We start from the raw sequence: 56,014 nt of genomic DNA, 5'->3' as shown, positions 1-56,014 counted from the left end.
GACACCATGGCAGCCGCATCGGGTCCGCCATTGGCCAATGCGTTCACCAAGGGGCCGCATGCCGGAAGGTTCGGCTTGACCCGAATATACAGCAAGCCCTGTTGCAATAAGGATTTTTCGTTGACGGCGAACCACTCCTGCAGCGCAGAGGTTCCGGTCTTCATCATCCCGATATGCAGCCAAATCCGCGCCAATGACTGACCTCATCCTTGATGGCCGCTGGACCGAGGGGCACTGAGCAATCACGCCTCACTTCTGGCCAGTATGCGCGGCACGCGAACGGCCGCGCAAGAAAGTTGGCGGCGACAATCAGTCGCTCTCCAGAAAACCGCCCGATTGCCGTGCCCAAAGCCCGGCATAGATGCCGCCTTTCGACAAAAGTTCGTCATGCGTGCCCTGCTCGACGATCTGCCCCTGCTCCATCACGACCAGCCGGTCCATCCGCGCGATGGTCGATAGCCGGTGCGCGATGGCGATGACGGTTTTTCCCTGCATCAGCATTTCGAACTGGCTCTGGATCGCGGCCTCGACCTCGCTGTCTAGCGCGCTCGTCGCCTCATCCAGCACCAGAATCGGAGCGTCCTTCAGCAGAACCCGCGCGATGGCGATGCGCTGACGCTGCCCGCCCGAGAGCTTCACCCCACGCTCGCCGACATGCGCCTCCAATCCGCGCCGCCCCTGAGAATCGCTGAGCGTCCCGACGAAATCCGAGGCTTCGGCCAATTCCGCCGCGCGCAGGATCATGTCTTCGCCGGCATCGGGTCGACCATAGGAAATGTTATCTCGAATCGAGCGATGCAGCAGCGACGTATCCTGCGTCACCACGCCGATTGCTCCGCGCAAAGATTCCTGCGTCACGCGGCTGATGTCCTGCCCGTCGATCCGGATTTCGCCCGAGCCGATGTCATGGAAGCGCAGCAGCAGGTTCACCAAGGTGGATTTGCCCGCGCCCGAGCGTCCGACAAGGCCGATCCGCTCTCCCGGCGCGATCGACAAGGTCAGGTGGTCCAGAACGGCCGTGCCCTTGCCTTCCTCCGGCCCACCATAGCGGAAGGTGACATCACGGAACTCGACTCCACCATGGGTCACGACCAGCGGCTTCGCCTCGGGGACATCCGTCACCATACGGGGCAGCGACAGCGATCCGATGCCGTCGCGGACAGTGCCGATATTCTCGAATAGGCCCGCGAACTCCCACATAATCCAATGCGACATGTTCCCCAGCCGCAGCGCCAGCGGGATGGCGATGGCAACCGCGCCGACCTCGATCCGGCCTTGCGTCCAAAGCCAAATCCCCAGTGCCGTGACCGAGAAGGTCAGCCCCGAATTCAGCGACGACAGCAGGATGTTCTGCACCGAGGCCAGCCGCATCTGCCGATGCACGGTCTGCAGGAACCCGTCCATGCTGTCGCGGACGTAAGCCTCCTCGCGCGAGCTATGCGAGAACAGCTTCACCGTCGAGATATTGGTATAGCTGTCCACGACACGGCCCGTCATGACGGCTCGGGCATCGGCCTGCGCCTCGCTGACGCGACCGATCAGCGGCACCAGCCACCACAACAACACACCGTAAAGTAGCCCCCACATGAAGAACGGCACCGCCAGCCAGCCATCGGTCGAGGCCGCCAGAATCAACGCTCCAAGGAAATAGACCCCGACATAGACCAGTACGTCGAGGAACTTCATCGCCACCTCGCGCACGGCCAAAGCCGTCTGCATCAGCTTGGTGGCGATCCGGCCCGCGAACTCGTCCTGAAAATAGCTCATCGACTGGCGCAGCAGGTAGCGATGCGCCTGCCAGCGGATGCGCTGCGGCAGGTTCCCCATCAGGGTCTGGTGCATGAGCAGCGAAAAGATCACCTGCAAAAGCGGGATGCCGATTACCAGAATCGCGGCCATCCATAGCAGGCGGCTGCCCTCGACTTGCCAAAATGCGGCGCGGTCGGTTCCAGCCAGACGGTCAACCAACTCGCCCAGATAGCCGAACAGGATCACCTCGAAGACCGCGATCATCGCCGAGCATGCCGACATCGCCAGCATAAAACCCCACGCCCCGCGCGAGAAATGCAGGATGAACCGCCACAGCCCCTTGGGAGGCATCTGCGGCTGATCGGCAGGATAGGGATCGAGCCGGCTTTCGAACCAGCTGAACATGATGGACCTCGTGGATTTTGCGGGCCTTTGGCACCGGGCGGCACGTTCACATGCGCCCGAAAAAGGTGCAAGAGCTAGAGATGCCGTGTCTCGGGCGCCGGATCCCACCAAGCATCATGCGCGCCGTCCGCGTAAGTTACCGGAGCCGCGATAAGGTCGGCCTCGGGGACATCCAGCGCGTTGATGCAGACCATGACAAACGGCCCGCCCAGTTCGGGAATATTTCCCTCGGTCCAAAGCCGTGTACCGCATCGAACGCAGAAGCGATGATGCATCGCGATGCCGTCCGCCTGACTGCGTGGCGTCTCGGCCAGATGCTCGGCCCCTTGCAGCAGGCGAAAGCCCGCAGCGTCGGGCAAACGCATCTCCCAATAGCGCATCTTGCGGCAGAAGCGGCAATTGCAGCGTGACGTCCCTTGGGACAGATCGCCGTCAGCTTCGAACTGCACCGCACCGCAGAAGCAGGAACCGTGATAGGTCGTCATGGCAAAACCTCCTGATGGTTGCTCCCATCCTGAGGCAGTGCTGCTGACAGAACCTGTCAGTTGGCGAGTTTCTCGGCAAAGAAGCCCTGCGTCCGGTCCCATGCCAGTTTCGCCGCCGCCTCGTCGTAGCGCGGCGTCGTGTCATTGTGGAAACCATGCTGCGTGCCGGGATAGATGAAGGCTTGGTACTCCTTGCCACCCGCCTTCAACGCCGCCTCGTAATCCGGCCAGCCCGCATTCACCCGCTCGTCATTCTCGGCGTAATGGATCAGCAAAGGGGCCTTGATCCGCGCAACCTCCTCGGCGCGCGGCTGGCGGCCATAGAATGGGACCGAGGCTGAAAGTTCGGGGTAAGCCACCGCCAGAGCATTGCAGACTCCACCGCCATAGCAAAAGCCAACGCAGCCCACCTTGCCGGTCGAATCGGGATGGTCGCGCAGGAATTCATAAGCGGCGAAGAAATCCTCCATCAACTTCGGCGGGTCTAGGCTCGCCTGCATCTCGCGGCCCTTCTCGTCATTGCCGGGATAGCCGCCAATGGAACTCAGGCCGTCCGGCCCGAAAGCCACATAGCCCGCCTTGGCCAAACGCCGCACGACATCCGCGATGTAAGGGTTCAGCCCGCGATTCTCGTGCACGACCAGCACCGCCGCGAGCTTGCCCAAGGCATCAGAGGGCCGCGCCATCAGGCCCGAAATCTTGCCGTTGCCTTCGGGGCTGTCATAGCTGACCGTCTCGGTCTTGATCGCCGGATCGTCGGGGGCGACTTGCTGGGCCAGCGCGTAATCGGGCTTCAACGCCTCGAAGATTGCTGCGGCTGACATGCCCACGGTCGCGAATTGTGCCGCCTGAGTCATGAAATCCCGCTTCGAGACACGGCCATGCACATAGCCGTCGAAAATCTCCAGAATGCGCGGGTGGAAATCGGAAGCCTTCCTGCGTTCGTTCATAGCCCTACCCTCCCAATGGCGGGCGCAGGGTAACACGGGGACCGGTAAATCCTCGGTAAACTTTGTCGGAAAATTGTCGCAGAAATGGAAAAGGCCGCCCCCGAAGGGACGGCCCTCTCGTCGCGATATCCCCGAAAGGATCACCCGACGATTCGTTTCCCGAATTACTTCAGGATTTTCGAGACGACGCCGGCGCCGACGGTACGGCCGCCTTCACGGATAGCGAAGCGCAGCTTCTCTTCCATGGCGATCGGAGCGATCAGTTCGACTTCGAACTTCAGGTTGTCGCCCGGCATCACCATCTCGGTGCCTTCCGGCAGCTTCACGGTGCCGGTGACGTCCGTGGTGCGGAAGTAGAATTGCGGACGGTAGTTCGCGAAGAACGGAGTGTGGCGGCCGCCCTCTTCCTTGGTCAGGATGTAGGCTTCGGCTTCGAAGGTGGTGTGCGGGGTCACCGATTTCGGCTTCACCAGAACCTGGCCACGCTCGACGCCGTCACGGTCGATGCCGCGCAGCAGAACGCCGACGTTGTCGCCAGCCTCCCCGCGATCCAGCAGTTTGCGGAACATTTCCACGCCGGTGCAGGTGGTTTTCTTGGTGTCGCGGATACCCACGATTTCCAGTTCGTCGCCGACGTTGACAGCGCCGCGCTCGATACGGCCGGTGACCACGGTGCCGCGGCCCGAGATCGAGAACACGTCTTCGATCGGCAGCAGGAACGGCTGGTCGACAGCGCGCTCGGGGGTCGGGATGTAGCTATCGACAGCCGCGATCAGTTCGCGGATCGAGTTCTCGCCGATCTCGGGATCGCGGCCTTCCATCGCGGCCAGAGCCGAGCCTTTGATGATCGGAATGTCATCGCCGGGGTAGTCGTAGGACGACAGGAGCTCGCGCACTTCCATCTCGACCAGTTCCAGCAGCTCGGCGTCGTCAACCTGGTCGACCTTGTTCAGGTAGACGACCATGTAGGGGATGCCGACCTGACGGCCCAGCAGGATGTGCTCGCGGGTCTGCGGCATCGGGCCGTCAGCAGCGTTCACAACCAGGATCGCGCCGTCCATCTGGGCAGCACCGGTGATCATGTTCTTGACGTAGTCGGCGTGGCCGGGGCAGTCGACGTGGGCGTAGTGACGCGATTCCGACTCGTACTCGACGTGCGCGGTCGAGATCGTGATGCCGCGAGCGCGCTCTTCCGGAGCGCCGTCGATCTGGTCATAGGCCTTGAAGTCACCAAAATATTTGGTGATCGCAGCCGTCAGCGTCGTCTTGCCGTGGTCAACGTGACCAATGGTCCCGATGTTGACGTGCGGCTTATTCCGTTCAAACTTTGCCTTTGCCATCATGGCCTCCAATCAGAGAGGGCCACCCGCGCGACGACCCCCATCGTGAAACATCCGCCGCGACTTATATTTGTGCAGGGGAAAAATCAAGGGCAGCCAAGCAATGCTGGTCAACCGGCATGACCGACGCGACGTCGCGGATACGGTTTGGAACCAAGCCATCGCCTCGTTGCTTTAGGCCGTACCGGCGACCCGTCAAAACGGCGGGCGCCTTTTCACGTCGGAGGACGAGATGAGCCTGATGAAATCGCTTGCCCGGGTTGCGGCCGGGATCATGCTGGCCAAGGGAATCGGCACGATGATGAAGAATGCCCAGGGCAGCAAAACGGCCGGGGGCTCCACCCAGGCCGGACACCCGCCCTCGGGTAGCATATTGGATGATATCGTTGGCAAGACAGGCGGCGCGCCGGGCCAACAGGCCAGTGCCGGTGGTCTTGGAGACATACTGGGCCAGATCCTTGGCGGTCGCGCACCCGGCGCAGGTGGAGGCACGCCCTATGGCGGCGCGCATTCCCCCGCAGGGCGTGCGAGCGGCGGGCTTGGCGGTATCCTTGACCAGCTGACCGCGGGCCGAGGCGGCACAACCAGCGCAAGTACGGGTGGTGGTCTTGGCGGCAGCCTTGGCCAGATTCTGGCGGGCGGCGCGGCCGCAGGGGGTCTCGGTGGCATCCTTGGCGATCTGTTGGGCGGGTCGCAGGCCAAGGCATCGACGGGCGCGGCGGGCGGCCTTGCGCAAAAAGGCTCGCAGCCCACGAATGATTCGAGCTTCGGCCAGATCCTGAATCAGGCGCTGGCGAATGGCGGCGAGCCCGACACCCCGCCGACGCCGGAACAGAACGCCGTTGCAGGGCTGATCCTAAAGGCAATGATCCAGGCCGCGAAATCCGACGGCAAGATCGACGAAGCCGAGCAGGCCCGCCTGACCAAGGAATTCGGCGAACTTGACGAAGAGGAACGCGCCTTCATCCGCGAGCAGATGGCTGCCCCCGTCGATGCCGCTGCCCTTGCCCGCGAAGTCCCTCAGGGGCTTGGTCCGCAGGTCTATATCATGTCCCTGATGGCCATCGACTTCGACAATCGCGCCGAGGCGGAATACCTGCACTCGCTGGCGACGGCTTTGGGACTGGACAAGGCCACCGTGAACGGCATCCACGAGAAGGTCGGTGCGACCAACCTTTACGCCTGATCGAACAGGCCAAGCTGGCGCGGGGCCTCATCGGCCCCCGCCTCCCCCAGCGCAGAAAGCGTGATGCCCAGAAGCCGCACGCCATGCGGATCGGCGAAGACCGGCGCCAGCAGTTCCCGCGCGATTTCGAACAACTCATCGCGGCCCGAAACAGTGCGCGGCAAGGAACGCGCCCGTGTGATCTGCCGGAAATCCCCGTATTTCACCTTCAGCGTCACCGTTCGCCCGCCACGTCCCGCATTCGAGGCGTGTCGCCAGACCTTGTCGGCCAGCGGAGCGAGTTCGTCGATCGCCGCAGCCAGATCGCGCAGGTCGTCGAAAAAGGTGTTCTCGGCCCCGATGGACTTGCGAATGCGATCCGGCTTGACCTCGCGCGTGTCGATACCCCGCGCGATATTCCAGTAATAGGTGCCGGATTTGCCGAAGCGGGCGCTCAGGAATTCCAGACTCTGCCGTGCCAGATCGGCGCCGGTCAGGATGCCATGCGCCTCCATGCGGGCGGCGGTCGCAGGTCCGACGCCGTGAAAGCGGGCGATGGGAAGCGAATGAACGAATTCGGCCCCCGCCTCGGGCGGGATCACGAACAACCCGTCGGGCTTACGCTGATCCGAAGCGAGTTTTGCCAGAAACTTGTTGTAGCTGACTCCGGCCGAGGCGGTCAGCCCCGTCGCCTCGCGAATGCGGGCACGGATTTCCTGTGCGATCCGCGTTGCCGTGCGGCCTTCCAGATAATCGGTCAGATCCAGATAGGCCTCGTCCAGCGACAGCGGTTCGATCAACGGGGTGTAGGCAGCGAAGATTTCGCGGATTTGCTGGCTGACCGCGCGGTAGACATCAAATCGCGGCTTCACGAAGATCAGGTCCGGACACAGCCGGCTTGCCCGCATCGAGGGCATTGCCGACCTCACCCCGAACCGGCGCGCCTCGTAGCTGGCCGCAGCCACCACGCCGCGCCGCCCGCCTCCGACGGCGACGGGCTTGCCGCGCAGATCAGGATTATCGCGCTGTTCGACCGATGCAAAAAAGGCATCCATATCCACATGGACGATGCGGCGGATACGCCCTTCCTCGGTCACGCAAGGATGCGGGCATCCCCCGCCACCAGCCCCTCGCCCATCCGGTCAAAGCGCATATAGGCGATGGCACGACCGCCCGATTGGGTAAAGATCATACCCGCTTCGCGCCCGTCCTGCATCAGGATCGGCGTTCCGACCGGAGCCTCACCTTCGATATCCAAGGTCACCAGTCCTTTGCGCAACTCGGTCTTGTGCTTCATGCGCGCGGTCACTTCCTGACCGACATAGCAGCCCTTGCGGAAATCGACGCCATGCAGACGCTCGAACCCGGCTTCAAGAATGAATGTCTCGTTCGGGATCAGTTCGATCAGCGTTTCCGGAATGCAATGTTCGACACGGATCGCATCGAAATCCGCGCCGTCATCGCCTTGCCCGCCGTAAAGCCGCCAGCCCAGTGCCTGGTGTCGCGGATCGGAAATCGCCGCATCCGGCATATCGCCAATTCCACGTGAAACCGTCAGATCGGTGGCCTCAAGCGTGACGTCCGACCGCAGTTTGTACATCGACAGACGCCGCATCAGATCATCCGCTAGGCGCGCATCCACGTCGATCAGCAACCGCTCGCCCTGCGGGACGATCAGGAAATCGGCCAGATACTTGCCCTGCGGCGTCAGCAGCGCGGCCCAGCACGGCACGTCTCCGACCTTGTTCGTCACCAAGCCTTGCAGGAACTGGACCCGATCAGGCCCCGAGACCGCCAGAATGCGCCGCATCATTCTTCTCCGAATTGCAGTTTGACCAGCGCCGCATAGGCGCCGCCATTAGCCATTAGCTGGTCATGATTACCTTCCTCGACAACCCGTCCGGCTTCCAGCACGACGATCTTGTCGGCCTGCCGGATGGTCGACAGCCGGTGCGCGATGACCAGGGTGGTCCGCCCGACAGACAGCCCGTCCAGCGCCTCTTGCACCATCCGTTCGCTTTGCGCGTCGAGCGCGCTGGTCGCCTCGTCAAGCAGCAGGATCGGCGCATTGCGCAGGATGGCGCGGGCAATGGCAACCCGCTGGCGCTGCCCGCCCGACAGGGCCGAGCCACGCGGTCCGGCCGGAGTATCCAGCCCGTTCGGCAAAGGATCGACGAAATCCGCGACATGCGCCGCCTTTGTTGCGGCACGCAGACGGGCCTCGTCCTCGGGATGGCCCAGCAGGATATTCTCGCGCAGGGTTTCGTCAAACAGTGCCGCTTCCTGACTGACTGTCGAATACTGGTCGCGCAAGGTCGAAAGGTCGAAGTCGGAGAGCGGCACGCCGCCGAGCGTGATCACCCCCGAGGCCGGATCGACCATGCGGGTCAGCAGGTTGAAGACGGTCGATTTACCCGCCCCCGACGGGCCAACCAGCGCCGTGGTTTTCCCCGCCTCGGCGACAAAGCTCAGCCCGTTCAATACCGGATGATCGTCATAGGACAGACACACGTCCTGAAGCCGGATCGTCGTGTCAGACGGCGGTTCCCGACGCGGGCCCGAAACGATGCTGGGCCGCATATCAAGGATTTCATAGATCCGCTCAAGGCTGGCGGCGGCGGTCTGCCATGTTCCGGCAAGGCTGCCCAGACGGCGCAGCGGCTGGAAAGCCAGCGCCATTGCCGTGAAGAAGGACATGAAGTCGCCGACCGTGCGTTCGCCGGACATGACCTCGGCCCCGCCAAGCCACAGCACCCCCATGAAACCAAGGCCGGTCACGACATCGACCAGCGCCGGAATGGTTGCGCCGATGGCCGACATCTTGATCTGGCCCTGACGGATACGCCCGACAATATCGCCGAAGCGGCTGGTCTGGTATTCCTCCATGCGGTTCAGCTTGACCGCGTTGATCCCGTGTAGAACCTCGTCCAGCCGCGTCGCGCGTTGGCTGGCATTCTGGCGGTTCTGGCGCATCTTGCGCCGGATATAGCGCTGCACCATCACCATCGGCAGGATCAGCAGCGGCGCTCCGATCAGCGCGGCCATGGTCCATTCGGGATCGACGGCAATCGCCACCCCGAACAGCGACACCAACGAGACCACGTCCCGCCCCGCCCCCGAGATGAAGGTCGACCAGACCCCCTGCACCGCGATGGAATCGCCCTGTACCCGCTCGATCATCGCGCCGGGCGGGTTCTTCTGGAAGAAGCTGCCATCGAGCGTCATGATATGGCGCAGCATGTCGGTCTGCATCGTGGTCGAGACTGCCAGCGATACCGACGTCATCAGGCTGCGGTTGATCACGAAAGTCGCGGCGCGGATCAGAAATAGGCCGAAGATCGCGCCTCCGACCCACCAGATCGCATCCGCGTCACCGCCAACGAATACGCGGTCGAACAGCGGCTTCAGCATCCAGCTAAGCAGACCAAGGGTCGAGCCTTCGACGATCAGAAAAACCAACGCCAACGCGATGCGCGGCCAGTAGGGGTTCAGATAGTCCCGCCACATTCGCGAGAACAGATTGGCTGTTACTTGTAGTTTTTCCGCCATCGCTGCCTCGCTTGAAACTGGCCAAGGGATACGGCGTGCGGCCACTCGGGGCAAGTGGTGGGCCTGTTGACGCCAGAACAGCGCCGCCCTACCGATTGCCCAACCTGCAGAAAGGCGGCACGTCATGAGTTTTGCCCTTGGGCGCCCGATCATCGCGATTCCCGGCCCCTCGCCCGTTCCTGATCGCGTCTTGCGCGCCATGCACCGGCCGTCTCCGGATATTTACGGACCGGAACTGGCGCAGGAAAACCGTGACATGATCGCGCGACTGAAGCGGCTTGCCGGAACCAGAGCAAATTGCGTGCCCTATATCGGCAACGGTCATGCGGGTTGGGAAGCTGCGAACGTGAACCTGTTCAATCGGGGCGACAAGGCATTGGTGCTGACCTCGGGGCATTTCGGGCGCGGCTGGGCGCAATCGGCCCGCGCCTTGGGTATCGAGGTCGAGGAACTCGATTTCGGCCTGACCCCTCCCGATCCGCAGCGTCTGAGCCAAAGGCTGGCCGAGGACCGCGACCGTACGATCAAAGCCGTGCTGGTCTGTCAGGTCGATACCGCAAGCTCGGCCCGCGCCGATATCCCCGCGATCCGGGCCGCGATGGGGGACCATCCGGCACTACTGGCGGTCGATGCCATCGCCTCGCTCGGCTGCGAGCCGATGCAGTTCGACGATTGGGGGATCGACCTGCTGGTTTCGGCCAGCCAAAAGGGATTGATGGTTCCTCCGGGGCTGGCGCTGCTGTGGTTCTCGGAACGGGTCGGGCAAATGGGACGCACCGATCTGACGACGCCCTATTGGAACTGGACCCCTCGCGCCGAAGCAACCGAGTTGTGGCAGTTCTGGGGCGGAACGCCTCCGGTCCAGCATATCTACGGCACGAACGAGGCGCTGACCCTGCTGCTGGACGAGGAAACCCTGCCCGTGGCGCTTGCCCGCCACGACGCACTCGCCCGTGCGACTTGGGCCGCGCTTGAGGCATGGGGCGCGGGTGGCACGGGCATCGGTCCGGTTGTGGCCGATCCTGCGGGTCGGGCACGCTCGGTGACCGCGGCGACGATCCCGAATGCGACGGCTTTGCGGCGCTGGACGCAGGAAAAGGCCGGACTTACACTGGGCATCGGTCTGGGCGCAGCCGATCCCGAGGCCGGTCTGCGGATAGCCCATATGGGCCATGTCAACGCGCACCAGCTTCTGGGAACGCTGGCCGTGATCGAGGCCGGTATGGACGCACTTGGCATCCCGCATGGTTCCGGCGGGATCGAAGCTGCGGCGCGACTGATTGCCCAATCGGCCTGAACATGGTTTTGCAGCCTGTCGCGCCTATTCTATGCAGGTTTAAGGGTTCTTCATGCGGTTGACGACACCCCCTGAGTTCCGGTCCGAGGCGATGCTTCTGGGCATCGACTTCGACCAGATCGACCAGTTGCTGCGGCACGAGGCCGAGGAACACGGGCTGGATGTGCATAACGGGCACGGCCGCTCGACATGGTGCGAAACCGAGATGGGCGAGTTCGGAGCCAAGAAACGTGGTAACAACGTTCTGGTCTTTGCACGCGCCCATCGCCCCGAATGGCTTTCGGCCATTCAGGAAGCCATTGTCGAGCATCTGGCCGAAACGATGCCCGAGATCGCCCGCGATCTGCGCTGGTCGTCCTTGGCCGATATCGGCAAGCTGCCCGCTAATTTCAGCTTCGCGCAGGTCGGCGAGGTGCGGCAGATCGGCGCGGCATTCCTGCGCATGCGGTTGCATGGTGCGGATCTGGCGCGGCTTGCAACCACGGATTCGATCCATTTCCGGTTTGTGCTTCCGCCTGATGGCGATCCCGCTCCGGAATGGCCGCGTATCGGACCGAACGGACAGGTCCAATGGCCTGCTGGTGCAAAGGCCTTGCACCGCCCCGTCTATACAGTGTGCGATATCGACGCCGATGCCGGTTGGCTTGATACCGACATCTATCTCCATGACGGCGGCCGGATCACAGAATGGGCGAAATCCAATCCAGTCGGCGCGAAAGTCGGGCTGATGGGCCCCTCGGGTGGTGGGATTCCCGAAGCCAAACGATTGATTCTGGCGGGGGATGAGACCGCTTATCCGGCTATGGCCCGGATCATCGCACAGGCTTGTGATGCGCAAGGCGAGGCATATCTTCTGGGCCGATCCGCCGATTATCCGATACCCGAACGGCAGGGCATGACCGTCAGTCACTTGGCCGGTGGGATGGATGAGCTGACCGCCATCTTGCGGGAAAACATACATGACACGGCGACTTACATCTGGATGGCTTCCGAAAAGGGAAGCATCGCTGCCGTCAGACAGCTGCTGTTCAACGGGATCGGCCATGACAAGCATCTGACGCATCTCGCGGCATATTGGAGCAAAGGTGGCCCCGAACAGGGAACTTGAAAGCCGCCCTATAGTTGACAATTTTACATTGACGCCCGATACCCTCCGCAAAACCGCGGCCAAGGGGCGCATTCCGTTTCATTGAACCGGATGGCCTCGCAGCGAATGCGGACGGACCTGATGCCGAAGACCCGAAGGATCACCATGAGCCAATCGTCGCTGCCGCGCCTTCGCGCGGGGACCGCCCTTATGTTCGCCTGTCTCCTGACGGCACTTCCCGTTGCCGCCCAAGAGGCGACCAGCAATGCCACGACTCCGGCGACGACGCCTGAAGCAACGACGACTGCACCGCTGGTAACGCCTCCGGCCCCGACTTCGACCACTGCCCCGACTCCCGCTCCGGCCGAACAACTTGCCCCGACGACACCTGCCCCCGTGCCCGTGCCCGCGACGCCGGACAATCCGGCAGCCTCGCCCGAACCTGCAGCAACCAATCCGGCAACCGCACCCGCACCCGCAGCCGGTCAGACCGATGTTACGCCCGTTGTCGAAGCGCCCGCCCCGCAACCGGCCGAGGACAGCATTCTGCCGCAAGTGCTGCATGACGCGCTTGAGCCGCTTTCGCCGCAGGAACGCGATCCGAACCTGCCGCATGACCTGTCGCCGATGGGTATGTTCTGGGCCGCCGACTGGGTGGTGAAGGGCGTGATGATCGGGCTGGCATTCGCCTCGGTCGTGACATGGACCGTGCTTTTCGCGAAGCTTCTGGAACTCGCTGGCGCTCTGGGCCGCGTCCAGTCCGGCATCCGTCGCGTGGAAAGCGCCTCCAGCCTGACCGCCGCACTTGGTGCAACCGGTCGCCGCAAGGATCCCGTCTCGCGCATGATCCGCGCCGCCGCGACCGAGTATGACCGTTCGGCCCCCGCGCTTGATGTCGCCGGCGATACCGGCCTGAAGGAACGCGTCGATTCCCATCTGGAACGTATCGAGGCTGTCGCCGGTCGCCGCATGGGTCGCGGCACGGGCGTTCTGGCCACCATCGGTTCGACCGCGCCTTTCGTCGGTTTGTTCGGCACCGTCTGGGGCATCATGAACAGTTTCATCGGCATCTCGGAATCGCAGACCACCAACCTTGCCGTCGTGGCCCCCGGCATCGCCGAGGCGCTGCTGGCCACCGCTATCGGCCTTGTCGCCGCGATTCCGGCGGTCGTCATCTACAACGTCTTCGCCCGCGCCATCACCGGCTACCGTCTGCGGCTTGCCAATGCCTCGGCCGGAGTGAAGCGCCTTGTCAGCCGCGATCTGGACTTCCGCGGCGCCACCCCTCGTAGCGAGGTCTGATCCATGGCTGGCGGTATTCGCGAATCCGGCGACGATCTGGTCGAGAACCACGAGATCAACGTCACGCCCTTTATCGACGTGATGCTGGTGCTGCTGATCATCTTCATGGTGGCAGCGCCCTTGGCGACGGTCGATGTGAACGTGGATCTGCCCGTCTCGAACGCGACCCCCGCACAGCGACCCGACCAGCCGGTCTGGGTCACGGTGAAGCCCGACCTGACGCTGGCCCTTGGCAATGACGACATCCCCGAGGGCGGTCTGGCCGCGGCGCTTGCCGCTGCTACCGATAATGATCGCGAGAAGCGCATCTTCCTGCGTGCCGACAAGGCCGTGACCTATGGCGATCTGATGGGCGTGATGAACACCCTGCGCGAGACCGGCTATCTGAAGATCGCGCTGGTCGGTCTGGAAACAACCGCCGCCGCGCCCGGTGCGGTTCCGGCCCCTACCGCCGCTGCGCCTGCGGCCCCTGCCCCGGCGGCCCAGCCATGAGCGCGCGGGGGGTGATCCGCGACGGCGCACTTTGGGGTTCGGCGGCTGTCGTCGTGCTGGCCGCGCATCTGGGCGGCGCGCTGTGGATCTTGCACCGCGCCGAGGCCGCTGCGCCCCCCGGTCTGCCCGATCCTGTCTTTGTCGAGCTTGCCCCGATGCCCGAGGCCGCTGCGCCGCCGGACGAAGCCGAGGCCCCCGAAATGGCCGAGGCCGCGCCGGAACCTGAACCCGAGCCGGAACCCGAACCGGAGCCGGAGCCGGAGCCCGAACCCGCACCTGATTTCGTCATGGATCAGCCCCTGCCCGAGCTTGAACCGCTACCGGACATGAGCACGTTGTTCCCGCCGCCCGCGGATGCCGTGGTGCTGCAGAATTCCGTTCGTCCCAAGCCGCGTCCCGAGCCTCCCGAACCTGAGCCAGAACCCAAGATCGCCCAGAAAGAGCCCGAGCCGAAAAAGGTCGAGAAGAAAAAAGAAGTTGCCAAGGAAGAACAGCCCGAGCGCAAGGCTACGACCACGGTCCGCGCCCAACAATCGAACCGCTCGGCGGCTCCGGCCCAAGGTGCAAAACCTTCCGCAAAGGCCGAGGCCAACTGGACGGCCAAGGTCAATTCCATCGTCGGCCGACACATGATGCGGGCGAGGGTTCGGCAAGGTGGCGTCACCGTAACGTTGCGGTTTACCATCAATGCGAATGGCAGTGTTTCAGGGGGCAGGCTGGCAGGATCGACCGGCGATGCGCAAACCGACGCGGCATTGTCCCGTCAGGTGGCCCGACTACCCAGAATGCCCGCGCCACCGTCAGGACAAGCGATCGCCATGACACTTCCGGTGACGATCAAACGTTAAGCGCCCGAACCCCCAGCGCGGGTGCAAGGCCGCGGATCACCTCGGCCAGCGCCCGCGCATCGGTTCCCGCATCGGCATTGCGCCGCCAGACCACCGCCAGATCGCGCGAAGGCTGAGGCTCGGCAAAGGGGACGACGCGCAAACGGCCGTCGTGATTTTCGTCCGCAAGGGCGATACGCGGAATCAGCGTCATCCCCAGACCGCTCGACACCATCCGCATCAGGGTCGCCATCGACGCCGCCTCAAGATTGACCTTCCGGCGCGGGTTCCGCATGCCGCAAACCTCTAGCGCCTGATCGCGCAGGCAATGCCCGTCCGCCAGCAGCAAAAGCCGCTCGGCGGCGATGCTTTCTGGTTTGGCGGGACCGGACAGGAATGTGGTATCATCCTCGGAGACCGCAATCAGGAATTCGTCGCGCAGGACAGGTTGGGCCATGATTCCGGCTTCGACGACGGGCAATGCCATCAAGGCCGCATCGAAACGATGGCTGATCACCCCCGCGACCAGTTCGTCGGTGACAACCTCGTGCAGTTCCAGATCCAGCGCCGGATGGCTTTGCCGCAGCACGGGGATCAGATGCGGGATCAGATAGGGCGCAACTGTCGGAATAATCGCAAGTCGCAGCTTTCCCGACAAAGGCGTATGTCCGGCACGCGCCACCGCCTGCAAACGCTGGGCCGTATCCATCAACTCTTGCGCTATGGGCAAAAGCCGGTCGCCCAGAGCGGTCAGCCGCACCGGCCCCGTGCCCGCGCCCCGCTCGAACAATGCACCGCCCAGACGCGCCTCGAGTTGGGCGATCTGGCTGGACAGCCCCGGTTGCGAGACATTCGAGGTTTCGGCCGCTCGCCCGAAATTGCGCAGACGAGCGACGGCAAGGAAATAGGTGATTTGGCGCAAGGTGAAATTCATAACGCATGATTATCACGATGCGCCGCAATGAAAACCCCTGATTAAGCCACCACCCCTACACGCGAGACCAGAAGTTTGTCGATCCGCCGTCCGTCAAGATCGACGACCTCGATCCGCCAGCCGTCCCATTCGACCACTTCGCCGACCTGCGGAATCTGGCCCGCCAGATCCAGCACAAGCCCCGCGACCGTCGAATAGTCGTGATCTTCGGCCAGAGGCACGTTCAGACGGTCGGCGAATTCATCGACCGGCATCCAGCCAGCGATCAGCATGCTGCCATCCTCGCGCAGCACCAGCTTGGGCTCGTCGTCGTCCATACCCGAGAATTCGCCGGTGATCGCCTCAAGCACATCCATCGGCGTCACCACGCCCTCGAAATGGCCGTATTCATCGTAAACCAACAGCATCTGCCCCGGAGAGGCACGCAGGCGGCTGATGACCTCGGGGGCGTCCATGGTTTCGGGGATGATCGGCGCGGGCTTCATCAGCGCACGCAGGTCGTAATCCTGAGGGCTGATCGCGATCAGGTCGGCGCTGGCCACCACGCCGATCATCTCGTTCTCGCCGCCATCGCTGACGGGCAGACGGGTACGGTGGCCTTCCTTGAACTTCAGCGCGACCGTTTCGTAGCTGTCGCTGACATTGATCGCGGGAATATCGCGGCGCTGGGTCATCAAGCCACGCGCGCTGCGGTCGGCGATGCGCATTACGCCCGCGATCATCTCGGTTTCGGCGCGATGGATGACGCCCGCATTTTCTGCCTCGGCAATGACAAGACGGATTTCCTCGTCCGAGATGCCACGATCATCCTCGCCGGTCTGGCCCAGCAGCGACAGGACCAGCCGACCCGAGCGATCAAGCAACCAGACCAGCGGCGCGGCCACCCGCGAGATGGCCAGCATCAGCGGCGCGACGCGGATGGCGACCGTCTCGGGAGAGCGCAGCGCGATCTGCTTGGGAACCAGTTCGCCCAAGATCAGGGACAGATAGGTGATCGCCACGACGACACCGCCCATGCCCAAAGGCTGTGCCAGTGACGGAGAAACACCCCAGGCCGGCAGCGCATTGGCAAGCCGCGCCCCCAATGTCGCCCCCGAAAAGGCACCCGACAGCACGCCGACCAGTGTGATGCCGATCTGGACCGAGGACAGGAAACGTCCCGGCTCTTCGGCGAGCCGGATGGCGATTGCCGCTCCGCGATTGCCCCGATCCGCCTGCACCTTCAACCGCGCGGTACGCGACGAGACGATGGCCAGCTCGGACATGGCCAACAGGCCATTGAGCAGGGTCAAAAGGACGACAATGGTTATTTCGATCCACATGGAAGAAGCTCAGTTCCGGTAAGGATGCGCGTGCATGGTCAGACCAACGCTTGCGACAACAGAAAGATAACGGCTTTGATCATCGCATAGACGACCCCCACCGCGATGATAAAAGAGGCGATGCCAAGGACGACACCGATGCCCGTCCACAGCCCGTCCCGTTCCAGCAGGCCCAGCATCATAACGCTGATTGCCAAAGCGGGGGGCATGTTACCAAGCGGTACGGGCAGCAGAAGCACAACGGACAGGACAAGGCAGAACGCACCGACCACTTGCTCGGCACGGGGCGTGACAAGGGTGGCCAGTCTTGGCCGCAACATGCGCTCCAGCGCGGCAAGGACCGGAGTCACCCGCCGCATCAACCCCGCAAAGACCGTTCGCGAGATCGAGCGCCGCGCGATGACCGGTGGCAACCACGGCCTTTGCGCCGTCATCTGCTGCCATGACAGGTAGATCAGCGGCCAGCCCAGAATGGCCGATAGCCCCGGCGGAGCAGGCACGACATTCGGCGCGGCAAAGATCAGGATCAACGCGGCCAGCGCCTGCCCCGGCATCAGGTCCAGCAGATCGCTCATCGCGATCCGCTCTCGAGCGGGGTCTTGCGCAAGTGCCGTCAGGCGCTGCGAGAGGCTCTGGCGCGCCGTTGGACGTCTGGGGCCGGGCTCCGGCGGGGGATCATCCTCGGATGCGGGGATGACGGTTTCGACTTCGCCCGGCCCGCATCGTCGCGGAGGCTCGGATTTGTCGGAAATGTCGTCGATCATCAGGGTCGGCGGCTGTTGTCCGTTAAAGTGACACCCCACTGTAGCGATATGTCTGGCAAGAACAACTGCTCATGCCGATTGGGCGCGTACTAACTTGCAGTCCCTGACCTGCACGACCCTGCGGGGGGCGGGTCAGGGCCAACCCCGACCCGCACCGTTCATCATGCCGTTTTGAACAGCGATTTCAGCGTCGAGGGCTGGCAACGCAGGTATTGCGGCGAGGCTTTGACGCTTGCCCCAAGCTCGGCCGCGACGTGCCAAGGCCAGCGCGGATCGTAAAGCACGGTCCGCGCGACCGCGACCATATCGGCATCGCCGGTCGAGATGATGGCCTCGGCCTGCTGCGCTTCGGTGATCAGGCCGACGGCAATGACGGGGATCGACACCGCTTGCTTCACGGCACGGGCCAGCGGCACCTGATAGTTCGGGCCGACCGGAATCTTCTGCCGCGGGTCCAGTCCGCCGCTGGAAACGTGGATCGCATGGCAGCCACGGGCCTCAAGCTCTTTCGAGATCGCGACGGTGCTTTCGCTGTCCCAGCCGCCCTCTTGCCATTCGGCGCTGTCGACCCAATCGGTGCCTGACAGGCGTACGGTCACAGGATATCCCTCGGGAACCGCAGCTTTCACCGCCTCGAAGACCTCGATCGGGAAGCGCATACGGTTCTCAAGACTGCCGCCATATTCATCCGTCCGTTTGTTGGACAACGGCGATAGGAACTGGTGCAGAAGATAGCCATGCGCGGCATGGATCTGGATCGCGTCGATTCCCAGCCGGACCGAGCGTCGCGCCGCTTCGGCAAATGCCTCGCGCACGCGCACAAGCCCGTCCTTGTCCAACGCCACCGGCGCATTGTCGCTGGTCGCAAATGGCAGATCCGAGGCAGATACCGTCTGCCAGCCATTCTCGGCTGTCGGTGCGATCTGGCCACCGCCCTCCCATGGCTTCGCGGTCGAGGCTTTGCGCCCCGCATGGGCCAACTGGATCGCGATGGGCATATCGGACCACGCTCGGATGCTTTTCAGCACACGGTCGATCGCGGCCTCGGTCCCGTCGTCCCACAAACCGACATCGGCATAGCTGATACGACCTTCGGGAAGAACGGCGGTCGCCTCGATGGTCAGGGCCCCTGCTCCGGATTGCGCCAGATTGCCCAGATGGATCAGGTGCCAATCGGTCATATTCCCGTCAACCGCCGAGTATTGGCACATGGGCGCGATGACGATGCGGTTAGCGAATGTCGCGTCGCCGATGGTGATCGGCTCGAATAGCTTGGATTGGGGCATGAGGGTGCTCCTGCTGATGCTGCAGGAATGAATTAAGCCGCGAAACTGCTGCCGCAAGTGCAGACCCGAAAACCGCGCCAGATCGTCGGTGCGACCCTTGCAGCGGGGCCATACCTTACCCCCGCTTCACTTTCCTTGGTTCTTTGTCTAATAGGCTTGGCAATCCCATAAAAGGTAACGCCATGGCCAGCGCCAATCTCAACATCATGATCAAGGCCGCGCGTAAGGCGGGCCGTAGCCTCGTCAAAGATTTCCGCGAGGTCGAAAACCTTCAGGTCAGCGTCAAGGGCGCCGGTGATTTCGTCACCCGCGCCGACCGCGAGGCCGAGCGTATCATCAAGGAAGACCTGCGCGGTGCCCGCCCGAATTACGGCTGGATCGGCGAGGAAACCGGCGAAGAGGCCGGAGAAGACCCCACCCGCCGCTGGATCGTCGACCCGCTGGACGGGACGACCAACTTCTTGCATGGCCTGCCGCATTGGGCCGTCAGCATCGCGCTGGAATACAAGGGCGAAATCGTCGCCGCCGTGGTCTATGACGCAGCCAAAGACGAAATGTTCACCGCCGAGAAAGGCGATGGCGCGTTCGTCAATGATCGCCGTATCCGTGTTTCTGGCCGCCGTCAGATGATCGAATCGATTTTTGCCACCGGCGTTCCCTTTGGTGGCCGAGGCACTCTGCCCGCCACCATTCGCGACCTGAGCCGCCTGATGCCGGTCACCGCTGGCGTGCGCCGCTGGGGTGCTGCCTCGCTGGATCTGGCCTATGTGGCTTCGGGTCGCTTCGACGGCTACTGGGAACGGGGCATCAAGTCGTGGGACGTCGCGGCCGGTATCTTGCTGGTCAAAGAAGCCGGCGGCTTTGTCGAGTCGATCCGTTCGGAAGAAAACCCCATCGAATCGGGCTCGATCGTTGCCGGCAATGCACAGCTTTTCGAACCCTTCGCGGAAATCATCCGTAGCCGCGACTAAGGTCGGTTGACCTTTCTGCCGGTCGGGCGCATGGCTTCCATACCAGAGGATTGCCCGCCATGACCGAGAACAGCCAGACGGGGCCTTCGACGGCCCCGCCCGCATCGCCCGCTGCCGTTTCGGCTGCCTCTGCCGAAGACAAGCAGGGCACGGCCATCCTGATGATCTGCGGCGCGGCCCTGATCTTTGCGATGATGGACGGGATGTCGCGTCATCTGGGCGCGGCATATTCCCCCTTCTTCGTCATCACCCTGCGCTATTGGTTTTTCGTCGCATTCGTTCTGGTGCTCTGCGCACGTGCGCCGGGCGGCATTCGCGCCGCGATCCGCACACAACGGCCATGGACCCAGATCTTTCGCGGCGTGCTTCTGGCCTTCGAGGTGATCGTCACGGTCGAAGCCTTTGTCCGGCTGGGCCTGATCAACACCCATGCCATCTTTGCCTGCTACCCTCTGCTGATCTCGGCCCTGTCGGGGCCTGTCCTTGGCGAAAAGGTCGGCTGGAGACGCTGGGCCGCCGTCGCCGTCGGCTTTACCGGCATCGTCATCGTGCTGAAACCCGGCAGCGGTGTCTTTTCCGCCGAAGCTGCGCTGCCCTTCCTCGCCGCTGTGATGTTCGCGCTCTACGGCCTGCTCACACGACTCGTTGCCCGAGACGATGGCGCGATGGTCAGCTTTTTCTGGACAGCCGTCGCCGGTGCCATCGCCATCACACCCTTTGGCCTGCGAGAGTGGCAGCCCATCGCCGCATGGGATCTGCCTTGGCTGCTGTTGCTCTGCATCGGAGCGGCTGCGGGTCACATGCTGCTGATCAAAGCCTATGAAATGGCCGAGGCCTCGGCGTTGCAGCCGTTTTCCTATACCCAACTGGTGTGGGTCAGCATTTTCGGCGTCGTGATCTTTGGCGAGACACTGGCCCCGAACGTCGCACTAGGCGGCGTGATCGTGGTCGGCGCGGGGCTGTTTACCTGGTGGCGGTCGCGCCAGCGTGAGCGGGCTGCGCGGGGCCGATAGCCGACGCTGAGGGATCGCTGGCTGCGGCGCGGACCTCCTCGACGACCGGCGACGGACGCAGAACCTCGGCCAGCACACCTCCGGCAGCGTAATGAACCAAGGTCCGCACCGACATCGGCGGCCGGTTCGAATAGGCCAGCCGGATTGCCGGTTGCGGCGGCACGGGCATCATCCCGCCGCCGGTCAGGTCGAAGCTGGGAACAATGGGAGCAGTGCGCCCCATGATGCGGGCGCGATAGATCGGCAAAGCCTCGGCGACACGCATGACGTAATTGCGGGTTTCGTCAAAGGGGATCATCTCGACCCAGTCGATCGGATCGGCCGATTTGCGCAGATCACCGAAATCGTTCAGCCAGCGTGCGGGTCGTCCCGGACCTGCGTTATAACCCGAACTGACCAGAGCAATGGAAATCCCGAACCGCTCACGCAACCCGTCCAGATAGGCCGAGCCAAGTCTGGCGTTATAGGCCGCGTCCCTGGTTAGACGGGTCCGGTCGAAAGGCTCGCCCAATTTGCGGGCCATCGCGCGGGCCGTGTCGGGCATGACCTGCATCAGGCCCAACGCTCCGACATGCGACGAGACGGTATGATTGAACTCGCTTTCACGCCGCGCGATCGACATGACCAGTTCGGGCGGCAGACCCAAGGGCTTGGTTTCAAGTCCCGTCAATGGGAAATAGGCAGCGGGATAGATCACCCCCTTGGCGGCCGCGGCCTTGGCCAGACGCAGCGCGAACCACGGACGATGGACCTCGAGCATCAACCGCGCCATGCGGCCGATATCCTCGGGCGGCGCGGTTTCGGCCAGATGCAGGAAGAAGCGCGCCGCTTGATCCGCATCTCCCGCTGCCAGCAGCCAAACGCCCGCTTGCCAGACGGGATTGTAACGCAAATCGCTGTCGCGCCAATCCGGCAGCGAATCCTGCGCCACTCCGGGCACTGCCAGAGCGGGCTGCATCGGCTGGCGCAATTTCTCGGCGGCAAGCTGGCCGTAATACGCTGTCTGCCAACTGGCGGCATGCAGATAGACGCCGCGCGCTGCGTCCTTTTGTCCTGCCGCCTCATGCGCCCTGCCCTGCCAGTACAGCGATCTCGACAGCGAAATCGGGCTACTGACACCGGATTGCAGGCGCTGGAAATGCTGCAAGGCCCGATCATTCGCGCCCTGTTTCAGCGCCGCGAAGCCCGCAAGCCATTCCAGGTCGATGAAAGGCTCGCCGCCTTCGGGCATGAAATGCGGCGCGGCCAGTTTCTCGGCCAAGGCCCAATCGCCCGCCCGCATCGCCTCTCGCGCGTAATCGGCGCGCTTGTCGGCCCATAGGGACGGATCGCGCAGGGCCTCGGCGCCCGTCGAGCGTTCGAGCATCAGATCGCGGGCCAATTCGGGCATCTTCGCGCGAACCCGCCAACGGAACCGGTCAACCGCCAATCCGGCATCGGCGCGCAATGCCTCGGGCAAGGCAAGGATCAAGCTGTCGACGCCTGCTGCACCGGATTGCAAGGCGATCCGCGCCCGCGCAATTCCCTGTGCATCCGACGAGGCCAGAGGCAGGACGATCTGCGCCGCCTGCCATTCGCCCTGATCCAGCAAATTCGACAGCCGTGCATCATGCAGCGATGTCAGATCCGCGCCGTACAAGGCGACGAAATTGTCGCTTTCAGGTTCGGTCAGCGGCTGGCTGGTCCAGAAGCGCGCGATCTCGGCTTTGGCTGCGTCTGGGTCGGTCACATTCAGGGCGGAAATCAGCGCCTTGGCCCCGTTCATCGTTTCTGGCCGACGCGCTCCGAACCAGTCGATCACATCGGCAGCGGGTAGATCGGCGCGCAGCAGGGCATCGCCGCGCTTGTAGAACAGCGCCATCCCCGGCCAATCCCGATGAGCGCGCGCAAAGGCCAGATATTCCGGCCAGTTGCCCTGCCCCGCTCGCAGGCGTTGCCACTGGACCAGCGCCTCGGCCATCGGACCGGATTTCTGGGCATAGCTTTGCGCATCCGCCCAATCGCGCGCACCGGACGCGGCCAAGGCCCGCGTGATGGCGCCCAGATCCTCGGCATGGGCCGTCGTCAGGCCAAAAGCCAGCGAAAGGGCCACTAATGGCCCCAGAACCCTGTCGCGCAAAGGATACATCATCCCCCCATTACTGAAGCCAATGCCGTCGCCGCGCAACTCACATCCTTGGCAAGCGTCGTTCCCGGTTGTAAGGGCAACGGACAGTCAAACTCAGGATACCGTCATGTTCAAAGGCTCTCTGCCCGCGCTGGTTACGCCCTTCACCCCCGACGGGGAGCTGGATCTCCCTGCGCTGGAGAAGCTGGTCGAATGGCACATCTCGGAAGGCAGCCACGGGCTTGTTCCCGTGGGCACCACCGGCGAAAGCCCGACCCTTAGCCATGACGAGCATAACATCGTCGTCGAGAACGTCGTTCGCATCGTTGCGGGCCGCATTCCCGTCATCGCCGGAGCCGGTTCGAATTCGACCCGCGAAGGAATCGGCCTGATCAAACACGCGCAGGCTGCCGGCGCGGACGCCGCGCTGGTCGTCACGCCCTATTACAACAAGCCGACCCAGTCGGGCCTGATCGCGCATTACACCGCGCTGCATGACGCCAGCGAACTGCCGATCATCATCTACAATATCCCCGGCCGCTCGGTCATCGACATGTCGCCGGAAACCATGGGCGAGTTGGCCAAACTGCCGCGTATCGTCGGCGTCAAGGACGCGACGGGGAAACTGGAACGCGTCTCGATGCAGCGCGCGACCTGCGGCACGGATTTCATCCAGCTTTCGGGCGAAGACGGAACCGCACTTGGCTTCAACGCGCATGGCGGCATCGGCTGCATCTCGGTCACGGCGAACGTCGCGCCGAAACTATGCGCAAGCTTCCAAGAGGCGATGCTGGCCGGAGACTACGCCAAAGCGCTGGAATTCCAGGACAAGCTGATGCCGTTGCACATCGCGATCTTCCTTGAGCCGGGTGTCGCGGGCGCGAAATACGCCATGTCGAAGCTAGGCCTGTGCAGCGAACGCGTACGTCTGCCGCTGGTCGGCCTGACCGAGGCGACCAAGGTCCAGATCGACAAGGCCATGCAGCATGCCGGTCTGATCTGAACCGGCCTCCGAAACGACAATGGCCGCCCTTCGGGGCGGCCATTTGCATTTCCAAGGTCAGCGCGGATCGGAATAGACCACCGACCAGTAGGCATACCGCCCGTCAGGCGAGAGCGCACGACCGATACCCATTTCCTTCATCTGAGGGATATTGGTGTTCTGGCGGTGGCGGGCCGAAGCCGCCCATTCCCGCATCGCGCCATTCAGGTCAAAGATCGACGATGCCCCCGCCGCAATGTTCTCGGCGGTGATCTGCGGCTTGTAGCCCAGTTGCTTGATCCGCATACCCGGACCGGTAGATTGCCTGCCGATATGTTCCATGACGCCGCGGCTGGCCATATCGCAGGCCTGCAACTCGGCGGCTTTTTGCAGTTTTGCGTTGGTGCGCAGCGCAGGCAGTCCGGCAGCGGCGCGCACCGAGTTGCTATAGCTCAACGCCGCACGGGTCTCGCTGACCGAAAGGCTGCCGCATTGTGCCTCACCGGCAACGGACAGATTGATCGGCCCATGGCCATCGGTGTGAACGATGCCCTTGGGCATCACCGATTTTGTCGACACCGCCGCCGATGTATCGGATTTTTCGACCGACGCCGAGCAGGAAGCCAGCGCAAAAACGGCGACCGCCAACATGAGTTTGTTCATTGAAAATTCTTAGGTATTGGAAACTGGGCAGACATTACCCGAATTCCAATACGGTTCCATCACAAACAATTGAATTATCATCCGCACCGCATCACTGTGCCCTATTGGCACCAGTCACTTCTCGTCATCGCGCTCAAGCAACGGATGGCCGTAGGTCGACCAGCTTTTGCCTTTCTCGGGTTCGGGAATTTCCTCGGGGCGCCAGCTGATATGCATATTCGCCTTGGCGATGACATTGCCTGTGACCGGAGCGGTCAGCAGCAGGAACAACGTGATCAGCAACTCATGCCATGTGAATTGGCCGGTCTGGGTCGGATACCACACCAGAGAGCCCATCAGCACCGCGCCGACGCCAAGCGTCGCAGATTTCGTAGGCGCATGTAGCCGCGTCATCTGGTCCGGCAGTTTCACCAGCCCGTACGAGCCGACCAGCCCGAAGAAGCCACCAACCACCAGCAGGATCGAGACAATGATTTCGCCGACAAATTCCATTCGCTGTCTCCCCTTTATTCGATGATATCGCCGCGGAGCATGAACTTCCCGTAGGCCACCGTCGAAATGAAGCCTACCATCGCGAAAAGCAGCGAGGCCTCGAAATACATGCCCGTGCCCTTGTCGATGCCGAACAGCGTCAGCAGCGCGATGGCATTGATCGTCATGGTATCAAGCGCCAGCACGCGATCCGCGATGCCGGGGGCGAAGACGACGCGATACAGGCAGAACAGCATCGCGACGCCGAAGCAGACATAGGCGAAGCCTAAAGCGAAAACGATCATGCGAAGATCTCCTTCAGGCGGGCCTCGTAGCGGGTTTTGATCTCCTCGACCACGGAATCGGGATCGGGCGCGTGTAGACAATGGACAAGCAATGCGCGACCGTCCTCGGACAGATCGCAGGTCAGCGTGCCGGGGGTCAGCGTGATGGTCGATGCCAGCGTGGTGATCGCCTCGGGTTGGTGCAGGTCCATCGGGATCACGATCCATGCTGGCCGCAACTCGGAACGCGGCTTGAACAGCACGATCATGGCGACGTCCAGATTCGCCTTGATGATGTCATGCAGCACGACGGCCAGATAGGCGGGGATCTTGCCCGGAGCCTTCAGCCGCGCCGTATCGGGCCAATAGGGTGCGGTCATCAGCGGAATGACCACGCCTAGGATCGTGGCAAATACAAGCGAGCCTACGGCCCAGCGGTTCACCAGCAGCATCCAGACCGCGATCAGGACCAGCGTCAGATACGGATGGGGAAGCAGGCGGCGGATCATTTCGTGCCCTCCTGCCGCTCGAGCACGGCATCAAGATAGATCGACGGGTTATGCAACTGTTCGGCGGTCGCCGCCGCAAAGCGCGTCACCGGTCCGGCAAAGATCGTCAGGGCCACGATGCCCGCCAGCAACAGGCCCACCGCAGCCGCGGCCAGCGCGGGCGAAGCGGCATCGGCCAGATCCTGGATATGCTCGTCCGGTTCCAGCTTTGTCGGGATCGGCCCCGGTTTTGCGGGAGCCGGAGCCAAGACCGGAACCGGCACATCCTGAAACTCGTAGGACTTCCAGAACACCAGCGATCCGGCGCGCGACATCCCGTAGATCGCAACCAGCGATGTCAGGATCACGGTTGTCCAGATCCACACCGCCTCGGGGGCGTTACGGGTCGCGTCAAGCACCAGCAACTTGCCGATAAAGCCCGAGAATGGCGGCATCCCGACAACGGCAATCGCGGTGGCGAAAAACAGCGCCGAGATTAGCCCGTTCCCCGGCATCACGCCGTCCAGACGTAGCCACAGATCGCCGCGACGGGCACCGATCATGTCGACGACCAGGAACAGCGCTGCTCCGGCAAGGGTCGAGTGGATGATGTAATAGATCGCCGCCGTTGTGGCCTGCGGGGTGAATTGCGACACGGCGATCATCAGCGTTCCGATCGAGCCGATCGCCGCAAAGGCCGCTAGTCGGCCAAGGTTTCTGGTTCCCAAGATACCGACCTGCCCGATGACCAGTGTGAACAAGGCGGCGGGCAGAAGTAGATCCATCACCACGCCCTCGATCACCGTGTCTTGCGGGAAAACAAGCGTGTAGAAACGCAGGATCGCGTAGACACCGACCTTGGTCATCACGGCAAACAGCGCCGAAACCGGCCCAGGCGCATTGGCATAGGTCGAGGGCAGCCAGAAATGCAGCGGCACCAGCGATGCCTTGATGGCGAAAACCAGCATCAACAGCACGGCGCCGGTCCGCAGCAGCGCGGTATCCTCGGCAGGCATCATCGCGACGCGGGCCGCCATATCGGCCATATTCAGCGTGCCGGTGACGGCGTAAAGCACACCCAATGCGGCCAGAAACAGGGTCGAACCGGCAAGGTTATAGGCGATATACTGCACGCCTGCTCGCAGTCGCATCGGCCCGCCACCATGGATCATCAGCCCGTAGCTGGCGATCAGCAGGATCTCGAAAAACACGAATAGGTTGAAGGCGTCGCCGGTCAGGAACGCACCGCAGACGCCCATCAACTGGAACTGCCATAGCGCGTGGAAATGCCAGCCCTTGCGGTCCCAGCCCGAGCCGAAAGCATAAAGCTGCACGGCAAATGCCAATGCGGCGGTCAGCGCCACCATCAGCGCCGACAGTCGATCCAGCATCAGGACGATGCCGAAGGGCGCGGCCCAGTTACCCAGACGATAGACAAGAACCTCTCCCGAGCTGGCGAGCCAGTTCAGGTACAAGGCCACGGCCAGCAAAAGCGCCGTCCCCGAGATCGAAAAGACCCGTTGCAACAGAAGATCGGCACGCATCCACAGGATGATCAGCGCGCCCATCACGGCGGGCAGGATCACGGGGGCAATCAGGATATGGTTCATGGATGGTCGTCCCCGGCGTCGATGCGGCTCGTTTCGGGCTGGCGGTCGGCGCGTGGCATATCCACGCGGTCGTCACCGCCCTCAAGGAAGGCCCCAAGCGCCATCATCACCGTGACCGCCGTCATCCCGAACGAGATCACGATGGCGGTCAGCACCAGCGCCTGCGGGATGGGGTCGGTATAGCTGGTCACGCCGCTTTCGATGATCGGAGGCTGGTTGACCACCAACCGTCCGGTCGAGAACAGGAACAGGTTGATGGCATAGCTGAGCATGGTCGTCCCAAGCACCACCGCAAAACTGCGACGACGCAGGATCAGATAGGTTCCGGCCGCAGTAAGCATCCCTATCGCGCTTGACAGCAGAAGCTCCATCAGCGGCCTCCCTTGAATTTGCTCGGGTTGATATCCATCGGCTCGGCGTTGACGGTTTCGCCGGCCTGCCGTGCGATCCGCGACAGCGAATTCAGCGCCAGCATCACCGCGCCCACGACGCACAGGAACACCCCAAGGTCAAAGCCCATGGCCGAGGCCAGTTCGAACTCTTCGATGCCCGGCAATTTCACATAGCCATAGGTCGAGGTCAGGAACGGATAACCGGCAAACCAGGCACCGATCCCGGTGATGCCTGCCGCGATCACCCCGGCCCCGATCAGCGAGTGATAGGGAATGGGGGTGCGATCTTGCGCCCAGGCAAAGCCCGAAGCCATGTATTGCGAGACAAGCGCAATGGCGACGACCAGACCGGCAACGAAGCCGCCTCCGGGCAGGTTGTGGCCGCGCAGGAAGATATACAGACCCACCACCAGCGAGATCGGCAGGATCATCCGCGTCACCACCACCATCAGCAGCGGATGGCGCGCTCCGGCGCGGCGGCTGTCATAGGTCCAGTTGCGCAGCCGACGACCGCTTGCACCGGCTAGCAGCGTCTCGGTCAAAGCGAAAATAGCCAGCGCGGCAATGCCCAGAACGGTGATCTCGCCGAAGGTATCATAGCCGCGGAAGTCCACCAGAATGACGTTCACCACGTTATGCCCGCCGCCCAGCTTGTAGCTGTGTTCAAGCATGTAACCCGCGATCGAGGGGAGCGCGAAGTCGGTTCGCATCACGACATAGGACAATCCGCCAAAGCCAAGGCCAAGCATGGCAGCGATGAAGGCATCGAAACCGCGCTTGCCGTCGCGGCTTTCACGCTGCGTACGCTTGGGCAGGAAATTCAGCGCCAGCAGCAGCAGAACGACCGTGACCACCTCGACCGAAAGCTGCGTCAGTGCAAGATCGGGGGCCGAAAGATACACGAAGCAGCACGAGACGATCAGGCCGATGATGCCCACCAGCACCAGCGCCAGCAATCGTTGGCGGTGGAAAGCCACCATGCAACCGGTCGCGACCATCAGCAGGAACCATCCGATCAACGGAATCGCGGTGACCGGCAGCATGGGCCGCGTCGCCCCGCTATATCCTCCGGTCGAGAAAGCCCAGAACCCGCATAGCAGGACCGTCATCGCGAAGGCCGCAAAGGCCCGCGCCATCGAGCCATTGGTGAAGCGGTCGGTCAGTCGATAGGAAAGGTTCAACGCGACCTGCGTAATGCCGTCGAAGATCACCTTGGCATCCGGCCGCCACAAGGAGTTACGGATGGCCAACAGGCGCGGATGCAGCACCAGCAGCAGCGCGCCGCCCAGCGTCGCGACAATCGACAGCTTCAGCGCCGTGTTCATGCCATGCCACAAGGCCAGATGCGGATGCGGATGCCCGCCCGTCACCGCCGAGGCCGAAGCCTCGACAAGCCAGCCCGCGAATGTCTGCGGCATCAGACCGATCAGCACCACCAGCACCGTCAGGATGGCAGGTCCGACCCAAAGGCCAAAACCGGGATCATGCGGCTTGTGAGGGTAGTCGTCGCGCTCGGATCCGAAGAAGACATGCCAGACGAAGCGCAGCGAGTAGCAGACCGAGAAAATCGCACCCACTGTCGCCATTACGAACATCAGGCTCGAATTGCCGTTCCAGACGGTCCGCGTCGCTTCGTCCAGCATCATCTCTTTCGAGATGAACCCGTTCAGCGGAGGAATACCGGCCATCGACAATGCGGCAATCGTGCCGATCACAAAGGTGATGGGCATCAGCTTGCGCAACCCGCCCAACCGGTTGATCGAGCGCGTGCCCGCCTCGTGGTCGATAATTCCTGCCGTCATGAACAGCGCGGCCTTGAAGGTCGCGTGGTTGATGATGTGGAAGACTGCCGCCACTGCTGCTGCTTCGGTGCCAAAGCCCAACAACATTGTGATCAGGCCCAGATGCGAAACCGTCGAATAGGCCAGCAACGACTTGAGGTCATCCCGGAACATGCCGATGAATGCGCCAAGAACCATCGTCACCAGACCGGTCGTCGCAACGATGTAGAACCATTCCGGCGTCCCCGACAGCACCGGCCACAGGCGCGCCATCAGGAACAGGCCCGCCTTCACCATGGTCGCTGAATGCAGATAGGCCGATACCGGCGTCGGCGCGGCCATCGCGTGCGGCAGCCAGAAATGGAACGGGAACTGCGCCGATTTGGTGAAAGCGCCCAGCAGGATCAGCAGCAGCGCAGGCAGGTAAAGCGGGCTCGCCTGAATTGCCTCACGCGCGTTCAGGATGTCCGAGATCTCGTAGCTGCCGGCAATATTGCCAAGGATCAACATGCCCGCGATCATCGCAAGCCCGCCCAGTCCGGTCACGGTCAGCGCCATGCGCGCGCCCTGACGACCTTCGGGCAGGTGCTTCCAATAACCGATCAGCAGGAAGGACGACAGCGAGGTCAGCTCCCAGAACACCAGCAAAAGCAGGATGTTGTCCGATAGAACGATCCCCATCATCGCGCCTTGGAACAGCATCAGATAGGTATAGAACACGCCGACCGGATCGTTGCGCGACAGATAGAACCGCGCATATGTAATGATCAGTAGCCCGATCCCGAGGATCAGGATGCCGAACAGCAGCCCCAGTCCGTCGATGCGGAAGTTGGCATTCAGCCCGAGCGAGGGTAGCCAGTCGAAGCTTTCGGTGATCACCTCGCCTGCCATGACTGCCGGAATATGCAGGCACAGTCCCAGCAGCGCGACGAATGTGGCCGTACCACAGCACATCGCCGCGACGTCTCTCCCGGATCGGATGAGTAATCCGGGCAGCAAAGCGCCGATGAATGGCAGCGCGGCAATGAGAGCAGGCGACATGGACCCTCCTTCCAGTGGCGCCTCTATGTCCCGAGCCGGCCCTCGAATGTCAACCCGAACCGGGGCTTGCGGAAGTTGATGCTAGGCTATGTTCCCCTTTCGTGCTAACGAACTGGAAAAAATCGGGGCAGTCATGAAGATCATCGGGATAGACCCGGGCTTGAGGAATATGGGCTGGGGTGTGATCGCAGTTGACGGTCCACGCCTGCGTCATGTTGCGAACGGGATCATCCATTCCGAGGCGGGAGAACTGGGGCCACGGCTCGTGGTTCTGTATCGCGGGCTTTGCGCGGTCATCGCGGAACATGCGCCGACGGCGGCAGCGGTCGAGCAGACATTCGTCAACAAGGATGCCGTCGGCACGCTGAAACTTGGCCAAGCGCGCGGCATCGCGCTGCTCGCCCCTGCCGAGGCCGGTATCGAGATCGGCGAATACGCCCCGAACGCGGTCAAGAAATCCGTCGTCGGTGTCGGGCACGCCGCCAAAGAGCAGATCCAGCACATGGTCCGTTTCATGCTGCCGGGGGTCGAGCTTGCCGGTCCCGACGCAGCCGACGCTTTGGCCATCGCGATCTGCCACGCGCATCACTTGCAGGGCCGTGCCCTGCGCATCAAGATCAGCACATGAGGGACTTCGCATGATCGGACGTATCGCCGGGATTATCCTGCACCGGGCACAGGACCATGTCCTGATCGATGTGCGCGGCGTGGGCTATATCGTGCATATCAGCGAACGCACCGCAGCGGGCCTGCCCCCTGCAGGTCAGGCCGCCGCGCTTTATACCGAATTGCTGGTGCGCGAGGATCTGTTGCAGCTTTTCGGCTTTCCGACGCTGCTGGAAAAGGAATGGCACAGGCTTCTGACGTCGGTCCAAGGGGTCGGAGCCAAGGTATCTCTGGCGATTTTGGGGACTTTGGGACCCGATGGGCTGGCACGGGCACTGGCACTTGGCGATTGGTCGGCGCTGAAGAAATCTCCGGGGGTCGGCCCCAAGCTCGCGCAAAGGATCGCGATGGAGCTCAAGGACAAGGCCCCTGCCGTCATGGCGCTGGGGGGCAGCCTGACCGTCGATCCGGGCCCCCTGCCCGATGTCGAGGTCATTGAGACAGTGGCCCCATCGAAATCCGCTCCGGCGGCTCGGCCCGATAGCAGTGCGCAGGCAACGGCGGATGCGCTGTCGGCGCTGTCCAATCTGGGCTATGCTCCATCCGAGGCGGCAGGTGCCGTGGCCGAGGCTTCGGGCCGGGAACCCGACGCGACGACTACCGCGTTGATCCGTGCGGCGCTGAGGCTGCTGGCTCCGAAAGAGTGAGGCGACAATGACCGGAAACCTGCGCACCTTTGTCCTGATGGCCGCCATGACAGCATTGGTCATGGCGATGGGGTACCTGATCGGCGGACAGGGTGGCGCGATCTTTGCGCTGATCTTTGCTGGCGCAGGAAATATCTGGGCGTGGTGGAACAGCGACAAGGCAGTGCTGCGCCAGCAGGGCGCGACACTGGTCACCCGTCAACAGGCCCCCGAACTGGTCGATATGGTGGCAGCCTTGGCAAACCGCGCCAATCTGCCGATGCCCAAGGTCTATATCCTCGCGACCGAACAGCCGAACGCCTTCGCGACCGGACGCAACCCCGAGAACGCAGCGGTCGCCGTCACACAGGGCATCATGCGCGTTCTGACGCGGGACGAGTTGGCGGGTGTCATCGCGCATGAACTGGCGCATATCAAACACCGCGACACCCTGATCATGACCGTGACCGCAACAATGGCGGGCGCAATCGCGATGCTGGGCAACATGATGATGTTTTCCAGCATGATGGGCGGGCGCGATGACAGTCGCGGCGGTGCACTTGGCGGAATTCTGGCGATGATTTTTGCTCCGATGGCGGCAGGTCTGGTGCAGATGGCCATCTCGCGTGCCCGCGAATACGAGGCAGACCGGATCGGCGCGGAAATCTGCGGCGAGCCGATGGCTCTTGCGGGGGCCTTGGCCAAGATCTCGCGCGCGGCGGGACAGATCGTCAATATTCCGGCAGAGAAGAATCCGGCAGCGGCGTCCATGTTCATCATCAACCCGCTGCACGCATTGCGCATGGACCGCCTGTTCGCGACCCATCCCTCAACCGAAGATCGCATCGCCCGTCTGCGCGCCATGACGGGCAGCAACGGACGCGGCGGTTATCAAACCTCGCGCATTCCAACCGCCGGACGTCCCGAATCCGGTCCATGGGACAATCAATGAACCAACCCGACCCGATGATGCGTCCCGAGCCGATCGACAGCGACACCGAAGACCGCGCCCTTCGTCCACAACTGCTTGAGGATTTCGTCGGTCAGGCCGAGGCCCGCGCCAACCTGCGCGTCTTTATCGAAAGCGCGAAAATGCGCGGCAAGGCCATGGACCACACGCTGTTCCACGGGCCTCCGGGATTGGGCAAGACGACGCTCGCGCAGATCATGGCGCGCGAACTGGGCGTGAACTTCAAGATGACCTCGGGGCCGGTGCTGGCGCGGGCGGGCGATCTGGCGGCGATCCTGACCAATCTGGAGGCGCGCGACGTCCTGTTCATCGACGAGATCCACCGGATGAACCCCGCCGTCGAAGAGGTCCTGTACCCCGCGATGGAGGATTTCGAACTGGATCTGGTCATCGGCGAAGGCCCCGCCGCCCGCACCGTCCGGATCGAGTTGCAACCCTTTACCCTTGTCGGCGCAACGACGCGGCTTGGCCTGTTGACCACACCGCTTCGTGATCGCTTCGGCATCCCGACGCGGCTGCAATTCTACACCATCGACGAGTTGGACCTTATCGTCACGCGTGGTGCCCGCCTGATGGGCATCCCTTCGGAACCCGAAGGCACGCGGGAGATCGCGAAACGGGCGCGTGGAACGCCGAGGATCGCCGGTCGGCTTTTGCGCCGCGTCATCGACTTCGCCCTGGTCGAGGGTGACGGACGCCTGACGCGCGAGATCGCGGATAGTTCACTGACGCGCCTTGGCGTCGATCACATCGGACTGGACAGTGCCGACCGTCGCTACCTGACCCTGATGGCCGAGCATTACGGTGGCGGCCCTGTCGGCGTGGAAACCCTGTCCGCCGCATTGTCGGAAAGCCGCGATGCCATCGAGGAGGTCATCGAGCCCTTCCTGATGCAGCAGGGACTGGTCAACCGCACCCCGCGAGGCCGGATGCTGGGGCGCCTGGGCTGGCGACATCTGGGACTGGACGCACCGCGCATTCAGGAAAGCCTGTTCGATGACTGAAATCGTGACCCGCATCCGCGAAAGCTTCGCGCGCCAGACCATGATGCAGACCTTGGGTGCGACGCTGGCCAGCATCGAGCCCGGACGCGTGACCATCCAGGCCCCGATCCTGCCGACCTCGCTGCAGCAACAAGGTGCCGGACATGCAGGGCTGGCTTTCAGCATCGGGGATTCGGCGGCGGGCTATTCGTCGCTTAGTCTCATGCCAGCGGATTCCGAGGTCATGACCGTCGAGATGAAGATCAACCTCATGTCCCCCGCCGTCGGTGATTACCTGATCGCCGAAGGACGGGTCATTCGCGCCGGTCGCCGGATCATGGTCGTCGCCGCCGATGTCTGGGCCGTCACCGGCGAGGCCCGCAAGCATGTCGCCATGCTGCAAGGCACGATGATTCCGGTCTAAGTTCGACCCTTCGCCAAGGCGCGTTCTTCCTGCGCGATGAAATGCTCCATCATCAGGCGCCATAACTGATCGGCCAGTAGAGGATCGAGGCCATGCTCAGTGGCAAGTCGGCTGGCATTTGCCGCGACTTCCTCGACCCGACTGTCGATCCGCGCCGGTAGCTTTTCGCGCAATTTGATCCGCGCCGCCTGATCGATCAGTCCGGACCGCTTGGCCAGAAGCGCAATTAGTTCGGCGTCCAGCGCGTCGATCTTGGCCCGAAGCGCGGGCATCTCCGAGCTTTCGGCAAGGACGGGTTCACCCTGTTTCATGATTATTCCTTGATCACTATCGCTCTGCCGCCAAAACTGGGCGGAATGTTGCCGTACGGACACGACTGATAGGCGATTTTTCGCCCAAAGCGGAACTTGATGGCGCGAACCGTAGTTTTTCTTTCAGCTGGAGCAAAGGCGCAAGCCGCTCCGTTCACAGAAGGAGAAACAGATGAAGGCAGCAAGTTTTGTCATCAATATCGGTTTCGGCCTTGGTCTCGCGCTGGGAGCAGTGGCGCTTCTCGTGCTCTGATCAAGCCGGAAACCACCGCGAAACAAAGACCCCCCGATCCTAGGATCGGGGGTTTATCAATACAGCACTCAGCTTTGCGGCTGCGCCGCCGGATCGACCGCAGGACTTGTCGCCCCCGCCCGCGGGATCGAGGTCACCGAGGGAATGGACGAGCCGGGCGTATCGTCATCGCCACCCAAAGGTTCGCCCCGGATAATCTTGCCGATATCCTCGCCGGTCAGGGTCTCGTATTCCAGCAGGCCTTTGGCCATCAGCTCGAATTCGTGGCTTTTCTCGGTCAGGATGCGGTAGGCATCCTGATAACCCTGCTCGATCAGGTCATGGACTTCCTGTTCGATCAGTTCCTTGGTCGCCGCCGAAACCGAGAAGCCGCCGGTATTGCCGGAATAGCCCTCATGCGCCTCGGCATAGTCGATATTGCCGACCTTGTCGGACATGCCCCAGCGCATCACCATGGCACGGGCTAGTTGGCTTGCCTGCTGGATGTCACCCGCAGGACCGTTCGAGACGCCCTCTTCGCCGTATTTGATGATCTCGGCCGCCTTGCCCGCCATGGTCATGGCCAGCTTCTGCTTGGCCTCGTCCTTGTGGTAGTTCAGGCGGTCCATCTCGGGCAGCGAGACGACCATGCCAAGCGCACCGCCGCGCGGGATGATCGTGGCTTTGTAGACCGGATCGCATTTCGGCAGGCTGAGGCCGACAATGGCGTGGCCGGCCTCGTGATAGGCGGTCTTTTCTTTCTGCTCGGGCGTCAGGACCATGCTGCGGCGTTCAACACCTAGCATGACCTTGTCCTTGGCATTCTCGAAGTCTTCCATGGCAACGAAGCGACGGCCCAGACGTGCAGCGGTCAGCGCGGCTTCGTTCACGAGGTTCATCAGATCCGCGCCCGAAAAGCCCGGAGTACCGCGCGCGATGATCCGCAGATCGACATCCGGACCGACCGGAACCTTGCGCGAGTGAACGCTCAGGATCTTTTCGCGGCCCTTGATGTCGGGATTGGGGACATAGATCTGGCGGTCGAAGCGGCCCGGACGCAGCAAAGCGGGGTCCAGCACGTCCTTGCGGTTGGTCGCGGCGATGATGATGACACCTTCATTGGCGTCAAAACCGTCCATCTCGACCAGAAGCTGGTTCAGGGTCTGCTCGCGTTCGTCATTACCGCCACCGATGCCGACACCACGGGCGCGACCGACGGCGTCGATCTCGTCGATGAAGACGATGCAGGGGGCGGATTTTTTGGCTTGCTCGAACATGTCACGGACACGGCTTGCACCCACGCCGACGAACATCTCGACGAAATCCGAACCCGAGATGGTAAAGAACGGTACACCCGCCTCACCCGCAATGGCACGGGCCAGCAGGGTCTTACCGGTACCGGGCGGGCCGACCAGCAGCGCGCCTTTCGGGATCTTGCCACCGAGGCGGCTGAATTTCTGCGGGTTGCGCAGGAATTCGACGATCTCTTCCAGCTCTTCCTTGGCCTCGTCGATGCCTGCGACATCGTCAAAGGTGACGCGGCCATGCTTTTCGGTCAGCAGTTTGGCGCGCGACTTGCCAAAGCCCATCGCGCCGCCTTTGCCACCGCCTTGCATGCGGTTCATGAAGAAAATCCAGACGCCGATGAGCAGCAGGAAGGGCAGCCAGACGCCCAGAAGCGACATGAAACCGGATTGCTGCTGACGTTCGACGCGGACTTCGACACCTTTGCCGATCAGGCGGTCGGCGATTTCTTCGCCTTGCGGACGGACGGTGGAATATTGCTTTCCGTCCTTGCCGGTGATGCCGATCGTCTCGCCGTCGATGGTGACTGCGGTCACCTCATCCGAGTCCACCCGCTGGATAAAGTCCGAGTAGCTGATCTGGCGACTGTTCATTTGCGACGAGCCATCGCTGAACAAATTGAACAGCGCCAAGATCATCAGGAACAGCACCACCCAGAAGGCGATATTGCGAGCGTTGCCCAAAGGCAGATCCTCCAAGGGTAGACAGGCTTTGGCCTGAAAATAGGGATTCCAGCGTCAGGTTCAATGAGTATAGAGCAAAGCTTGGAATTCTGGCAGGCCGCGCAGCGGAACAGCGGCAATCTTTGCATGGGTTGTCAGAAGCGGCGCGGCGATCAATGCGCCGTCCATCCAGACGCCGGGACTGGCTGCGGCCTCGTCGCGCGTCAATCCCGAAGCCCGCCAGTTCAGCGCCGGAAGCGGCTCGTATCCCAAAGCGCGGACCTCGTTCCCCGCGACCAACCCCTCAAGACGCCAACGCCCGTCCCACAGCGCGTCATCACCGGCTTCCGGTGCTACGGGCATGGCCTTTGCGGCCGCTGCGGGCTCGCGCTGCAAAAGCAGCCAGTCGCCACGCGGCTCGGCGATCACACCGTCCAGCGTGATGCGCGGGGCGGTGTTTAGCGCGTTCAGGACATGCAGGACGGCCTCGCGTCGCGGAGGATAATCCCCGCCCGTCACAAACCGCAGCCCTGCGACAAGAAGTCGCCGTCTGATTTCCTGCGGAGCGCGTCGGAAGGCGGTCAGCGGCAGCCTCAAAACGCCATTTTGCGCTTTGGCCCCCGTTGCTACCTGCATGGCAAAATCCTGCAACGCATCGCGGGCCATCGCCATATTCGCGCTTGTCTGCGCCAGCTGCAAAGCCGGAAGATCCAGCACCTGCAATGCCTTGCGGATACGAACGCGGTCGTAATCGGCATTCTCGTTTGACGGGTCGTCGATCCATGCGATCCCGCGTGCCGTCAGCCAATCACGCAGTTCGGCCCGCGAAACACCCAAGATTGGCCTCAGCCAGCGCGTCCCAAAGGCGCTGCGGCTATCGGCCATTCCGGCCAGCCCGTCCACGCCCGAGCCACGCGCCAGCCGCATCAGCAGCGTTTCGGCCTGATCATCCATCGTATGACCCAACAGCACCGCATCCAGATTGTTGCGCATGGCCCATCCCGACAGCAGCCGAAGCCGAGCGTCCCGCGCCTCGGCCATCAGGTTCCCCGCGTCATTGTCGCGTTGCCAAAGCAGCGTTGCATGCGGAATCCCCAAAGCTGAGGCCGCGCGATGGGCCTGACGGGCCTCTTCGGCGGATTCGGCGCGCAAACCATGATCCACAGTCGCCGCCATCAGCACCCGACCCTGCGCCCAGGCATGGGCCAAATGCATCAGGGCGGTGGAATCGCCACCTCCGGATAATGCGATCCCAATTCGGGGCAGATCGCCCGCCAACCGGTTCAACGCGGCGCCGCTCTTTGCGAAGACGGGGTCCTGAGTGGTTGGGGTTCTGATCCGCGAAAGGTCGGGATCACTGGCCATCGGCAAGGTCCGCGGCCGCCTCGGGGTCCATCATTTCGGGGTCGGACGTCACTTCACCGTCAAAGGCGCTGGCGCATTGCGCCTCGGTCATCCGACGCTCGGCCTCGGCTGCTTGCGGGGCGGCGGGAAAACGGGCCAGAATTTCCTGCAGATAGTAGCAGCCCTCCTCGGGGCCACCCTTGGCGCTCATCGCGCGAGAAAGGCCCAGCAGCGAATCCGGCGCCTGCGGGCCATTCGGATTGGCAGCAAAGCTTTCCAGCCAAGCGATACCCGCCGCGGGCAGGTCGCCTGCTGAATCAAGCGCCGCTCCGCGAAGGAACAGCGCTTCGGCAGTTAGTGGGCCGCCAGCATGGGTCTGGGCGACGGCCGCAAAGAGGTCTGCAGCACGACGAAAGTCACCCTGACCGAGCACCTCCCGGGCCCGGTCGAAATCGGCCTTTTCCGCCGCGGTGGCGGCCCCGGCCAAGGGAGTGGCGACGGGCTTTTCCAGCGCGCCCTGTTGATCCGAGGACGGCAGCGGGGACGATGCGTCCCCCTGCTCGCCCAGCGTCGGTGTGGTCAGGCTGCCCAGATCGCAACCTTCCTCCATTTCGCAAAGGCGGAACTCGATATCGCCAATACGGGTCGTACCGTCCTTGACGACGCGGTCAACGCGGTTCTGCAACTGCTCGGTTTGGCCGGTCAATTGTGCAAGCCGCGCTTCCATCGCGTTCATCCGGTCGATGGCGCTGTCGCCACCCGCCGCCGCAAAGCCCGCCGGACCCGAGGCGACCAACTCGCCGCGCAGGTTCTGCAGATCGGCGGTCAACTGGTTCAGCTCGGACCTGATATCAGCCAGCGTCTGCTGGTCCTGCGCCGCGGCAGGCAGCGCCGTCAGCGCCAGACCGGCCGCGAGAACGATGCTTTTGAGCGTTCCCATCACATGCCTGCTCCGGGGCTGACCACCGTCTGGGCGCGGCGGTTCTTGGTATAGCATTCCTCGGTCGAGCAGATCGCAAGCGGGCGTTCCTTGCCGTAGCTCACCGTGCTCAGGCGGCCCGAAGCCACACCCTGCGAGATCAGGTATTCCTGCACCGAGCTTGCGCGGCGCGCGCCGAGTGCAAGGTTGTATTCCCGCGTCCCCTGCTCATCGGCATGACCCTCGATCCGGGCGGCGAAGCCCTGATTCTGGTTCAGCCAGCCCGCCTGATTGGCAAGGATGGTGCGAGCCTCGGGGGTTAGGGTCGACTGGTCCACCGGAAACAGTACGGTGTCGCCGGCTGTCGCCTTGAAATGCTCGGCGGTGCCGGGCAACGTGCCAACACCGACGCCGGACTGGTTCATATTGGCATAGGGGTCGTTGACCAGCGGCCCTTGCTGGGCCGGACGCGAACATGCCGCAATGGTCAGCAGCGCCCCGATCGCCGCAAATTTCACAATAATCTTCATAACTCTGTCCAGTCCCCGCGGTTTACGGCAGCAAGGGACCCCAATCGGGATCCGAGGCCGCGCCATTCAACTTGACCGGACGCATGTTGCGCCCCGTGATGTCCACCGAATGCAAGCGCGGTTCGCCATTGCCGCCCGGTGTCACGCGTGTGAACATCACGACCCGCCCATTGGGGGCCCAAGTCGGGCCCTCGTCAAGGAACGATTCAGTCAGCATTTTTTCTTCCGAACCATCGGTCCGCATGACACCGATGTGGAATTTCCCGCCCTCTTGGCGGGTAAAGGCGATCATGTCGCCACGGGGCGACCAGACCGGTGTGCCGTAGCGACCGCTGCCAAAGCTGATACGCTTGGGCTCACCGCCGCTGGCCGACATGATGTAAAGCTGCGGCTGGCCGGAGCGGTCGGATTCGAACACGATCTGGCTGCCATCCGGGCTGAAGCTGGGCGAGGTCTCGATCGAGGGAGCGTTGGTCAGCGGGCGCTGCGCGCCGCTGGCTGCATCCATCTGGTAGATGTCAGTGTTCCCGTTCTTCTCAAGCGAATAGACGATCCAGCGCCCATCCGGCGAGAAGCGCGGCGAGAAGCTCATACCCTGCTGATCCGCCAACGGGCGACTGCCAAGCGAGTTCACGTCCAGCATCATCGCCTTGGGGAAGCCAGAGACGAACGACGTGTAAAGCAGCTTCGACCCGTCCGGCGAAAAGCGAGGCGCCAGCACCAGCGAGGAATCGTCGGTCAGGTACTTCACGTTCGCACCGTCGTAATCCATAACGCCGATCCGCTTGCGACGGGCATCCTTGGGACCGCTTTCCTGCACGAACGCCACACGGCTGTCGAAATAGGGGCCCTCACCCGTCAAGCGGGCATAGACCTGATCAGCGGCCTTATGCGCCGCACGACGCCAGTTGCCGGTCGAGGCGTCGAACTGCATCCCGTCACCCAGAGGCTGGCCGGCGAACACATCGAACAGGCGGAACTTGACGATGACCTTGCCACCCTCGACCCGAACCGCGCCGGTGATCAAAGCCTGCGCATTGATCGCCTTCCAGTCCTCGTATGCGACCGGAGTTTCAAAGCCATCGGGGCGGGCGATATGGGCGGTGGACGGGATCTCGCGGAACAGGCCCGTTCCGGTCAGGTCGGCCGCGATCAGGTTCTGGACCTGGGACAGCAGCTCGCCCGCGCCTCCCTCATCGTGGAAGGTCGAGATTGCGAACGGCATCGGCTCGATCACACCATCGGTGATCTCGATCCGGAGCGGGCCGTCCTGCGCCAGTACAGGCGCAGCAAGGCCAAGACCGGCAAGGGCCAAGGCGGAGGTCAGGAAAAGTTTACGCAACATGAATCGCCCTCGTGAGGTCTGGTTGCAGGGTAATTAAAGCGTCCGGCTCGGGTATGCCATGGCACTACTTGATCGTGGCGCTTCCACTTGGATTGAAGTCGATGACGATATCCTTCCAGCGATTGTACTTTTCCGCTGGCAGCTTGTAGCCGCCATTGCGGGACGCACACATCAGGATCGCCCGTCTGGCAGCCTCGTAGGCTTGCTTGGCAACCGCATCGGACGGGCCGTTGTGATTGATCATCTTCAAAGAACCGGATTCCGGCATGCCGTCCGGCGACATCGAGAAACTGATCGACACCTTGGTCCGGCTGGCCTCGGTCGACAGCGAGCCACGGTTCCAGCACGCCTCGACGGCGACGCGGAAACCGTCCTTCTCGCCCTGGCTCAGCGGCGGACCATTTGCCGCAGCCCCGCCCCCGCCTGCTCCGGCCGAGCCTTCTTCCTTCTTCTTGGCCTCGGCCAATGCGGCCTTCTTCTCGGCGGCTTCGGCGGCCTTGCGCTCGGCTTCGGCCTTTTCCTTTGCCTTGGCTTCAGCGGCAGCTTTCTCGGCGGCCTTCTTTTCCGCGACGCGCTTCTCTTCGGCGGCCTTCTCGGCAGCGGCTTTCTTTTCCGCCTCTTTCTTGGCCTTGGCAGCAGCCTCGCGTTTATCGGCTTCGGCCTTTTCCGCCGCAGCTTTCTCGGCGGCCGCTGCCTTTTCCTCGGCAGCGCGCTGTTCGGCGGCACGTTTTTTCTCGGCAGCTTCGGCGGCTTTACGCGCGTCAGCATCCGCAGCCTCGGCGGCCGCCTGACGGCGTGCGCGCGCATCGGCTTCGGCGGTCTTGCGGGCAGATTCGGCCTCTTCGCGGCGCGCGGCCTCGCGGCGTTCGTCCTGCGCGCGTTCTTCGGCGGCGCGTTTGGCAGCGGCCTCATCGCGACGCTTGGCGGCGGCTTCTTCGGCAGCGGCTTCCTCGGCCTCGCGGGCCAGCACCAGTTCACGCTGACGCGCAGCTTCGGCGGCTTCGCGACGGGCCTGGATGGCTTCGGCCAGACCTTCCGGCCGACCATTCGGACGCGCCGATTCGATCGGAGCCTGTTGCGATCTCTGCGGTACAGGGGCCGGCGATTGCGTCTGCGCCGGTTCCCGCGCCGGATTCGGCCGCGCCGCATCCGCAGGAAGCGCCGCTGTCTCGTCAGCCTGATTGGGCTGGTTCGGTTGCGGGACAAGAGTCGCGACAGCAACCGGACGGGATTCGTTCTGGAAATCCGACAGATCGGGCTGCGCCTCGGCTTCCTCGGTCGGACGGCTCAGCGCGGCTGCATTGGCATCCGGTTCAGGCGGGCTTTGCGCCTCGGGTGCACCCGCGACGACCTCATCAGCGGGGGGCTGCGGTTGTGCCGGCGTGGTTTCCGCCACATCCGAGACAGGCCCGGCACCGGCGGCGGCCGAAGCCAAGGCCTGAAACTCGGCCTCGGACATGGTCGAAACCTCGGCCATGCGGATCGCTTCCAGCGGCTGGGGCCGGAACAATGCGCCTCCGACGACCGCAAAGCCAAGCAACCCGGCATGCGCGACACCCGAGACCCAATAGCCGATGCGGTCAGCGCGATCCATCGCCCTAGCCTTCGGTGCTCTGGCCGTCCATGCGGGGGCCACCCGTGTCCGTCACCAGCACGATGTTGTTGAAACCAGCCGCGTTCAGCGCGCCCATGACCTCCATGATGCGGGCATAGGGGATCGAGCCGTCGGCGCGCAGATAGATCTTGTCGCTCTGACGTTCCTCGGCCACGGCGCGCAAGCGGGTGATCAACTCGTCCTCGGGCACTTCCGAAGTCATCACCAGAATCGGCCCCTCGGGCGAGATCGAGACCGACAGCGGCTCCTCGGGTTCGGCAGGAACGGATTGGGCGGCGGTCTTGGGCAGTTCCAGCGGAACTCCTACAGTCAGCAGCGGAGCCGCGACCATGAAGATGATCAAAAGCACCAGCATCACGTCCACAAAGGGCGTGACGTTGATCTCGGCCATGGGCTGGGACTTGGCGCGCCCCCTGCCCCGACGTCCCCTTTTGACGACCCCCGCGCCCATTATTCGTCGTCCAACTGGCGCGAGAGAATGGTCGAGAACTCATCCGAGAACGATTCGTAATTGCCGACAAGGCGATCGGAATCGGAACTGAGCTTGTTATAGAAAATCACCGCCGGAATTGCCGCCAGCAGGCCCAGTGCGGTTGCAACCAGCGCCTCGGCGATACCGGGTGCGACCACGGCCAGCGAGGTGTTCTGCGAGATGGCGATCTCCTCGAACGCGGTCTTGATGCCCCAGACCGTACCGAACAGCCCGATAAACGGCGCGGTCGAGCCGACGGTGGCAAGGAAAGGTAGCCCACGGGTCAGGCGGTCGTTCTCGCGGTTGATGGCGACATTCATCGCGCGGTCGATCCGAGCGGTCGCCCCGGCGATCAACCCGCCATCGTCGCGGTGGCTGCGACGCCACTCGGTCATGCCAGCGGCAAAGATGCGTTCGGACGCGCCCGAAGGATCCTCGCCGACACGATCAAACAGATCGTCCAAGGGCTGGCCCGACCAGAAGACGCGGTCAAAGCGATCGGCCTCGCGTTTGGCGGCACCGTAACTGATGAATTTCTGGATGATGATCGCCCAGGCCCAGAACGAGGCGAGGATCAGCATCACCATCACGATCTGGACGGTCAGCGACGCGCGCGCAAATAGCGCGATCAGAGAAAAGTCGACCGGCTGACCGGCTCCGGCGAGTTGTTCCATGAATCAGGCCTGTGAATTTGGCCGCTGCAGCGCGGCTTCTCGCCTGCCGATTAGCAGAACGACGCGGCCAGACAAAGCCCGCTCACGTCAATTCTGCGTCAGGAACAACGGGATTCGGTATCGACGAACCGTGAGGTCACATCTTTAGGCAGGCGCACGGGACGGCCAGCCTCGGTGATGCAGACCAGCGTCACCACCGCCGAGAACAGCAACTGGTCCCCGCGCCGCACCTTCTGGCACATGGTGATCCGCGCGGCACCCATCTCGTGAATGCTGGAATGGACCGTCAGGTTGTCGTCGAAACGGGCCGGAGCAATGTAATCCGCCTCGATGCGGCGCACGACAAAGACGAGCCCCTCGGACTTCATCGCGACCTGATCAACGCCAACGGCGCGCAGCCATTCGCTGCGGGCGCGCTCGATGAATTTCAGGTAATTCGCGTAATAGACGATGCCTGCAAGGTCGGTATCCTCGTAATAGACGCGGACGGGGAACTGGTGCATGGCGGGTTCCTTTCAGCGACGCGGCAGGCGCGCGGCAAGGCGCAGCGCATGCGAGGGGTCCGTGGCCGCGACGGGCATGACCGGATCATAGGCGGCACGGATCAACTCGGCCAGTGCCGCCGACGGGTTGACTTCGCGGGCAAAGGTCAGCATGGCGCGCATCATCATCGCCTCGGCCAATTCCGCCGGATGGGCATCGGCTAGCTTGCCGCCCATATTCACGAAGGTCATGCAAGCACGGATGCCGCCATCGGCGTCGAAGCGGAAGATGCGGTACTGGTCCGCCTTGCCCGATTTCAGCCGTTCGGGCAGGTCGGATTGGCCGGTCAATTGTGCGAGGTCGGGTATATCCTCAAGATCGTCCCAGTCACGGACGAAGAACATCATCAGGTTCGCACCCATTTCGGGGTCAGTCTCAACGATGGAGTGAACGGCATGGGCCAAAGCCGTGCGGGTCACGCTGCGAAATATCTCCAGCGTCTCATCCGACAGGCCGAAAATGACCGGAGCGACCGGTCTGCCCCAGCGCGCGCAAAGATAGCGTCCGTCGCGGGTGAAAAGTCCTGTGATCTCGTCCGGGCCAAGCACGCTGCGTTCCTTTTTCTTCGGATGCCCAAGGGGAATCGGCAGCCAAGCTGCATCAGGGGGCAAGCCGCCCCCTAATGCGATCGGATCGAAAGCTCAACCGACGATGGTCGCCTCGGTCGATGCGCGCAGTTCGGCCTCGGTCACGCCATCGGCGGTCTGGACGATTTTCAACCCGCCCTCGACCACATCCAGCACCCCCAGATTGGTGATGATGCGGTTCACGACGCCTTGGCCAGTCAGCGGCAGGGTGCAGGATTTCAGCACCTTGGATTCGCCCGCCTTGTTGGTGTGATCCATGACCACCACGACGCGTTTGACGCCCGCGACCAGATCCATCGCGCCGCCCATGCCTTTGACCAGCTTGCCGGGGATCATCCAGTTCGCCAGATCACCCGTCTCTGAGACCTCCATCGCGCCAAGGATTGCCATGGCGATCTTGCCGCCGCGGATCATCGCAAAGCTTTCCGAGCTGTCAAAGAAGGCCGTCTGCGGCAAAGCCGTTACGGTCTGCTTGCCCGCGTTGATCAGGTCCGGGTCCTCTTCGCCCTCAAAGGGAAAGGGGCCGATGCCCAACATGCCGTTTTCCGATTGCAGCGTGACCTCGACGCCCTCGGGAATGTAGTTCGCGACCAGCGTCGGGATGCCGATGCCAAGGTTCACATACCAGCCGTCCTGCAATTCCTGCGCGGCGCGGGCAGCCATCTGGTTCCGATCCCAAGGCATCACGCGGTCTCCTTCTTGCGGGTGGTGCGCTGTTCGATGCGCTTTTCATGCGCGCCTTGGATCAGGCGGTGGACATAGATACCCGGCAAGTGGATCGCATCCGGATCAAGGCTACCGGTCGGGACGATTTCCTCGACCTCGACGATGCAGACGCGCCCGCATTTCGCCGCCGGAACGTTGAAGTTGCGCGCGGTCTTGCGAAAGACCACATTGCCGCTTTCATCCGCCTTCCAGCCCTTCACGATGGCCAGATCGGCGACCAGACCGCGTTCAAGGATATAGGTCTCGCCGTCGAAATCCTTGTGTTCCTTGCCCTCGGCGATGACCGTGCCGACGCCGGTCTTGGTGTAGAAACCGGGAATACCCGCACCGCCCGCCCGCATCCGCTCGGCCAAAGTGCCCTGAGGGTTGAATTCCAGCTCCAGCTCGCCCGACAGATACTGGCGCATGAATTCCGCATTCTCGCCGACATAGGACGAGATCATCTTCCTGATCTGGCGCGAGTCGAGCAGGATGCCCAAGCCGAACCCGTCCACGCCGCAATTGTTGCTGGCAATGGTCAGGTCCTTGACGCCCGATTTGTGGATCGCGCCGATCAGCAATTCGGGAATGCCGCAGAGCCCGAAGCCCCCCGCCGCAATCAGGATCCCGTCTTGCAAGACTCCCTCCAGCGCGGCCTCCGCGCTGCCATAGATCTTTTTCATCCGCTCCTCCGCATGAAGTTCAGAAATTTTTGGCGGGGATGGGATGCGAAGTCAACGCGCCGCACCGCGGCATGAAAAATCCCGCCCCGAACGGATCGCGTTCGAGGCAGGACATGTCGAAATTGCCGGATTACTCGGCCTTCGGTGCCTTGGTCGCCGCCTTCTTCGCGGCAGGCTTCTTGGCGGCGGTCTTGGTGCCAGTCTTGGTGGCGGCCTTCTTGGCGGCGGGCTTTTTCTCGGCGGTTTTGGCCGGGGCCTTCTTCGCCGGTTTCTTGGTCTTGCCGGCCTTTTCGGTGATCAGCTCCAGCGCGCGCTCCAGCGAGACCGCCTCTGGCTCCAGATCGCGCGGCAGCGTCGCGTTGACCTTGCCCCATTTGACATAAGGCCCATAGCGCCCGGCCAGAACCTGCACCGGGCCGCCCTCGGGATGCTCGCCCAGCTCGACCAAAGGCGCGGCTGCCGCCGCCCTGCCCCGCACCACTTTCGAGGCAAGAACCTCGACCGCGCGGTTCATGCCGATGGTAAAGACCTCATCGACATCGGGCAGGTTCACATATTTCGCGCCATGCTTCACATAGGGACCATAGCGACCGATCCCGGCTTCGACGGCCACGCCATCCTCGGGATGCGCGCCGATCTCGCGCGGCAGCGCCAGCAGCGCCAAGGCCCGCTCCAGATCGACCGAGGCCAGATCCCAGCCCTTCGGCACCGAAGCACGCGGCGGTTTCGGCACTTCCGCCGTCGCCTCGCCGCGCTGGACATAAGGCCCGAAGCGGCCATTCTTCAGGCTGATCTCGTCGCCATTGTCGGTGCCCAGCACCGCATCGCCGACAACCTCGCCCTCGGGGCTGCTGATCGGGCGGGTAAAGCGGCATTCGGGATAGTTGGTGCAGCCGATGAAGGCCCCGCCCGAACGCGCCGTCTTCAGATGCAGCCGCCCCTTGTGGCACAGCGGGCATTCGCGCGGATCGGTCCCGTCGGCACGCGCCGGGTACAAATGCGGGGCCAGCGCCTCGTCGATCGCCTCCAGCACCTCACCGATCCGCAGTTCGGAAGTCCCTTCCAGCGCAGCCGTAAAATCCTTCCAGAAGCGGCGCAGCACCTCGCGATAGGCGCGCTCGCCTGAGGAGATGTCGTCCAACTCGCCTTCAAGGCTCGACGTGAAATCGTAGCTCACATAGCGCGGGAAATATTTCAGCAGGAAGATCGTGACCAGCCGCCCCTTGTCCTCGGGGATCAGGCGGTTCTGTTCCTTGCGGACATAGTCGCGGTCCTGAATGGTCGTGACGATCGAGGCATAGGTCGAGGGGCGACCGATCCCCAGCTCTTCCATGCGCTTCACCAGCGTCGCCTCGGTATAGCGCGGCGGGGCTTGGGTGAAATGCTGCTCGGGGCTGACGGAACGCTTGTCGGCCTTCTCGCCTTCCTTGACCAGCGGCAGGCGGCGCGAGTCCTCGTCTTCCTCATCGTCGCGGCCCTGATCATAGACCTTCAGGAAGCCGTCGAACATCATGACCTGCCCATTGGCGCGCAGACCCACCTGCGCGTCATCCGAGGCGATCTCGACGGTCGTGCGCTCCATCCGGGCCGATTCCATCTGGCTGGCAATCGTGCGCTTCCAGATCAGGTCATACAGCGCCTTCTGGTCCTTGTCGGACACCGGCAGCTTGTCGGGCGACATGAACATATCCGTCGGGCGGATACATTCATGGGCCTCTTGCGCGTTCTTGGCCTTGTTCTTGTACATGCGCGGGCTCGACGGCAGGTATTCCTCGCCGAAACGCTTCTTGATCGCGTCGCGCGCCGACATCACGGCTTCGGGGGCCATGTCGATACCGTCGGTCCGCATATAGGTGATGTGGCCCGCTTCATACAGCCGCTGCGCCGCCGACATGCAGGCCCGCGCGCCAAGGCCCAGCTTGCGGCTGGCCTCTTGCTGCAAGGTCGAGGTCATGAAGGGCGGCCACGGGTTCCGGCTGGCCGGTTTCGCGGTAACGCTCGCGACCTTCAGATCGCGGCTCGCGATGGCCGAGACCGCCAGCATCGCGTCCTTCTCGGTCGCGATGTCGAAGCGCTCAAGCTTCTTGCCGCCATAGACGGTCAGCGCCGCATCGAACTGATCGCCGCGCGGGGTCGCAAGCTTGGCATGGACCGACCAATATTCGCGGGCCCTGAATGCCTCGATCTCCATTTCGCGGTCGACGATGACCCGCAGGGCGACCGACTGCACGCGGCCCGCCGATTTCGCGCCGGGCAGCTTGCGCCACAGCACGGGCGACAGGTTGAAGCCGACCAGATAATCCAGCGCGCGGCGTGCCAGATAGGCATCGACCAGCGGCTGATCGATCTGGCGCGGGGCCGCCATGGCCTCGGTCACGGCATTCTTGGTAATCGCGTTGAAGGTTACGCGGCTGACCTGTGCGCCCTTCTTCAGCGCCGGGGCCAGCGTCTCAAGCAGGTGCCATGAAATTGCCTCGCCCTCGCGATCGGGGTCGGTAGCAAGGATCAGGTTCGGGTCCGAGGCCAGCGCATCCTTGATCGCCTTGACGTGCTTTTTCGAATCCGAGGCGACTTCCCATTTCATTTCGAAATCGGCTTCGGGATCGACGCTGCCATCCTTGGGCGGCAGGTCCCGCACATGCCCAAAGGACGCGAGAACCGTATAATCGTCGCCAAGGTACTTGTTGATCGTCTTGGCCTTGGCCGGAGATTCGACGACGACGACAGGCATGGGCAATCCTTCGAGATGATTCGGGCGGGGAAAATGGGCATCCCCCGGCGAACTGTCAACGCTCGCCGTCTTTGGGGTCAAGATTCCCGTAGAAGGCGAAACGGCCCGCGAGGAAGCTCAACGGACCGCAAAAGCATAAAAACGGGGGCGAAACGCCCCCGCCGAAATCACACGCCTTCGCCGACGAAAGCCTTCTCGACCACGAATTCCTTCGGGTCGCTGTTCGCGCCTTCACGCAGGCCAAAGCCTTCCAGCACCGCCTTGACGTCGACGTTGAAGGCAAGGCTGCCACAGACCATGGCGCGGTCATTCGCCACATCCATCGGCGGCAGGTTCAGATCCTCGAACACCTTGCCCGAGGTCAGGTTGTCGGTGATCCGGCCCATGAAGGGGCTCTCTTCGCGGGTCGTGGTCGGGTAGTAGAGCAGACGCTTGGCGAAGTCCTCGCCATAGATCTCACCCAGAAGCTCGTCATGCTTCAGGTTCTCGACCAGCTCGCGGCCATAGGTCAGTTCCTCGGCGGTGCGGCAGGTATGCATCATGATGACCTGCTCGTAGCGCTCATAGGTCTCCGGGTCGCGCATCAGCGAGGCGAAGGGCGCAAGGCCCGTCCCGGTGGCAAGGAACCACATCCGCTTGCCGGGCAGCAGCGCGTCCAGCACCAGCGTGCCGACCGGTTTAGGGCGCAGGATGATCTCATCGCCCGGCTGGATCAGCTGCAGCTTCGAGGTCAGCGGCCCGTCCGGCACCTTGATCGAATAGAATTCCAGCTCATCGTCCCAATTGGGCGAGGCGATGGAATAGGCGCGCAGGATCGGTTTGCCGTTATCACCCGGCAGGCCGATCATCACGAACTCGCCCGAGCGGAAGCGCAGGCTGGCAGGACGCGTCACGCGGAACGAGAACAGCGTATCGCTCCAATGCTGGACCGAGGTCACGGTCTGCGCATCGGGCAGGGTCTTGGCGGGTTTCACGGCAGCGTCGGCCACGGAGAGATCCAGTGTCATGTCAGGGTCCCGGTTTATCTAAGTCATCAGGAAGCTGGGGGAAACCCCGGCAAGCTCAGCCGGCAAGGCGCGAACGGTGATCCCATTGCTGCCAGTCGGCGCGGTAAAGCCATTGCTCCTGCGGCTGGCGTTGGGCGAGCGCTGCGGAAATGCGCACCTCGTCGAAACCGACGCGGCGTGCCATGGCATATTGGTCGGCAATCAGCCCGCCCACGGCGCGAAGCCGCCCCTTGTAGCCCTTTTCACGCAGAAGACGCGCCAGCGTGAAGCCGCGCCCATCGCTGAAAGAGGGAAACTCGATGGCAAGAAGATCATGCCCAAGATAGTCACCCAAACTCGCCGGATCAACATCCGGGGCAAGGGAAACCGGCTCGGCCCCATCTTGCGTGGCGTCGAAAGGGTGGAAGCCGTCATCGCGGACAAGGTAGAAATCGCTCATGAATTTGCTCCTGCGCGGACCATCTTGCCGCCGATGAAATGGATGCCGCATTCGGTCTTCTGGCTGCCGCGCCAGCGACCGGCGCGGGGGTCCTCGCCGGGCTTCACCGGCGAGGTGCAAGGCGCGCAGCCGATCGAGGCATAGCCCTTGGCGACCAGCGGGTGACGCGGCAGGTTGTTCTCGGCCATATAGTCCTGAACGTCTTCCTTGCGCCAGTGCGCCAAGGGGTTGATCCGCAACCGCGCCGGAGGCTCGGCCTCGAAGAACTGCAACTCCTGACGCTCGCCGCCTTGGAACCGCTTGCGGCCGGTGATCCAGGCGTCGAACTTGCCCAACTCGCGCTCCAGCGGAATGGTCTTGCGCAGGTCGCAGCAGGAATCGGTGCTGAACTGATGCAGCGTGCCGTCGGGATCGTTCAGCGCGACCTCGCTGTCCAAGGCGCGGACCACCTGCACATTGGTCAGCTTCAGCTTTTCCGAGACCTCAAGCTGGTAATCCAACGTCTCGGGGAACAGCATCTGCGTGTCGATGAACAGGACCGGCGTGCCCGGCGCCACGAACGAGACCATATGCAGCAGCACGACCGATTCTGATCCAAAGCTGGAAACCAGCGTCACCCGGCCCAGATCGGGATCGTTCAGCGCCCGCCGCAACACTTCGGTCGCGGCGTGATGCTTGTAACGGTCGTTCAGAAGCGCTGCGCGATCATCCAGGCTGCCATCAAGCATTGACCGGATACAGCGCCGCCTTGAACGGTGCTGCCCCCACGCGACGATAGGCGTCGATGAAGCGTTCCTCGACCGAGTCGCGCAGGTCCAGATAGGTATTGATGATGCGGTCGATGGCCGGGACCACCTCCTCGGCGGGGAAACCCGCGCCGGGGCGCTGGCCGATGGCCGGAATGTCATAGCCGTCGCCGCCCAGCGTGATCTGGTAATTCTCGACGCCCGCACGGTCCAGACCGAGGATGCCGATATGGCCCAGATGGTGATGGCCGCAGGCATTGATGCAACCCGAGATGCGGATGTCGATCTTGCCGATCTCATCCTCGATGTCGCGGGCGCGGAAATGATCGGCGATTTCTTGCGCGATCGGGATAGAGCGGGCGGTGGCCAGCGCGCAGTAATCCATGCCCGGGCAGGCGACGATATCGCTGATCAGCCCGGCATTGGCGGTGGCGAGGCCAGCCGCCTTCAGCTCGCTGTAAAGCGCGAACAGGTCTGATTTATGGACATGCGGCAGGGCGACGTTCTGGTCATGGCTGATGCGCAGGTCGCTATGGCCGTAACGCTCGGCCAGATCGGCCAGCAGGTTCATCTGCGCGGCCGAGGCATCGCCGGGCGTCTGGCCCGGAGCCTTGAAGGTCACCATGACGCTGGCATAGCCCGGTGCCTTGTGGGCCTGCAGGTTGGTATCGGTCCAACTGCGGAAGCCGACATTGGCGGCGCGGCGTTCTTCGTAGTCGCCGTCTTCGGCATTGCGGAAGGCGGGGGCGGCATAGACCGCCTTGAACTCGGCGACCAGATCCTGATCGACGCCGGTGAAGACAGCGCGGCGGACAAGGAACTCGGCCTCGATTTCCTCGCGCATCACGTCAAGGCCGCGCTCGGCGACGGTGATCTTGATGCGGGCCTTGTATTTGTTGTCGCGGCGACCGGCGAGGTTATAGGTCGAGATGATCGCCTCGACGTAAGGAAGCAGGTCTGCCTCGGGCAGGAACTCGCGGACCACCTGACCAAGGATCGGGGTGCGGCCCAGTCCGCCGCCGATCCAGACCTGGAAGCCCAACTCGCCCGCCTCGTTGCGGCGCAGCCGCAGACCGATGTCATGGGCGGCGATGACCGCGCGGTCCTTCTCGCCGCCAGAAATGGCGATCTTGAACTTGCGCGGCAAGAACTGGAATTCGGCGTGATCGGTGGACCAAGCGCGCAGCACCTCGGCATAGGGGCGCGGATCGATGATTTCGTCGGCGGCGGCACCGGCAAAGGCATCCGTCGTCACGTTGCGGATCGTGTTGCCCGAGGTCTGGATCGCATGCAGGCCGACATCGGCCAAAGCGTCCAGCATATCGGGAATATCGACCAGTTTCGGCCAGTTATACTGGATATTCTGACGCGTGGTCCAATGGCCGTAGCCCTTGTCCCATTTCTCGGCCAGCAGCGCGAGGGTACGCATCTGGTCCGGGCTGATCGTGCCGTAAGGAATGGCCACGCGCAGCATATAGGCGTGAAGCTGCAGATAGACGCCGTTCATCAGGCGCAGCGGGCGGAACTCGTCTTCCGTCAGGCTGCCATCCAGCCGACGCTCGACTTGGCTACGGAACTGCTGCGCACGATAGCGCAGGTACTCGTTATGCTGGGGGCGGGCGTCAAACATTGCTGGCCTCGAGTTCGGCTTGGATGCCATGGAAGTAGTTGGACGGGCCGCGGCGGCGGAAGGCCTCGCGGAAATGGGTCGGCTCGGGGCGGCCGTCTGCGCCGCGCTTGGCCTCGGCCAGATAGGGGCCGACGACGATATTCGCCTGACCGATCGCGTCGAGCATGGCGAGATCGGCAATCGCCTCGTCTTCGAAAAGCTGCGCTTCGCGCGGGTCGGCGGTCCAGCCACCGTCACGCATCCAGACGCAATGGCCCATGCGCAGATCATTGGCGGTAATGACGGCGGGCGTTGCGATCGAGGGGGTGAAGGTCTTGGACATGGCCTTGTGCCTTTCGGAATGGGTCAGCCATATATAGAAAATTCTTCCCTGTATTGACGAGTGGGGCACAGAAATAAGAAACAGGTTCCAGCCGACGGGCGGCCATACAGGACCAAATTTCGCAATGAGCCAAGACAGACAAACACCGACACGGCTGGATGACACTGATCGCAAAATCCTGTCCCTGTTGCAGGAGGACGCGACCCTGTCACTGGACGACATCGCGGCCCGAGTCGGGGCGTCGAAGACCCCCGTCTGGAACCGGATTCGCAAATTGCGCGAGGCAGGCGTCATCCGTGGACAGGTCGCATTGCTCGACCCGGATTCACTTGGTCTGGATGCGTGTTTCTTCGTATTGATCCGGACCAGCGAGCACGACCCCGACTGGGCGCGCAAATTTCTTTCCGCCGTCCGCGCCCGACCCGAAGTGATCGAGGCCCACCGTCTGGCCGGAGATATCGACTATATCCTGAAGGTCCGGGTCCGGAACGCGCGTGCCTATGACCGCTTCTATCAGGCGCTGATCTCGGAGGTGAAAATCCACAACGTCACCGCCTTGCTCTCGATGGAGGAACTCAAGGCGACGACGGCCCTGCCATTGGAGTAGCGGTCAAGGCTGACCGCGCGGGGATCAGACCTCGCGCGCTTTAGCCAGCGCGATCGGCAGCGCCTCGGCGAAGGCGGCCATCTCGGCTTCGGGACCGCAAGAGATGCGGATGCAGCGATCCATCGGCGCAGTCCCCGGCATCCGGGCAAAAATGCCAAGATCAGACAGGCCGGCCAAGACCTTGCGGGCGAAATCGCCATTCGCCCCACAATCTATCGTCACGAAATTGGTGGCGGACGGCAGGGCCGTGAGACCGTTGTCTTGGGCAATGGCCGAAATGCGCTCGCGTGCTGCACCGACATTGCGTCGGGTTTGCTCAAGCCAGTCATTGTCCTGCAACGCAGCCAAGGCACCGATCTGCGCCGTACGGTTGACGCCAAAATGGTTGCGGATGCGATCAAAACCCGCGATCAGCTTGGCCGGTCCGATGGCATAGCCGATGCGCGCCCCCGCCAAACCATATGCTTTCGAGAAAGTCCGGAACCGGATCACGCGATCATCTTCGGGGTCTATTTGGGGGATCGCGTCATCGGGCGCGAATTCCGCATAGGCTTCATCAAGGACCAGCAGCGAATCCGCCGAGAGTTCGTCCAGCGCAGCTTCGATCAGCGCACCGGAGTGCCAACTGCCCATCGGATTGTCGGGGTTGGCCAGATAGACCAGACGCGCCCCGACGTCGCGAGCGGCGGCGGTCAGGGCCTGCGGGTCTTCGGCGTCGTCGCGATAGGGAACCTTGTGGAGCAGCCCGCCAAAACCGGCGACATGGAAGTTGAAGGTCGGATAGGCTCCGTCCGAGGTCACCACGACATCTCCCTGTGCGACCGTCAGGCGGACCAACACCCCCAACAGCCCGTCGATCCCCTCACCCACCATGATGTTTTCAGGCGCGACGCGATGATGCGCGGCCAGTGCCTCGCGAAGATCGTGGTTGTCGGGATCACCGTATTTCCATGCCTCAGCGCAGGCCCGCGCCATGGCCTCGACCGCCTTCGGCGAAGGTCCGAAGCCGTTCTCGTTGGCGCCCAGACGTGCGACGAAAGGTACGCCGCGGCGACGCTCCAGCGTTTCGGGACCGGTAAAGGGCACCGTGGCAGGCAGACCGGCGGGGATCGGGGCAAAGCGAAGTCTCGTCATGCGGGAACCAGAACCGCAAATCCCGACCCTATGCAAGAGGCCGCAACATCAGGCATCCGTGTTTCCGGAACGATCCGGACCCTCGCGCAGGGCGCGAAGCCCCTGCCCCGATCAGAACGCCTTGAACGTCATCGTGGTCAGCGTGCGCAGAATATGCGGGATATCGAAGAGTTGCTCGGCAAGATACCTGCCGACGTCCTGATCCTCGGGCACATAGATCTTGGCGATCAGATCGAAATCACCCGAGGTCGAATACAACTCGCTGACGATTTCGCGGTCATAGATCGCATCGGCAACCTCATAGGTCTTGCCGGGTGTGCAACGGAACTGAACGAATACCGGGCGCATGGCGAACCTCCTGAGCTAGTCGCCGCCAACCTAGACCGGGGCTTGCGCCGGGGTCCAGTCCCCGCGCGCATGCCCCTGCCAGAAGCGTCGCATCAGCAAGATCGCCGCCACGGTCAGGCCAGCCACAAGTCCCAACCAAAGCCCTGCCGGACCGACGCCCATGACGAATGCCAACCCGTAGGCAACCGGTATCCCGACCAGCCAATAGCTGATCACCGCGATCACCATCGGAACCCGCGTATCCTGCACTCCGCGCAAAAGGCCCAGCCCGATGACCTGCATCGCATCGGTCAACTGGAACAGCGCCGAATAGAACATCAGCCCCGCGCCGATTTCGAGCAGGACCGGAGTTTCGGGATTATTCGCGTCCAGATACAACCCGACCAACGTGCGCGGGAACAGCAGGAACGCCGCGACCGCGATCAGGGCAAAGGCAAAGGATACCATCGTCACTGTCACCGCAGCATCGCGCATACCCGTCCTGTCACCACGACCCATCGCCTGACCGACGCGCACGGTGGCCGCGTTCGACATGCCCAGATGCAGCATGAAGGTGATCGCGCCAAGTTGCAGGGCAATGCCATGCGCGGCCAGTTCGCGCGTGCCGATCCAGCCCATCATCACATTCGAGCCGACAAACAGCCCGCCCTCGGCCAGCATGGTCAGGCCGATTGGCAAGCCCAGCACAAAAACAGCT

At 63.0% G+C, this 56,014-nt stretch carries 57 protein-coding genes (2 of these 57 cut by a window edge); 15 read left to right on the top strand and 42 right to left on the bottom strand.

Annotated elements, in window-relative coordinates; translation table 11 throughout:
- The 5 genes from GL286_RS08330 to tuf all read right to left on the bottom strand — a co-directional run.
- Positions 1-194: the beginning of a hypothetical protein gene (locus GL286_RS08330; protein ID WP_155095102.1), read on the bottom strand. 742 nt of this gene lie to the left of the window's left edge; only the first 194 of its 936 coding nucleotides appear in the window; its start codon is at positions 192-194; its stop codon lies beyond the left edge, outside the window.
- Positions 195-309: 115 nt separating this feature from the next.
- A complete protein-coding gene (locus GL286_RS08325) occupies positions 310-2,154 on the bottom strand; it encodes an ABC transporter ATP-binding protein (RefSeq protein ID WP_155095101.1) in 1,845 nt (614 codons plus the stop codon).
- Positions 2,155-2,228: 74 nt separating this feature from the next.
- Entirely contained in the window at positions 2,229-2,639 is a 411-nt protein-coding gene (locus tag GL286_RS08320) for a GFA family protein (RefSeq protein WP_155095100.1), read from the bottom strand.
- Positions 2,640-2,695: 56 nt separating this feature from the next.
- Positions 2,696-3,589 carry a YghX family hydrolase gene (gene yghX, locus GL286_RS08315; protein ID WP_155095099.1) on the bottom strand — a complete coding sequence of 298 codons (894 nt, stop codon included), beginning with the start codon at positions 3,587-3,589 and terminating at the stop codon, positions 2,696-2,698.
- Positions 3,590-3,753: 164 nt separating this feature from the next.
- Positions 3,754-4,929, bottom strand: coding sequence for an elongation factor Tu (tuf, locus tag GL286_RS08310; RefSeq protein ID WP_155095098.1), 1,176 nt, complete (start codon positions 4,927-4,929; stop codon positions 3,754-3,756).
- 232 nt (positions 4,930-5,161) lie between these two features.
- Here tuf and GL286_RS08305 point away from each other — a divergent pair, with 232 nt between their 5' ends.
- A complete protein-coding gene (locus tag GL286_RS08305; protein ID WP_155095097.1) occupies positions 5,162-6,115 on the top strand; it encodes a DUF533 domain-containing protein in 954 nt (317 codons plus the stop codon).
- On the opposite strand, the gene dinB is transcribed toward GL286_RS08305, so the two are convergent.
- From dinB to GL286_RS08290, 3 genes are read right to left on the bottom strand one after another with little or no spacing between them, the layout of a single operon-like run.
- Positions 6,106-7,191 carry a DNA polymerase IV gene (dinB, locus tag GL286_RS08300; RefSeq protein ID WP_343038851.1) on the bottom strand — a complete coding sequence of 362 codons (1,086 nt, stop codon included), beginning with the start codon at positions 7,189-7,191 and terminating at the stop codon, positions 6,106-6,108. The genes GL286_RS08305 and dinB overlap by 10 nt on opposite strands.
- Complete coding sequence (ygfZ, locus tag GL286_RS08295; protein ID WP_155095096.1) at positions 7,188-7,904, bottom strand: CAF17-like 4Fe-4S cluster assembly/insertion protein YgfZ; 717 nt, start codon at positions 7,902-7,904, stop codon at positions 7,188-7,190. Before ygfZ ends, dinB begins: the two co-directional genes overlap by 4 nt.
- The gene (locus tag GL286_RS08290) at positions 7,904-9,643 is read right to left on the bottom strand and encodes an ABC transporter ATP-binding protein (RefSeq protein ID WP_155095095.1); all 1,740 of its coding nucleotides are present in this window, start codon (positions 9,641-9,643) and stop codon (positions 7,904-7,906) included. Before GL286_RS08290 ends, ygfZ begins: the two co-directional genes overlap by 1 nt.
- A gap of 124 nt (positions 9,644-9,767) precedes the next feature.
- Between GL286_RS08290 and GL286_RS08285 the strand changes: the two genes are divergently transcribed.
- The 5 genes from GL286_RS08285 to GL286_RS08265 all read left to right on the top strand — a co-directional run bounded on the left by GL286_RS08285 (position 9,768) and on the right by GL286_RS08265 (position 14,669).
- Complete coding sequence (locus GL286_RS08285; protein WP_155095094.1) at positions 9,768-10,940, top strand: pyridoxal-phosphate-dependent aminotransferase family protein; 1,173 nt, start codon at positions 9,768-9,770, stop codon at positions 10,938-10,940.
- Between the two features lie 52 nt (positions 10,941-10,992).
- Positions 10,993-12,048 (top strand): siderophore-interacting protein, encoded by a 1,056-nt coding sequence (locus tag GL286_RS08280; RefSeq protein ID WP_155095093.1) that lies wholly within the window; start codon positions 10,993-10,995, stop codon positions 12,046-12,048.
- 144 nt (positions 12,049-12,192) lie between these two features.
- The gene (exbB, locus tag GL286_RS08275) at positions 12,193-13,329 is read left to right on the top strand and encodes a tonB-system energizer ExbB (protein ID WP_155095092.1); all 1,137 of its coding nucleotides are present in this window, start codon (positions 12,193-12,195) and stop codon (positions 13,327-13,329) included.
- A 3-nt stretch (positions 13,330-13,332) separates the two neighbouring features.
- Entirely contained in the window at positions 13,333-13,821 is a 489-nt protein-coding gene (gene exbD / locus GL286_RS08270; protein WP_155095091.1) for a TonB system transport protein ExbD, read from the top strand.
- Entirely contained in the window at positions 13,818-14,669 is an 852-nt protein-coding gene (locus GL286_RS08265; RefSeq protein WP_155095090.1) for an energy transducer TonB family protein, read from the top strand. The genes exbD and GL286_RS08265 overlap by 4 nt, the downstream gene beginning before the upstream one ends.
- Here GL286_RS08265 and GL286_RS08260 read toward each other — a convergent pair.
- From GL286_RS08260 to GL286_RS08245, 4 genes are all read right to left on the bottom strand, one after another.
- A complete protein-coding gene (locus tag GL286_RS08260) occupies positions 14,659-15,570 on the bottom strand; it encodes a hydrogen peroxide-inducible genes activator (protein ID WP_246184879.1) in 912 nt (303 codons plus the stop codon). The two genes, GL286_RS08265 and GL286_RS08260, sit on opposite strands and share 11 nt — an antisense overlap.
- Positions 15,571-15,623: 53 nt before the next feature.
- Complete coding sequence (locus tag GL286_RS08255; protein WP_155095088.1) at positions 15,624-16,904, bottom strand: hemolysin family protein; 1,281 nt, start codon at positions 16,902-16,904, stop codon at positions 15,624-15,626.
- A 38-nt stretch (positions 16,905-16,942) separates the two neighbouring features.
- Complete coding sequence (locus GL286_RS08250) at positions 16,943-17,668, bottom strand: exopolysaccharide biosynthesis protein (RefSeq protein ID WP_155095087.1); 726 nt, start codon at positions 17,666-17,668, stop codon at positions 16,943-16,945.
- A 161-nt stretch (positions 17,669-17,829) separates the two neighbouring features.
- A complete protein-coding gene (locus tag GL286_RS08245; RefSeq protein ID WP_155095086.1) occupies positions 17,830-18,954 on the bottom strand; it encodes an NADH:flavin oxidoreductase/NADH oxidase in 1,125 nt (374 codons plus the stop codon).
- 182 nt (positions 18,955-19,136) lie between these two features.
- On the opposite strand from GL286_RS08245, the gene GL286_RS08240 reads away from it, so the two are divergent.
- Together GL286_RS08240 and GL286_RS08235 are read left to right on the top strand one after the other, a co-directional pair.
- Positions 19,137-19,925, top strand: a complete 789-nt coding sequence (locus GL286_RS08240) for an inositol monophosphatase family protein (protein WP_155095085.1) — start codon at positions 19,137-19,139, stop codon at positions 19,923-19,925.
- A gap of 59 nt (positions 19,926-19,984) precedes the next feature.
- Entirely contained in the window at positions 19,985-20,938 is a 954-nt protein-coding gene (locus GL286_RS08235; RefSeq protein WP_155095084.1) for a DMT family transporter, read from the top strand.
- On the opposite strand, the gene GL286_RS08230 is transcribed toward GL286_RS08235, so the two are convergent.
- The gene (locus GL286_RS08230; RefSeq protein WP_155095083.1) at positions 20,889-23,066 is read right to left on the bottom strand and encodes a lytic transglycosylase domain-containing protein; all 2,178 of its coding nucleotides are present in this window, start codon (positions 23,064-23,066) and stop codon (positions 20,889-20,891) included. The genes GL286_RS08235 and GL286_RS08230 overlap by 50 nt on opposite strands.
- Before the next feature lie 106 nt (positions 23,067-23,172).
- Here GL286_RS08230 and dapA point away from each other — a divergent pair, with 106 nt between their 5' ends.
- Positions 23,173-24,048 (top strand): 4-hydroxy-tetrahydrodipicolinate synthase, encoded by an 876-nt coding sequence (gene dapA / locus GL286_RS08225; protein WP_155095082.1) that lies wholly within the window; start codon positions 23,173-23,175, stop codon positions 24,046-24,048.
- Positions 24,049-24,105: 57 nt separating this feature from the next.
- Here the strand turns inward: dapA and GL286_RS08220 are convergent, their stop codons facing one another.
- From GL286_RS08220 to GL286_RS08190, 7 genes are all read right to left on the bottom strand, one after another.
- Positions 24,106-24,690 carry a CAP domain-containing protein gene (locus GL286_RS08220; protein WP_155095081.1) on the bottom strand — a complete coding sequence of 195 codons (585 nt, stop codon included), beginning with the start codon at positions 24,688-24,690 and terminating at the stop codon, positions 24,106-24,108.
- A 114-nt stretch (positions 24,691-24,804) separates the two neighbouring features.
- Positions 24,805-25,182, bottom strand: coding sequence for a Na+/H+ antiporter subunit G (locus GL286_RS08215; RefSeq protein WP_155095080.1), 378 nt, complete (start codon positions 25,180-25,182; stop codon positions 24,805-24,807).
- 14 nt (positions 25,183-25,196) lie between these two features.
- On the bottom strand, positions 25,197-25,466 hold the full coding sequence (locus GL286_RS08210; protein WP_155095079.1) for a K+/H+ antiporter subunit F: 270 nt from the start codon (positions 25,464-25,466) through the stop codon (positions 25,197-25,199).
- Positions 25,463-25,954, bottom strand: a complete 492-nt coding sequence (locus GL286_RS08205) for a Na+/H+ antiporter subunit E (protein ID WP_155095078.1) — start codon at positions 25,952-25,954, stop codon at positions 25,463-25,465. Before GL286_RS08205 ends, GL286_RS08210 begins: the two co-directional genes overlap by 4 nt.
- Positions 25,951-27,543, bottom strand: coding sequence for a monovalent cation/H+ antiporter subunit D (locus GL286_RS08200; protein WP_155095077.1), 1,593 nt, complete (start codon positions 27,541-27,543; stop codon positions 25,951-25,953). The genes GL286_RS08205 and GL286_RS08200 overlap by 4 nt, the downstream gene beginning before the upstream one ends.
- Positions 27,540-27,914 carry a Na+/H+ antiporter subunit C gene (locus tag GL286_RS08195; protein ID WP_155095076.1) on the bottom strand — a complete coding sequence of 125 codons (375 nt, stop codon included), beginning with the start codon at positions 27,912-27,914 and terminating at the stop codon, positions 27,540-27,542. Before GL286_RS08195 ends, GL286_RS08200 begins: the two co-directional genes overlap by 4 nt.
- Positions 27,914-30,757: a monovalent cation/H+ antiporter subunit A gene (locus GL286_RS08190; RefSeq protein WP_155095075.1), complete on the bottom strand. Its 2,844-nt coding sequence runs from the start codon at positions 30,755-30,757 to the stop codon at positions 27,914-27,916. The genes GL286_RS08195 and GL286_RS08190 overlap by 1 nt, the downstream gene beginning before the upstream one ends.
- 133 nt (positions 30,758-30,890) lie before the next feature.
- Here GL286_RS08190 and ruvC point away from each other — a divergent pair, with 133 nt between their 5' ends.
- Genes ruvC through GL286_RS08165 form a run of 5 tightly spaced genes read left to right on the top strand, consistent with a single transcriptional unit; the run spans position 30,891 to position 34,426 of the window.
- Positions 30,891-31,385: a crossover junction endodeoxyribonuclease RuvC gene (gene ruvC, locus GL286_RS08185; protein WP_155095074.1), complete on the top strand. Its 495-nt coding sequence runs from the start codon at positions 30,891-30,893 to the stop codon at positions 31,383-31,385.
- Positions 31,386-31,395: 10 nt separating this feature from the next.
- Positions 31,396-32,070, top strand: a complete 675-nt coding sequence (gene ruvA, locus GL286_RS08180; RefSeq protein ID WP_155095073.1) for a Holliday junction branch migration protein RuvA — start codon at positions 31,396-31,398, stop codon at positions 32,068-32,070.
- 7 nt (positions 32,071-32,077) lie between these two features.
- Positions 32,078-33,001, top strand: coding sequence for a zinc metalloprotease HtpX (gene htpX, locus GL286_RS08175; protein WP_155095072.1), 924 nt, complete (start codon positions 32,078-32,080; stop codon positions 32,999-33,001).
- On the top strand, positions 32,998-34,023 hold the full coding sequence (ruvB, locus tag GL286_RS08170; RefSeq protein ID WP_155095071.1) for a Holliday junction branch migration DNA helicase RuvB: 1,026 nt from the start codon (positions 32,998-33,000) through the stop codon (positions 34,021-34,023). Before htpX ends, ruvB begins: the two co-directional genes overlap by 4 nt.
- The gene (locus tag GL286_RS08165) at positions 34,016-34,426 is read left to right on the top strand and encodes a PaaI family thioesterase (RefSeq protein ID WP_155095070.1); all 411 of its coding nucleotides are present in this window, start codon (positions 34,016-34,018) and stop codon (positions 34,424-34,426) included. The genes ruvB and GL286_RS08165 overlap by 8 nt, the downstream gene beginning before the upstream one ends.
- Here the strand turns inward: GL286_RS08165 and GL286_RS08160 are convergent.
- From GL286_RS08160 to GL286_RS08070, 19 genes are all read right to left on the bottom strand, one after another.
- The gene (locus tag GL286_RS08160; protein WP_246184878.1) at positions 34,423-34,737 is read right to left on the bottom strand and encodes a chorismate mutase; all 315 of its coding nucleotides are present in this window, start codon (positions 34,735-34,737) and stop codon (positions 34,423-34,425) included. The two genes, GL286_RS08165 and GL286_RS08160, sit on opposite strands and share 4 nt — an antisense overlap.
- 321 nt (positions 34,738-35,058) lie before the next feature.
- Positions 35,059-36,957: an ATP-dependent zinc metalloprotease FtsH gene (ftsH, locus tag GL286_RS08155; RefSeq protein WP_155095069.1), complete on the bottom strand. Its 1,899-nt coding sequence runs from the start codon at positions 36,955-36,957 to the stop codon at positions 35,059-35,061.
- Positions 36,958-37,017: 60 nt separating this feature from the next.
- Positions 37,018-38,301, bottom strand: a complete 1,284-nt coding sequence (gene tilS, locus GL286_RS08150) for a tRNA lysidine(34) synthetase TilS (RefSeq protein ID WP_155095068.1) — start codon at positions 38,299-38,301, stop codon at positions 37,018-37,020.
- Positions 38,291-39,220, bottom strand: a complete 930-nt coding sequence (locus GL286_RS08145; RefSeq protein ID WP_155095067.1) for a tetratricopeptide repeat protein — start codon at positions 39,218-39,220, stop codon at positions 38,291-38,293. Before GL286_RS08145 ends, tilS begins: the two co-directional genes overlap by 11 nt.
- On the bottom strand, positions 39,220-39,729 hold the full coding sequence (gene pal, locus GL286_RS08140; protein WP_155095066.1) for a peptidoglycan-associated lipoprotein Pal: 510 nt from the start codon (positions 39,727-39,729) through the stop codon (positions 39,220-39,222). The genes GL286_RS08145 and pal overlap by 1 nt, the downstream gene beginning before the upstream one ends.
- A 22-nt stretch (positions 39,730-39,751) precedes the next feature.
- Complete coding sequence (tolB, locus tag GL286_RS08135) at positions 39,752-41,074, bottom strand: Tol-Pal system beta propeller repeat protein TolB (protein ID WP_155095065.1); 1,323 nt, start codon at positions 41,072-41,074, stop codon at positions 39,752-39,754.
- A gap of 64 nt (positions 41,075-41,138) precedes the next feature.
- The gene (locus GL286_RS08130) at positions 41,139-42,668 is read right to left on the bottom strand and encodes a protein TolA (protein WP_155095064.1); all 1,530 of its coding nucleotides are present in this window, start codon (positions 42,666-42,668) and stop codon (positions 41,139-41,141) included.
- 4 nt (positions 42,669-42,672) lie between these two features.
- On the bottom strand, positions 42,673-43,140 hold the full coding sequence (locus GL286_RS08125; RefSeq protein WP_155095063.1) for an ExbD/TolR family protein: 468 nt from the start codon (positions 43,138-43,140) through the stop codon (positions 42,673-42,675).
- Positions 43,140-43,835 (bottom strand): protein TolQ, encoded by a 696-nt coding sequence (gene tolQ / locus GL286_RS08120; RefSeq protein WP_155095062.1) that lies wholly within the window; start codon positions 43,833-43,835, stop codon positions 43,140-43,142. Before tolQ ends, GL286_RS08125 begins: the two co-directional genes overlap by 1 nt.
- Positions 43,836-43,933: 98 nt before the next feature.
- Complete coding sequence (ybgC, locus tag GL286_RS08115) at positions 43,934-44,338, bottom strand: tol-pal system-associated acyl-CoA thioesterase (RefSeq protein WP_155095061.1); 405 nt, start codon at positions 44,336-44,338, stop codon at positions 43,934-43,936.
- A gap of 12 nt (positions 44,339-44,350) precedes the next feature.
- Positions 44,351-44,926 (bottom strand): hypothetical protein, encoded by a 576-nt coding sequence (locus GL286_RS08110; RefSeq protein ID WP_170295113.1) that lies wholly within the window; start codon positions 44,924-44,926, stop codon positions 44,351-44,353.
- A gap of 93 nt (positions 44,927-45,019) precedes the next feature.
- Positions 45,020-45,649, bottom strand: a complete 630-nt coding sequence (locus GL286_RS08105; RefSeq protein WP_155095060.1) for a 3-oxoacid CoA-transferase subunit B — start codon at positions 45,647-45,649, stop codon at positions 45,020-45,022.
- Positions 45,649-46,353 carry a CoA transferase subunit A gene (locus GL286_RS08100; protein WP_155095059.1) on the bottom strand — a complete coding sequence of 235 codons (705 nt, stop codon included), beginning with the start codon at positions 46,351-46,353 and terminating at the stop codon, positions 45,649-45,651. Before GL286_RS08100 ends, GL286_RS08105 begins: the two co-directional genes overlap by 1 nt.
- A 130-nt stretch (positions 46,354-46,483) precedes the next feature.
- Positions 46,484-49,084, bottom strand: a complete 2,601-nt coding sequence (gene topA / locus GL286_RS08095) for a type I DNA topoisomerase (RefSeq protein ID WP_155095058.1) — start codon at positions 49,082-49,084, stop codon at positions 46,484-46,486.
- Positions 49,085-49,251: 167 nt separating this feature from the next.
- On the bottom strand, positions 49,252-50,091 hold the full coding sequence (locus tag GL286_RS08090; RefSeq protein WP_155095057.1) for a ferredoxin--NADP reductase: 840 nt from the start codon (positions 50,089-50,091) through the stop codon (positions 49,252-49,254).
- 55 nt (positions 50,092-50,146) lie between these two features.
- Positions 50,147-50,530: a DUF934 domain-containing protein gene (locus GL286_RS08085; protein WP_155095056.1), complete on the bottom strand. Its 384-nt coding sequence runs from the start codon at positions 50,528-50,530 to the stop codon at positions 50,147-50,149.
- Positions 50,527-51,258 (bottom strand): phosphoadenylyl-sulfate reductase, encoded by a 732-nt coding sequence (locus GL286_RS08080; RefSeq protein ID WP_155095055.1) that lies wholly within the window; start codon positions 51,256-51,258, stop codon positions 50,527-50,529. The genes GL286_RS08085 and GL286_RS08080 overlap by 4 nt, the downstream gene beginning before the upstream one ends.
- The gene (locus tag GL286_RS08075) at positions 51,251-52,906 is read right to left on the bottom strand and encodes a nitrite/sulfite reductase (RefSeq protein WP_155095054.1); all 1,656 of its coding nucleotides are present in this window, start codon (positions 52,904-52,906) and stop codon (positions 51,251-51,253) included. Before GL286_RS08075 ends, GL286_RS08080 begins: the two co-directional genes overlap by 8 nt.
- Positions 52,899-53,228: a DUF2849 domain-containing protein gene (locus GL286_RS08070; protein ID WP_155095053.1), complete on the bottom strand. Its 330-nt coding sequence runs from the start codon at positions 53,226-53,228 to the stop codon at positions 52,899-52,901. Before GL286_RS08070 ends, GL286_RS08075 begins: the two co-directional genes overlap by 8 nt.
- Positions 53,229-53,352: 124 nt before the next feature.
- On the opposite strand from GL286_RS08070, the gene GL286_RS08065 reads away from it, so the two are divergent.
- Complete coding sequence (locus GL286_RS08065; protein WP_155095052.1) at positions 53,353-53,835, top strand: Lrp/AsnC family transcriptional regulator; 483 nt, start codon at positions 53,353-53,355, stop codon at positions 53,833-53,835.
- 24 nt (positions 53,836-53,859) lie between these two features.
- Here the strand turns inward: GL286_RS08065 and GL286_RS08060 are convergent, their stop codons facing one another.
- From GL286_RS08060 to GL286_RS08050, 3 genes are all read right to left on the bottom strand, one after another.
- Positions 53,860-54,969, bottom strand: a complete 1,110-nt coding sequence (locus GL286_RS08060) for a pyridoxal phosphate-dependent aminotransferase (protein WP_155095051.1) — start codon at positions 54,967-54,969, stop codon at positions 53,860-53,862.
- Between the two features lie 111 nt (positions 54,970-55,080).
- Positions 55,081-55,317, bottom strand: coding sequence for an Lrp/AsnC ligand binding domain-containing protein (locus GL286_RS08055; RefSeq protein WP_155095050.1), 237 nt, complete (start codon positions 55,315-55,317; stop codon positions 55,081-55,083).
- 30 nt (positions 55,318-55,347) lie between these two features.
- Positions 55,348-56,014, bottom strand: partial view of an MATE family efflux transporter gene (locus GL286_RS08050; RefSeq protein WP_155095049.1) — the 3' portion only. The gene runs 710 nt beyond the window's last position; only the last 667 of its 1,377 coding nucleotides appear in the window; its start codon lies off the right edge, out of view; the stop codon is at positions 55,348-55,350.

This window comes from Paracoccus aestuariivivens, from assembly GCF_009711225.1.
Classification (GTDB): domain Bacteria; phylum Pseudomonadota; class Alphaproteobacteria; order Rhodobacterales; family Rhodobacteraceae; genus Paracoccus; species Paracoccus aestuariivivens.
Note: the sequence above shows the minus strand (reverse complement) of the source record. Positions and strands in the feature narration are given on the sequence as shown.

Excerpts from the sequence above, each read along its gene's own strand:
- GL286_RS08325 (WP_155095101.1), bottom strand. The coding sequence starts at position 2,154 with ATGTTCAGCTGGTTCGAAAGCCGGCTCGATCCCTATCCTGCCGATCAG.
- GL286_RS08320 (WP_155095100.1), bottom strand. The coding sequence starts at position 2,639 with ATGACGACCTATCACGGTTCCTGCTTCTGCGGTGCGGTGCAGTTCGAA.
- yghX (WP_155095099.1), bottom strand. The coding sequence starts at position 3,589 with ATGAACGAACGCAGGAAGGCTTCCGATTTCCACCCGCGCATTCTGGAG.
- tuf (WP_155095098.1), bottom strand. The coding sequence starts at position 4,929 with ATGGCAAAGGCAAAGTTTGAACGGAATAAGCCGCACGTCAACATCGGG.
- GL286_RS08305 (WP_155095097.1), top strand. The coding sequence starts at position 5,162 with ATGAGCCTGATGAAATCGCTTGCCCGGGTTGCGGCCGGGATCATGCTG.
- ygfZ (WP_155095096.1), bottom strand. The coding sequence starts at position 7,904 with ATGCGGCGCATTCTGGCGGTCTCGGGGCCTGATCGGGTCCAGTTCCTG.
- GL286_RS08290 (WP_155095095.1), bottom strand. The coding sequence starts at position 9,643 with ATGGCGGAAAAACTACAAGTAACAGCCAATCTGTTCTCGCGAATGTGG.
- GL286_RS08285 (WP_155095094.1), top strand. The coding sequence starts at position 9,768 with ATGAGTTTTGCCCTTGGGCGCCCGATCATCGCGATTCCCGGCCCCTCG.
- GL286_RS08280 (WP_155095093.1), top strand. The coding sequence starts at position 10,993 with ATGCGGTTGACGACACCCCCTGAGTTCCGGTCCGAGGCGATGCTTCTG.
- exbB (WP_155095092.1), top strand. The coding sequence starts at position 12,193 with ATGAGCCAATCGTCGCTGCCGCGCCTTCGCGCGGGGACCGCCCTTATG.
- exbD (WP_155095091.1), top strand. The coding sequence starts at position 13,333 with ATGGCTGGCGGTATTCGCGAATCCGGCGACGATCTGGTCGAGAACCAC.
- GL286_RS08265 (WP_155095090.1), top strand. The coding sequence starts at position 13,818 with ATGAGCGCGCGGGGGGTGATCCGCGACGGCGCACTTTGGGGTTCGGCG.
- GL286_RS08255 (WP_155095088.1), bottom strand. The coding sequence starts at position 16,904 with ATGTGGATCGAAATAACCATTGTCGTCCTTTTGACCCTGCTCAATGGC.
- GL286_RS08250 (WP_155095087.1), bottom strand. The coding sequence starts at position 17,668 with ATGATCGACGACATTTCCGACAAATCCGAGCCTCCGCGACGATGCGGG.
- GL286_RS08245 (WP_155095086.1), bottom strand. The coding sequence starts at position 18,954 with ATGCCCCAATCCAAGCTATTCGAGCCGATCACCATCGGCGACGCGACA.
- GL286_RS08240 (WP_155095085.1), top strand. The coding sequence starts at position 19,137 with ATGGCCAGCGCCAATCTCAACATCATGATCAAGGCCGCGCGTAAGGCG.
- GL286_RS08235 (WP_155095084.1), top strand. The coding sequence starts at position 19,985 with ATGACCGAGAACAGCCAGACGGGGCCTTCGACGGCCCCGCCCGCATCG.
- GL286_RS08230 (WP_155095083.1), bottom strand. The coding sequence starts at position 23,066 with ATGTATCCTTTGCGCGACAGGGTTCTGGGGCCATTAGTGGCCCTTTCG.
- dapA (WP_155095082.1), top strand. The coding sequence starts at position 23,173 with ATGTTCAAAGGCTCTCTGCCCGCGCTGGTTACGCCCTTCACCCCCGAC.
- GL286_RS08220 (WP_155095081.1), bottom strand. The coding sequence starts at position 24,690 with ATGAACAAACTCATGTTGGCGGTCGCCGTTTTTGCGCTGGCTTCCTGC.
- GL286_RS08215 (WP_155095080.1), bottom strand. The coding sequence starts at position 25,182 with ATGGAATTTGTCGGCGAAATCATTGTCTCGATCCTGCTGGTGGTTGGT.
- GL286_RS08210 (WP_155095079.1), bottom strand. The coding sequence starts at position 25,466 with ATGATCGTTTTCGCTTTAGGCTTCGCCTATGTCTGCTTCGGCGTCGCG.
- GL286_RS08205 (WP_155095078.1), bottom strand. The coding sequence starts at position 25,954 with ATGATCCGCCGCCTGCTTCCCCATCCGTATCTGACGCTGGTCCTGATC.
- GL286_RS08200 (WP_155095077.1), bottom strand. The coding sequence starts at position 27,543 with ATGAACCATATCCTGATTGCCCCCGTGATCCTGCCCGCCGTGATGGGC.
- GL286_RS08195 (WP_155095076.1), bottom strand. The coding sequence starts at position 27,914 with ATGGAGCTTCTGCTGTCAAGCGCGATAGGGATGCTTACTGCGGCCGGA.
- GL286_RS08190 (WP_155095075.1), bottom strand. The coding sequence starts at position 30,757 with ATGTCGCCTGCTCTCATTGCCGCGCTGCCATTCATCGGCGCTTTGCTG.
- ruvC (WP_155095074.1), top strand. The coding sequence starts at position 30,891 with ATGAAGATCATCGGGATAGACCCGGGCTTGAGGAATATGGGCTGGGGT.
- ruvA (WP_155095073.1), top strand. The coding sequence starts at position 31,396 with ATGATCGGACGTATCGCCGGGATTATCCTGCACCGGGCACAGGACCAT.
- htpX (WP_155095072.1), top strand. The coding sequence starts at position 32,078 with ATGACCGGAAACCTGCGCACCTTTGTCCTGATGGCCGCCATGACAGCA.
- ruvB (WP_155095071.1), top strand. The coding sequence starts at position 32,998 with ATGAACCAACCCGACCCGATGATGCGTCCCGAGCCGATCGACAGCGAC.
- GL286_RS08165 (WP_155095070.1), top strand. The coding sequence starts at position 34,016 with ATGACTGAAATCGTGACCCGCATCCGCGAAAGCTTCGCGCGCCAGACC.
- GL286_RS08160 (WP_246184878.1), bottom strand. The coding sequence starts at position 34,737 with ATGAAACAGGGTGAACCCGTCCTTGCCGAAAGCTCGGAGATGCCCGCG.
- tilS (WP_155095068.1), bottom strand. The coding sequence starts at position 38,301 with ATGGCCAGTGATCCCGACCTTTCGCGGATCAGAACCCCAACCACTCAG.
- GL286_RS08145 (WP_155095067.1), bottom strand. The coding sequence starts at position 39,220 with ATGGGAACGCTCAAAAGCATCGTTCTCGCGGCCGGTCTGGCGCTGACG.
- pal (WP_155095066.1), bottom strand. The coding sequence starts at position 39,729 with ATGAAGATTATTGTGAAATTTGCGGCGATCGGGGCGCTGCTGACCATT.
- tolB (WP_155095065.1), bottom strand. The coding sequence starts at position 41,074 with ATGTTGCGTAAACTTTTCCTGACCTCCGCCTTGGCCCTTGCCGGTCTT.
- GL286_RS08130 (WP_155095064.1), bottom strand. The coding sequence starts at position 42,668 with ATGGATCGCGCTGACCGCATCGGCTATTGGGTCTCGGGTGTCGCGCAT.
- GL286_RS08125 (WP_155095063.1), bottom strand. The coding sequence starts at position 43,140 with ATGGGCGCGGGGGTCGTCAAAAGGGGACGTCGGGGCAGGGGGCGCGCC.
- tolQ (WP_155095062.1), bottom strand. The coding sequence starts at position 43,835 with ATGGAACAACTCGCCGGAGCCGGTCAGCCGGTCGACTTTTCTCTGATC.
- ybgC (WP_155095061.1), bottom strand. The coding sequence starts at position 44,338 with ATGCACCAGTTCCCCGTCCGCGTCTATTACGAGGATACCGACCTTGCA.
- GL286_RS08105 (WP_155095060.1), bottom strand. The coding sequence starts at position 45,649 with ATGCCTTGGGATCGGAACCAGATGGCTGCCCGCGCCGCGCAGGAATTG.
- GL286_RS08100 (WP_155095059.1), bottom strand. The coding sequence starts at position 46,353 with ATGAAAAAGATCTATGGCAGCGCGGAGGCCGCGCTGGAGGGAGTCTTG.
- topA (WP_155095058.1), bottom strand. The coding sequence starts at position 49,084 with ATGCCTGTCGTCGTCGTCGAATCTCCGGCCAAGGCCAAGACGATCAAC.
- GL286_RS08090 (WP_155095057.1), bottom strand. The coding sequence starts at position 50,091 with ATGACACTGGATCTCTCCGTGGCCGACGCTGCCGTGAAACCCGCCAAG.
- GL286_RS08085 (WP_155095056.1), bottom strand. The coding sequence starts at position 50,530 with ATGAGCGATTTCTACCTTGTCCGCGATGACGGCTTCCACCCTTTCGAC.
- GL286_RS08080 (WP_155095055.1), bottom strand. The coding sequence starts at position 51,258 with ATGCTTGATGGCAGCCTGGATGATCGCGCAGCGCTTCTGAACGACCGT.
- GL286_RS08075 (WP_155095054.1), bottom strand. The coding sequence starts at position 52,906 with ATGTTTGACGCCCGCCCCCAGCATAACGAGTACCTGCGCTATCGTGCG.
- GL286_RS08070 (WP_155095053.1), bottom strand. The coding sequence starts at position 53,228 with ATGTCCAAGACCTTCACCCCCTCGATCGCAACGCCCGCCGTCATTACC.
- GL286_RS08065 (WP_155095052.1), top strand. The coding sequence starts at position 53,353 with ATGAGCCAAGACAGACAAACACCGACACGGCTGGATGACACTGATCGC.
- GL286_RS08060 (WP_155095051.1), bottom strand. The coding sequence starts at position 54,969 with ATGACGAGACTTCGCTTTGCCCCGATCCCCGCCGGTCTGCCTGCCACG.
- GL286_RS08055 (WP_155095050.1), bottom strand. The coding sequence starts at position 55,317 with ATGCGCCCGGTATTCGTTCAGTTCCGTTGCACACCCGGCAAGACCTAT.